We start from the raw sequence: 57,671 nt of genomic DNA, 5'->3' as shown, positions 1-57,671 counted from the left end.
ACCAGCAGGCATAGGGCATGCCTCACCCGCGCCCTGATATCGTCGTGATGTACGGGGTAGTTCAACGTTATGCCTGCCTGTTCAGTTTCCTCGCGTAAAGCCATGCGATCTTGCGTTCATTAGGATAGCTGAGCACATTGTCCAGATCCTCGAACTTCACCCAGATGACGTCCTCGGCCTCATGGTCCGGATCGCCGGCCACCGTGAGCTCGCCGCTGATGCGGCGAAGCGCATAATGGTGCACCAGCTTGTGCACGCGTTGGCTGGTGCCGGTGAACCAGTAGTCGATCGTGGCGATGGAATCGACCACCTCGCCAAGGATCCCTGTCTCCTCGTGCACTTCGCGGACCGCGGTCTGCTGCGGGGTCTCGCCTTTTTCGATATGCCCCTTGGGCAGGCACCATTCCAGGTGGCCGCTGCGCGAATGGCGGGCGATGATCGCGACACGCCCCTGGTCGTCGAACACCAGACCGCCGGCGGAATACTCGCGGACGACCGGCAGCTCCTGGGTGTCCAGGGAGGCGAACGTCGCGGGCATGTCCCCGGTGCGGCGTTGCGGCATCAGCGCGGGAGTAGGGGCGCCGGGCTCTTGGTTCTGGTAGCGTACCGGCCGTTGCGACTGCGACGTATACATCAACGTGTCGGCGGCCGGCCCGTTTTGGGTACGCTTATCCGCAGCATTGGCGAGCATGCGCGCAAGGTCTGCGGGAGTAATCATGTCTTCCACCATACTCAAACCAATGTGCAGGTGGAGTGACGGTATGCTTGAAGGCGTAGAAAAGTGCTGAATCGAAAGGGCGCGCGTTGAATTTCGAAGTCTGGCCAGAGGCGATAGAGCTGGGCCGTATGTTCGCGGACGAAGGGTATGAGCTGGCTCTTGTGGGGGGTCCGGTGCGTGACCTGCTCCTGCATCGCAAATCCCATGATCTTGATTTCTGCTCATCCGCGCGTCCGGAACAGTTCGAGCACATCCTGCGCGCATGGGGCCGTGACGGCTTCTGGGATATGGGACGCAAGTTCGGCACCCTCGGGGCGATGCGTCGGCGTCCGGACGGCACTGCGGTACAGGTCGAGGTGACCACATACCGTCGCGACACGTACGATCCCGACTCCCGCAAGCCGGAGGTCGACTATGGTGACTCGCTTGAGGGCGATCTGTCCCGTCGCGATTTCACGGTGAACGCGATGGCGTTGCGCGTGCCCGACCTGGAATTCGTCGATCCGTTCGGCGGCGCGAACGACCTGGTCAAAGGCGTGTTGCGCACGCCGGTCGACCCCCGTCAATCCTTTGACGACGATCCGTTGCGCATGATGCGGGCCATCCGCTTCGTCGCCCAGCTGGGCTTCAGCATCGAGCCGGAGACCGCGCAGGCGATTACCGAGATGACCGAGCGCATCCGCATCGTCTCCGCGGAACGTGTGCGCGACGAACTGGTCAAGACGCTGCTGTCCTCCCGCCCCCGTGCCGGCATCGAGGCGCTGGTGGATTCCGGGCTTGCCGATATCGTGTTGCCGGAAATCCCCGCGCTGAAACTCGAGATCGACGAGCATCACCGGCACAAGGACGTCTTCGAGCACACCATGATCGTGCTCGACCGCGCGGTGGCGTTGGAAACCGGCCCGGACGGCCCGGTGCCGGCCCCAGACCTCGAGTTGCGCCTGGCCGCGCTCCTGCACGACATCGGCAAGCCGGCCACCAGGAAGTTCGAGGACCACGGCAAGGTCAGCTTCCACCACCATGACGCCGTCGGCGCGAAACTGACGCGCAAACGTCTGCGCGCCCTGCATTTCGACCATCATATCGTCCAGGATGTGAGCGAACTGGTGAACATGCATCTGCGCTTCCATGGGTATGTCGACGAGCCGTGGACCGATTCCGCGGTCCGCCGCTACGTGCGTGACGCCGGGCCGCTCTACGAGCGTCTCAACCGGCTGACCCGCGCCGACGCGACCACGCAGAACAAGCGCAAGGCCCAGATGTTCTCGGATACGATGGATGAGATGGAACAGCGGGTACGCGACCTGAAACAGCGCGAGGACATCGAGGCGATCCGTCCCGAACTCGACGGCAACGAGATCATGCAGCTGCTCGGGCTCGAACCCGGGCCCCAAGTGGGGGACGCCTACCGGCATATGCTGGAATACCGGCTGGATAACGGGCCTGTCGGCCATGATGCCGCGGTCGAGGAACTCGAGCGTTGGGCGGCGGCGTCGGCAGACAGGTGAACGGGACCCGCGCCGGGCATGTCGGTCGTGGCTTGGTTCGCCGGACGACAATGACATGCCCGGCATGCGGGCAGAGCCTCACATGCCGGGCATATCATTGGCCGGATCCAACGGGTGTCGCGGTCAGCTCACCGCGTCATGCGTCAGCGCCTTGGGCAGGTTCGTCATCTTGCTGCTGTCTACGCAGCCGCTGATGCTGGTGATTTTCGCGCCCTTGCCGAGTACCTTCGACTTGGTCTTGAGATTGTCGAAGGTGGCGCCGAGCACCACGTCGATGAGCTTGTCCTGACGGTCATCCATCTTCATGACCGCGTCAGTGAAATGGTCGTTGAGTGTGTATGCCTCGTTGACGGTGTTCCTGCCGTAGTAGATGACGGTCCGTTTGACATCGGTCTTCTGGTAGTTCGCCACACTCTCCACCGTGAACCCGCGGTTGGTGAGCGCCTCGCCGACCGCACGGGCGAAGCCGGAATGCTGGGTGCCGTTGAGCACACGAACATGGACTGTCGACGTGTCCACATATTTGGCCGTCCCGGACGAATCAGGCACGGCACAGGCGACCGTGACACCATGGTTCGGCAGGCTTTCCGCCGTCTGGGGCTTCCCGAGACCGAACGCATGGAAATAGAACAGCAGCGATACGACCAGCGCAACCACCATGCATACGACGGTGATGGAAAACACTGTGGTCTGGCGGCGACGTACATAGGCCTTACGCGCCACGCGTTCATCATAGATTCCGGTCATAGCATCCTCTTCGTATCGGTATCCTTCTACCTTACCGGCAATCGCTGACGCTGGCGGGAATCCGCATCACCGGCTTCGCCGGGGCGGACGTCCTGATGATCCGGTCGGCAGCCTGCCGTTCACGCCAGGCTTGCGTCACCGCATCCGCGGCCCCGCTTGACGGGACAAAAGCCACGACCGACGGGCCGGAACCGGAGACAAAGGCATGCGTCGCACCGGCCGCAAGGGCCAGCTCGACAGCCAGACCGCTCCGTGGGTGAAGACGGATGGCCGCATATTGCAGGTCGTTGTCGGACCGTGGGCAATGCGGGTCATCCCTACCGTTGCCGATGCGATCGAATTCGGCATACACGCGCGGCGTGCTCAGCGCGGCGTCATAGGCGCCGACCAGTACCATGCCGGCGAATCCTTGCCGGTACAGGGCGGTCTCGGTGTCGCTGCCTTCGGCAATCGGGGTGACGCGCTCGCCGAACCCGGTGCCATGGGCGTAACCGCCCACCAGGCAGAACGGCATGTCGGCGCCGAGCCCGGCGGCGATGGGCATCAGGCGGTCGACGGGCCAATGCAGCCCCCAGAGGGTATTGAGCGCGAGCAACGTGGCCGCGGCATCGGCTGAACCCCCGCCGAGCCCGGCGGCGACCGGGATATGTTTGGTGATATGCACGGCCACGTCGGCGGGGTGGCCGCTCGCTTGGGCAAGGGCCTCGAGTGCCCGGACGGCATGATTGGCGCGGATATCGCCGTCAGGCCTCAGATCGCCAAGATGCTCGCCGCTGACGCGCAGCGAGACGCCGCAGCCCGCCGGGGCGGCGGACACGGTGACGGTATCGGTCACGTTGATGGCGCAGTAGATGGTGTCCAGGGCGTGCCGGCCCGCCCAGTCGGCGCGTTTCGTCCCCACGTGCAGGGTGAGGTTGGTCTTGGCCGGGCAATCCACGCTGACCGCTGCGCTCATGCCGAAGCCTCCTGGCTGCCGGTGGGGGTGCGTTCGCATGCGGCGGCGAGACGGGCGAATTCGTCGATGGTCAGGGTTTCACCGCGGCGTGTCGGGTCGATACCCGCAGCCGTGAACGCCTCCTGGGGCACATGGTGTTTCAGCGCGGCATGCAGGGTTTTGCGCCGCTGCCCGAATGCGGCGTCGACCAGCGCGAACACCCGGTCCCGTGACGGGCCCCCGTCCTGCGGCGTGGCGAGCTGCCCCTCGGGGTACCTGGTAAAGGTGACGAGCGCGGAATCCACGTTGGGGGCCGGCCAGAACACGTTGCGTCCGATCAGGGCGGAACGTTCCGCATGGCCGTACCAGGCGAGCTTGACGCTCGGCGTGCCGTAGATCTTGCTGCCGGGGCCGGCGGCGAGACGGTCCGCCACTTCCTTCTGCACCATGACCGTGAAACGGTCCAGTCGCGGGAAGCGTTCCAGCAGGGTCAGGATGATCGGCGTCGCCACGTTGTACGGCAGATTCGCCACCAAGGTGATGCGCTCGGCGTCCCGTAGCCTGGGGGCGTCATCCGGCATCACCGTAAGCGCGTCATGGTTGATGACATGCAGGCGGTCCGAAGCGTCCGGCATGAATGCGGCGACGGTGCCGGGCAGGCGTTGCACGAGCGCCGGGTCGATCTCGATCGCGGTGACGTCCGTGCCGGCCTCCAGCAGGGCGAGGGTCAGCGACCCCAGTCCCGGCCCGACCTCGAGTACGGTGTCGCCGTGCGAGACGCCGGATTCGTGGACAATCTTGCGCACGGTACCCGGGTCGATGACGAAATTCTGCCCGAACTTCTTGGTCGGTTTGATGCCGGCGTCAGCGGCGATCCGGCGGATATCCGCGGCTCCGAGCAGATGCCCGGACCGTTGTGCCGGCCCGGCGCCCGTAGCTGCGGTGTCATGCCCGGTTGTCGGTTGCGCAGTGGTGTTGGTGGTCATGTGTGCTTCTTGTCGTGGTGATATTGCGAGGTTGTTCGGGGTGCTGCGGTTGCCATGCCGCCGCATGCCGTGCCGCGTTGTGCTGCGCATGCGGCGGCATGCCGGACGTGCGGCGGATCAGTACCAGTTGTAATTCTGCCAGTGTCTCCAGGCCGCGGACGGCGAACCGTAGGTGGAGGCGATGTAGTACAGGCCCCAGTCGATCTGCACGGCTCCGTCGTCTTTCCAGTTGGCGCCGAATTGCGCCATTTTGCTGCCCGGCAGGGATTGGGGGATGCCGTAGGCGCCGGATTTGGGGTTGCCTGCCGACCAGCTCCAGCCGGATTCCTTGATCCACAGGTTGACCAGACAGGTCCATTCGTTGCCGGTCCATCCGCGCTGGGCGGCGGCGCCGGCCGCGTAGGTCTGCGCTTGCTGGACGGTCGGGTGCCATAGGCGTGAACCGGCGGAGGATCCGCCGCCCGAGCTGTTGCTTGAATTGCCTGAATTGCTTGAATTCGAGTTGTTGCCGGTGTTGTTCGATGGTTTGGACGTGCTCGGCTTCGACGTGGGCGTCTTGGTCGGCGTGGGTGTGCTCTTCGTGGGCGTTGGGCTGGGCGCGGCCGTTGTTGACGGTGATGGTTTTGCCGTCGCCGACGGACTGCCCGATGATGACGGGGACGATGATGGCGAGGCGGACGGCGATGACGATGCGCCGGACGAGCCGGAAACGTTCCCGGACCCGGATGACGGGGATCCGCTGCCGGAATCGGACGAGCCGCCCGAGGAATCGTCCGAACCGGTACCGGTGCCGCTGTCGGCATCGTCCTGTGCGGGCTTTTCCGGCCCCACGGCGATGATCTGTGTCACCGGTATCGCGGTCGTCTGCGAGGAGGTGAGCGTCTCGCTTTCCTTGGCGCCATCGACATAGGTCACGTCGTAGGTTTCGGTTTTGCTGCCGTTCTGGCCGGCCTGCTGGATGACGGTCTGGCCGGGTTGCAGGCTGTCGTCTGTGATCGTCTGCGTGTCGAAGGGGATGCTTTCCGTGCGGGTTTCGGTTTCATGTTTGACCCGCTGGACCCGCAGGATGGTGGCGCCGTTGTCTTTTTCGACGCTGACGCGATCCTCCTTGCCGAGCGTGATGCCTTTGGAATCGAGGATCGAGGCGGCGGTCAGCTTGCCGTTGGGTGCGACGGAGGTCTTGCCGTCCGCGATGACGGTCACCGGGCCTCTTTCGTTGATGACCAGGCCGCCGGTGAGCTGGTTGTACACGTTCTTGATGTCGACGGTGACCTTGGAGGCCGCGACTTCGTTGGCTTCGAAGAATCCCAGGAGCTGGTCCATGCTGGTGGCGACCGTCCAGAACGGCACTTCGGTGCCGTCGATGTTGATGGTGGTCTCGTATGCCGAGCGGACGGTGACCACATCGTGGTCCTTGAGCTCGCCTTTGGCGGTGGATTCGACGATGTCGTGGGATTTGACGGTCAGGTGCTGTTCTTGCAGCAGCCGTTGGACCGTGGAGGCGTATGTGGTCACGGTCGTGGTCTGCCCGTTGACGGACAGGGCGACTGTTTTGCGCGCCCCTACTGCGAACGCGCCTACCGAGGCGAGTACCACGGCGATCGAGCAGCATGCCACCCTGATGCGACGGAGTATCACCGTGCGCTGCGGGGTCCAACGACGCGCCATGCCATCACCTTCCGAAATGCCGTGAGGTTGCCTTGTTGCAAAGCCTCTGGCTTGCATTGTAGCGGTTTGGGCGGGCGTGGTGCGTGATTTGGTGCAGCGCGCAACATTCTCCCACATTCCCGGGGACTAAGGGCTTGTTACGCGGCTTGCCGCGCGCGGCAGGCATATGTGATGCGGCGGCGGTGACGAGCAGGCTGCCGGGTGGTCTGGAAAGGTATAGAACAGGTGTTGCGCGCTGGAGGAAACCGGTCTGTATACAACGCGAATCGCCCGGGGTTCTGCACCGCCGGGCGACTCGCGTCAAGAGAAAGGGGGGCCGAAGAGAAGGGGATGTTCCGGCCCCCCCTCAAGGTGAAGCTGGTTGGGGGGACGCTCCACCTTTTGCCAAGGGCCGTAGTTGGGGGGAAGGCCCTTGGTTCTACTTACTCGTGGTAAGACTCTACGTGATGCCATTATGCTGGCACGGTAATACTGTATCACGTTTCGAGCCTCCTGTCGGGATCGAACCGACGACCTGCCGCTTACAAGGCGGCCGCTCTGGCCATCTGAGCTAAGGAGGCGTTGTGGTGTATGCCCGGTTACCCGGCGTGTCGCCTGACGTGGAACACACGAACGCACGAGTATCCACCATACCAGCGGTCTGGGATATTCGGCGGGATGGTGCGGTTCGTGTCTCGCGGCCCGGACGGCTACAAGGTGGAATGCGGAGCCCCGCCATATGGCGATTTTCGCCCTCAGCAGAATATTGCTGTATGGGGCGTCGAAACGCAGCGGGGTCTGCCGGTGTGTACGCCGGCAGACCCCACGTCGCGACATAGGCCCGATTACCGTCACTCGCCGGTATCGATCGATTTCGGCTTGTCCTTCGAGCCGACCGACGGCATGGTGCCGCTCTTGCCGACATTGCCTTCATCGAGGCCGATCGAGTTGAGGATCGCATCCTTGATGGTCATATTCAGCGACGCGACCTTGTTCAGGTCGATCATCTTGCCGTTGACGGTCACGGTCGGCGTGGACATCTGCCCCTTGAGCGAGCCGGACACGTTCTTCAGCTCGTTCCGCTTCGTCGTGTAGCTGTCCACCGCCTTGAGCCACTTGATATAGGTACCCGCATAGGCCTTCGACGCGACCGATTCGGGTACGCCCGCCTTGACGGCCTGCTCCTTGAGCTTGTCATTGCTCACGGAGACGTAGCTGCTGCCCTCGCTCGGCTGGAAGTCCTCCGCATACAGGTTCGTCATGTATTGCAGCAGATGCTCCGGATCGCTGTCATGCTGCGCGATGTACACGGCCGAACTTGAAGCGCGTGAGGAATAGTCGTCGCTGGAATTCGCGTCCAGCGCGGTCATCACATGGTATTCGAGATTCACCTGGCCGGCCTCGTACATGGATTTGAGCGTCGCATCGATCTGCCGGTGCATCTGGCCGCAGCCCGGGCACATCGGATCCATGTAGATCGCAATGGTCGGGGCGTCGCTGATGGTCTTGTTGTAGCCGTCCTTCGAGAACGTGAACCCGCCATCGCTGTTGGCGACGGAAGGTTTCGGCTTGACCGCGTTCATCGCCTTCTTCGCGCTGGCAAGACTGGCTGCGGATGTCGTCGCGCTAGGGGAGCTGGAAGGATGCGTATTGCGGTACACGGTGACGCCGATCACCGCGACCAGGGCGATGACCACCGCCACGACGATCGCACCAATCAGCGTCTGCTGTTTGCGTTCCTTTTCGGCCTGCTCAGCTTGGGCGCGCAGTCGGGCCTCCTCCTGTGCCCTGCGTTCCGAGCGCGTGCGACGCTTCGCGCTTCTCTTATCGTTCTGGGGCATGTGTGTCCTTTCTGCAATGCCTTGCTACAAGCCTGATTGCGCGGCCGCATCCGCGACCGGCCACTGCCGGATAGTCTAGTAGACAACAGCGAGAACGCGGGGAGCGTATTCCGCGGCCGAAACACCCCAGATGCCGGCAGACCAGGCCGCCGCCGTCAGGCCACCACCAGCGGCGCCCAATCGATCGACCCGCTCATCGCCATGGCTGTCGCGGCGCAGGCGAGCAACAGCAGCCAGACCACCAGCAGGACGGTTCCGCGCGTATGCGTCCGGGTGGTGGTGTCTTCCCGGCCGGATTGGCCGTCGACGGCCGGATCCGGAGTGCCGGCAGGCGTCTGTGCTTCAGACGGCAGTCCCCGCAATACGCCGGCGCCGATCCGGACGGGCGTGGCGCCGGGCGTGAATACACTCGCCAGCCAGCCAATGGCCATGAATCCGCCCAAAGCCAGACCGCTCGCCGACAGCGGGCTGCCGGACAGCAACACGAACGGCACGACCCACCCCTGCCAATGCCACGGTGCGGCAACCGTCGGCAATGCGAGCGCAAGCGCCGCCACCACCGTGCCGAGCATCATGATCGCGGCGACCACGATGACGCGGGGGATGGCCAGAGCCAGGCCTTTGAGCAGATGCCACGGCATGGTGACCGCGCGCAAGGCCCCGTCGCCGCGCTTGCGGTTCCCCCCGCGTTTGCTCTCGCGTTCCAGCTGGGCGTCGGCATTCAGCCCGACCGCGGTCAGCAGCCATAGTGCCGCGCCCGCCACAATCAAGCCGATCAGCGGCATGCCGGCAGCCAGGACGGCAAGCGGCACGGCGAGCAGCAGCAGGGGGAGCGTACCGCGCTTGAGGTAGCGGGCGCGCCTGAGGTCGGCCGCGTTGGGGTGGCTGGCATCCTGGGGGCCCGGTGCGGCATCCTGCTGGTTTCCGGATGGCGGGATTCCAGGCGGCATGACGGCGGTTTCGGCCTGTTGCACCGGATTGGCCATGACTTGCGTCCGCTCTGTTTGTGGCAATACCGCCGTGCCGCCAACCGGACCGTTTGCCGGGCGTGTCGTGGGCGGCCGGCAAACGGCGGCGACGGTCGGGGCATCACCGATGACTTCGGTCGCGTCGCCGGATCCGCCGTCGGCGGGGATGCCGGTTGTCGTATTGCCGGGTTGCTGTGGTTGCGATGCCCAGTGTTTGCGCGGATTATCGCGGGCGTCGCCGGTACCCGCGTCACTTGGGCCGGGCTCCGGGGGCGCTTGCTCATGCGGGTCCTGCCTGTGCGGACCCTGCTCATGCGGGTCAAAAGGGAGCATCGTCGACCCCTGCTGGCTGCTGTTGCCGTTCTGGATATTCCGCGGGGTGCCGTCCGGCGGCATGGCGACGGTCCGCCCGTCAATCATCTGCCGCTGCGCATCATCCCAGGCGGCAGGGTCCAGCGCATCGACGGCGATCGCTTGCAGCAGCTGGTCCGGCGTGCACCGGCGTCCAGGGTCGGGGGACAGCGCCGACTGGAACGCCGCCGCCGTGTGGGCGGGCAATCCGGCCAGATTCGCGTTGCCGCGCGCCTCGCGTTCCAGCACCGCCATCATCGGCTTCGTGCCGAACACCGGCTGACCGGTCGCCGCGAACGCCAGCACCGAGGCGGTCGACCACCAGTCTGTCGCCTCGCTTGATTCGGCGCCGTCAATGATTTCCGGGGCAATGAACCCGGGTGTGCCCATCACCAGCCCGGTCCGCGTGACATGGCTTTCCCCTTCGCCCATCGCGATGCCGAAATCCACCAGAATTGGCCCGCTCGCCGCGACCATCACATTCGTCGGCTTGATATCGCGATGCACGATTCCCGCCGCGTGCACCGCCTCGACCGCGTCAATCAGCTTGCGTGACAGACGCTCCAGATCGTCGCCCACATACCGGCCGTTGGCGGCGACATCCTCGCGCAGGTTCCTGCCCTCAATCAGCTCCGTGACAATGAACGCGACCGCATCATCCAATTCCATATCCACAATCGAGCACACGCCGGGATGTTTGATACGCCGCAACGCCATTGCCTCGCGACGCAGACGCTCGCGGGCGGTCGCATGGTCGCGGGCGACCTGGCCGGTCGTCTCACCGTCATCAACCAGGGAATCGCGCAGGATCTTCATCGCGTATTCCTGCCCGCCGTCGTCCTTCACGCGCCAAACCGACCCCATTGCACCACTGCCGAGCCGGGAAATCAGCGTGTAGCCGCCGATTTCCTCGCCTGCTTCGAGATTCAACGCGTTCAAATCGCTCATAACCTCAATCCTAGTGATACCAAGGTGCAAGCGTGCCGGACCTGCCATGACGCGCCGGCATGTCACGCACGGGAAGCGTGCAGATTATGCACCCGAAATGACAGGATGGGGCGTAGAGGCACGACAGGACATATTTTCTGATGCAATGGCATCAAGGCATGTTGGACCGCTCCCGAAGACGGGCGACACATCGGTGTGAGGCGCGGAAGCAGCATCGACAAGGTCGAGACATGCACCACAAACAAGGAGGAGACGACCATGTTACAGATCAACATGGCAGATGTTGTCGCCGTCATCAACTCGCTGGTGCCGTATCTGGTCACCGCAGGCGTGTTGCTGCTGCTGGCGATCATCATCACAATCGCTGTCAACAAGAAGACCGTGCGCGTTGTAGCGACACGGAAACTCGTGCATTCGCAGTCGTGGCTTGTGGCCTTGGTAGGCATCGTCGTCGCGATTTCCATGATGCTGTCCGGCCCGTTGTCGACCCTGCTCAACAACGCGACGATCACCAAGTACGAACTGTCCTCGAGCACGGTGTCTCAGGCGAACAAACTCGCCAACAACGTCCAGGAAGAGGCCGTGACCCTGCTGAAGAACGACGACGCCAACCTGCCGTTGAGCAGCAAGAAGGTCAATGTCTTCGGCTGGGGCTCCACCAACCCGGTGTACGGCGGAACCGGCTCCGGCGCCATGTCTGACCAGTACCCGACGGTATCCATGCTCGATGGCATGAAGAAGGCCGGTCTGACGACCAACAGCCAGCTGACCAAACTGTATACGGACTACCGCAAGGACCGTCCGCAGGTGCAGATGTTCGCACAGGATTGGACTCTGCCTGAGGTGCCCGCTTCGCAGTATTCCGATTCGCTGATGAACCAGGCCAAGAGCTTCTCCGATCAGGCCGTGGTCGTCATCACGCGCGTCGGCGGCGAAGGTGCGGACCTGCCGACCAATATGAAGGCCAAGGGCATCACCTACACCAACAATTCAAAGGATTATGAAGACTTCAAGGACGGCGAGGGCATTTTGCAGCTCAGCCAGACCGAGCGTGATATGGTCAAGCTCGTCACCTCGAACTTCAAGAATGTCACCCTCATCTACAACGGTGCGAACGCCTTCCAGTTCGACTTCCTCAAAGACTATCCGCAGATCAAGTCCGTGCTGTGGTGCCCGCCCGCAGGCCAGACCGGCTTCACCGCGCTCGGCGAAGTGCTCGCCGGCAAGGTGAATCCGTCCGGCAAGACCTCCGACACCTTCCTCAAGGACCTCACCAAGTCCGTCAGCTATAACAACTTCGGTGGATTCGCCTATAAGGACGCCGACGCCATGGCGGCCAGCTACATCGGCTTCACCGGCAAGGAACAGAAGAGCACCCCGACCTTCGTCAACTATTCCGAAGGCATCTACGTGGGCTACAAGTTCTATGAGACCGCGGCGAGCGAGGGGCTTATCAACTACAACGACGTCGTCCAGTATCCGTTCGGCTATGGCCTGAGCTACACCGACTTCACGCAGAAGATGGGTAAGGTCGCGTACAGCAACGGCAAGGTCTCATTCAAGGTGACCGTCACCAACACCGGCAAGACCGCCGGCAAGGACACGGTCGAGATCTACTACAACCCGCCGTATACCAACGGCGGCATCGAGAAGGCGACCAAGAACCTGGTGGCGTTCGAGAAGACCAAGACCCTTGAGCCGGGTGCTTCCCAGACCATCTCCATCTCCTTCGACGACGACGCGATGGCCTCCTACGACGAGCACAATGCCAAGGCATACGTGCTGGAGAAGGGCGACTACCAGATTATGCTGCAGTCCGATTCCCACACGGTGATTGACGAGCAGACCGTCAACGTGCCGAAGACCATCACCTACTCCTCGTCGAACACGCACAACGGCGACAAGACCGCCGCAACCAACCAGTTCTCCAACGCGGAAGGCGATGTGACGTATCTGTCCCGCGCCAATCACTTCGCCAACTACGCGAAGGCGACTGCCGCCCCGACCGATTACACGATGAGCGAGGCCGCGAAGAAAGAGTTCACCAACAACAACCTCTACAAGGCGTCCGAGAGCGACAACGCAAGCGACAAGATGCCGACCACCGGCGCAAAGAACGGTGTGAAGCTCGCCGACCTGCGTGGCAAGTCCTATGACGATTCCGCCTGGGACAAGCTGCTGGATGAGCTCACCTTCAGCGACATGGACAATCTGATCGCCAACGGCGGCTATGGCACCCAGGCGGTCAAGTCCATCGGCAAGGTCCAGCTCACCGACGCCGACGGCCCTGCCGCCCTGAACAACAACTTCACCGGTGTCGGATCGATCGGCTTCCCGTCCTCCACGTCCTTCGCCTGCACGTGGAACAAGGATCTGGCCAAGCAGTTCGGCAAGATGATCGGCCAGATGGCGCATGACATGCATGTCGCCGGCTGGTATGCCCCCGCAATGAACATCCACCGCAACCCGTACTCCGGCCGTACCTTCGAGTACTTCTCCGAGGATTCGCTGCTCTCCGGCGCGATGGCGTCCAATGAGATCGCCGGCGCGAAGACCCGTGGCGTGTACTCCTTCATGAAGCACTTCGCGCTCAACGACCAGGAAACCAACAGGAACAGCATGCTGTGCACTTGGGCCAACGAGCAGTCGATCCGCGAGATCTACCTCAAGCCCTTCGAAATGAGTGTCAAGCAAGGCGGCGCCCAGGCAGTCATGAGCTCCTTCAACTACATCGGACCGACTTACGCAGGCGCGTCCAGCAACCTGCTGAACACCGTGCTGCGCGATGAGTGGGGCTTCCGCGGATTCGTGCTCACCGACTACTTCGGCGGCTATGGCTACCAGAACGCCGACCAGCTGGTGCGCGCCGGCAACGACGCGATGCTCGCCACCACGAAGGTGACCAACCACATCACCGATAAGTCCGCGACCTCGGTCAAGGCGATGCGTCAAGCGGCCAAGAACATCCTGTACGTCACCGTGAACGGCTGGCAGTACGCGAACGGAACGCCGAGCGTGCCGACTCCGGTGTGGCGCGTGGCGATGTACACCGTCTGGGGTGTGACCGCGGTGCTGTTCGTCGGCCTCGAGTTCCTCACCATCAAGCGGTATATCAAGCGCCGCAACGAGGCGAAGACCGCAGTGCCGACCGCATCCAAGGGCGGTGATGTCCAAGCCTGATAGCCCGACACACAACCGCGGTTGAGCCGGACCACGAAGCTGCGCGATCCGGCTCAACCAGCACTCTTCCTTCCCTTCTTCCGATACGCCGCTGGTGGCAGGTTAATTGCCTGCCGCCAGCGGCGTATTTTGGTACATGATTGGGGTTTCGGGGGAGGCCAGAGCAGCGGGCGGATACGGGCAGGACTTGTTGTCATACGGCCCAACACGAGTGGGCCAACGTCAGTCCCGACACAAGCAGTCCAACACCATCGAGGATACGATGACGGCCGTGGCAGGCGACCCTGCCCGGCGCCGACCGAATATGCCGCCAAAGTGACAGGTTGTGCGGATGGGCCGATACGGCGGTTGCGGCTCTGATTGAATCAGAATATACCGAAACGTCACGCGCAGCAGCATGACGGACATAAGGCAGGGAGCAACAATGAACCTTGAAGATCTTTCAACCACCGAGAAAGCGGCGATGCTTTCCGGCGGTTCGGAATGGGATTCGCGCGGCAACGAACGGGCAGGGATACCGAGTTTCGTGATGAGCGACGGCCCCCACGGCGTTCGCCGCCAGCTCGGATCCGGCGACCACCTCGGCATCGGAGAATCCAAGCCAGCCACCTGTTTCCCGACCGCGGGAACGGTCGCGAACTCCTGGGATCCTGCCCTCGCGCAGACCATGGGTGAAGCCTTGGGCGCGGAAGCGCACGACCTCGGCGTGAACGTCCTGCTCGGCCCGGGCATGAACATCAAGCGCAATCCGCTGTGCGGGCGCAACTTCGAATACTATGCCGAGGATCCGCAGGTAGCCGGCCGTATGGCAGCCGGCCTGATCCGCGGCATCCAGAGCAACGGGATCGCCGCGTGCCCCAAGCATTTCGCCGTCAACAGCCAGGAGCTGCGCCGCCAGGCCTCCAATTCCGTGATTGACGAGCGCACCATGCGGGAAGTGTATCTGACTGGTTTCGAAATCGCCGTGCGTGAGGCCCGCCCGCTTGCAATCATGAGCTCGTACAACCAGATCAACGGCGTGTACGCGCATGAAAACCCGCATCTGCTGCGGGACATCCTGCGTGACGAATGGGGCTTCAACGGCATGGTCGTCTCTGATTGGGGCGGCTCGAATTCCGCGGTCGCCGCAGTCAAGGCCGGCGGATCGCTGGAAATGCCGTCCCCCGGGTACACGTCCGTGCGCGAACTGGTCGCCGCGGTTCAGGCCGGCACGCTGTCTGAAGCCGATTTGAACCTGCGCGCGAAAGAAGTCGCCGATATCGCCCGCAACACCGTAATCACCGGAGTCGGACGGGATGATTTGCTCAGCGACGCGAATATCAAGGCGCATCACGCGGTGGCGCGGACGGTCGCGGAACAATCCGCGGTTCTGCTGAAAAACGCCGCGGACCCCGCCTCCGGTGACGGGAACGCGATACTGCCGCTTCGCCGCGGCATGCGTCTCGCCGTCATCGGTGATATGGCGAAAACCCCGAGATTCCAAGGCTCTGGATCTTCCAAAGTCAATGCGACACGTGAAGAGAACATCCTCGACGAACTTTCTGCCCGCCGGGATGTGCAGGTCATCGGCTACGAACAGGGCTATGAGCGTCAGGGGCAGGAAAACCGGGCGTTGCTGGAGGACGCGGTCGCCTTGGCCGCGCGTGATGACGTCGATGCGGTCGTCGCCGTGGTTGGCCTTGACGAGCGCAGCGAATCGGAAGGCCTGGACCGTTCCACGATGGCGATTCCGTCCGTGCAGAACAAGCTGATGGATGCGCTCGCCGCAACTGGAAAGCCGGTCGTGGCTGTGCTTGTCGCAGGCGCCCCGGTTGAGCTCCCGTGGCTTGACAAGGTGTCGGCGCTGCTGTACATCGGCTTGTCCGGTCAGGCGGGGGCCTCCGCGGCGGTGCGCGTGCTCACCGGCGAAGTCAATCCGTCCGGGCATCTTGCCCAGACTTGGCCGTTGCATATCGAAGACGACCCGACTTCCGGCTGGTATCCGGCTCCCGGACGCGATGCCATTTATCGCGAAGGCCCGTTCGTCGGCTACCGGTATTACGAAACCGCCGATGTGCCGGTCCGTTTCCCGTTCGGATTCGGCCTGAGCTACTCGCGCTTCGAATACAGCGATCTGCACGCCGACGACAACGGGGTGACCTTCACCGTGGAGAACACGTCGGACACGCCGGGGGCGACGGTTGCGCAGCTGTACGTGCGTGGCCCCAAGAACGGCGTCCTGCGCCCGGACCATGAGCTCAAGGGCTTTGCGAAGGTGTCGCTTGGCGCCCACGAGCGCACGACCGTTCGCATCGATTTCGACCGCTACACCTTCCGACACTATGACGTCGCCTCGCAGGGCTGGCATGTCGAGCGTGGCGAATGGACGCTGATGATCGGCGCGGACGCGCATGACATCGTGCTGCGGACAACGGCCGCGATCCAAGGCGATGTCGACCCGATCGCCCCGAATCCGGTGCTTGGCGCATATCTCACCGGCCATGTCAAGGATGTGACGGATGCGCAGATGGCGGCCCTGTTCGGTCATGAGGTCCTCGCCCCAGGCAAGACCGTTACGTTCACCATGAACGATCCGATTCTTTCGTGGAAGGACTCCAAGGGCGCTTTCGCCCGGTTCATCGCCAAACGGCTGGAATCACGTGAGGAGAAGATCCGGCGCAAAACCGGTTCCCCGGATCTCAACACGCTGTTCCTGCTCAACATGCCTCCGCGCGCGATGTGCAAGATGACCGGCGGCATGGTGGACGCCGCGATGGTGCAGGCCGTCGTGACCATCGCCAACGGGCATACCTTCCGTGGCCTCGGTTCGTTCATCGCAGGATTCTTCCGCAACAAATCAGCCAACAAACGTATAGCAAAGGAGCTCAATCATGACTGATCACACCACCGCCGCCGAAGTGCGGCAGACACCGACGGAGCAGACCCGGTCCGAGGGGAAGAGGCGCGAGCGCGGCCCAATCGGCCGGTGGATCGATGAGCACCCGAATATCTGGGAGTTCATCCTGTTCAACGTGCTGTCGAATATCTCGACAATCACACGATTCGTGGTCACATGGATCGGCACGGCCGTGTTCGTGTCGTGGCTTGGTATCACGCAGCCGTTCAGCTTCCTGATTTTCGACTACACCGGTAAGGGCGCCAACGGTTTGGGTGGTTTCCTGACCTTCCTGTTCGCCGAGGTGCTCGCCCAGGTGGTGAACTTCATTGTGCAGATGAAGTGGGTGTTCAAGTCGGATGCCAGCTTCGCCAACGCCGCTTGGAAGTATGCGATTCTCGCCGTGATCATCGTGGTCGTCAACCTCACCTTGCCGGGGCACATCACGTCCCTGTGCGAAAGCTGGGGCATGGCTGCAGGCCTCGCCGCGACCGTCGCGTCGGTGGTCAACACCCTGCTCGCCGTCATCGTCAGCTATCCGCTGCTGAAATTCTGGATCATGCCGAAGCACGGCGACGGCGGCAAGGAGGCGGCCAAGTAGGCGAATCCCAGGCTCTTCTCTCTCCCTTTGATCCCTTTGGCACCCGCCCGGTTTTCCTCTTGCCGGGCGGGTTTTCTTATGCGCTCGGCGCGGTTGCGCCCGTATCGGCTTGATTTGCTCGCGCAGCCCGTTCGTCCGCGTTCGTCTGTTCGCCCGCGTTCGCCCGCTGATTATGCCGTGGCCTCCGCATCCCGCGGCAGCAGCACGGTCAACGTGAACCAGTGGTCTTTCGCGGATATGCTCATTTCGCCGTTGTATTGCTCGGCGATATGTCTGATGGATTTCACGCCGAACCCGTGCGCGGCGCGGTCGTGTTTCGAAGTCTGCAGATTGCCGGCGTCATCGGTGCGCAAGTCGCCTTCGTAATAGTTCTCGACGCGAATGACGATGAACTGCTGTCTCGAGAACAGCGCAAGCTTGATCAGGCGTTGCTGCGGGTCCTTGATGCGGCTGGTCGCCTCGATGGCGTTGTCGATCGCGTTGCCGAACAACGTGGCGATGTCCATGGAGCTCATGCCGGTGAGCAGTCTGCCGTCGGCGACTGCGGTGAATGTGATGCCATGGTCCACGCACGTGCGGCTTTTGCTGGTGAGAATGACGTCGAGCACGGGATTGCCGGTCTGCTGCTGGACACTGTACTGCTGCACCGAGTGTTCAAGCTGTTCGAAGCCTTGCGCCACATGGTCCGGGTCGACTTGCGCGCGCAGCGCCGTGATCTGGTGTTTGAGGTCGTGTGCGATACGCCCGAGTGACTCCAGATTCTCCTTGGATTGCAGGTATTCCTGATGCTGGCTGTGCAGCTGCGCGTTGATGGAGGCCAGTTCGGCGTTCGCCTTGGCCCGTCTGGACTGCTCCTGTTGCGCGTACAGGATCGCGAAACCGCAGAAGTCCACCAGCGTGCGGATGTAGAACACCTCCTGGCCGACGCTGCCGGAGAATGGCGTGTTGGTTGACACGAAGCTCAGGTTGCTCATCGCGAAGGTGACCACGGTGATCGCGATGGTCGCGACCGTGGTGGAGCGCGTAGGCGAAAGCGGTTCGGTACGGCTGAAATTGTTGCGTTCCAGCAGCCATGCGAGCGTGAAGCAGGCGCTGTAGATAATGCATAGGGTGATGATATCCGCCACCCAGCGGATGGTGTTGTCCTGTTGTGTGGTTCCGCGCATGAGGAAGGTGATGATCTGCCAGTGCAGGGACGCCACGAGTTCCGCGAGCACGAATGCGCGCGCAGTGACGTACAGTCCTTCGCGTTTGCCGGTGCCGGCCGCGAAGAGCACGATGAGGTACATGGCCGAGAACGCGAGGATCATGCCGAAAATCCAGAACCACATCGGCATGATGCCGTCAAAGTATTGGATGGCGACCATGGCGGGCAGTCCCGCGGCGAGAATCGCAACGCTGCGGGACTGCGAGACACGTCGGTCGATGACGGTGACATAGACCAGACATGCCAGCCATTCGCAGATGGCTGTATATAGGCGCGGAATGTCGGGCAGGGCGTTGGTGATTGAACTCAGATCATGCATGCGCGTCACCGTTCGCCTGACGCGGCCGTACCCGCGAAATAGTCGGCCAGTGCGATAAGGAAGCTTTTCTTGCGTGGCCGGCTGATGCGTAGCCGTTCGCCGGAGCTCATCACGCAGTCCTGGCCGTCCACGCCCGTGACATGGCGCATATTGACGAGGTAGCAGGAGTTCGAGCGGTAGAATCCTTGCCCCGACAGCTGTTCTTCGAGTTCCTTGAGCGTGCTGCTGATCGAGAGCTTGCTATCCAGCGTATGGATGATGATCGTATGCCGCATGGATTCGATGTACACCACCTCGTTGAGGCTCAGCCGCAGTTTCTGTGAGCCGGCGTCGACGAGCAGCGAATCCTCTGAACGGCGGCGGACCATGCCGATGCAACGTTTCATTTCCTGGCTGAACGCGAACCAGGGGACGGGCTTGAGCAGATAGGACAGCGCCCGCACCTTGTACCCGCTGATGGCGTATTGCGGGGCCGCGGTGATGAACACGATCACCACGTCGTCATCCACCTGCCTGATTCGGCGGGCCGCCTCCATGCCATCCATGCGTTTCATTTCGATGTCGAGCAGCAGAATGTCGTACACGGGCTTGTAGGTCTCGACGATCTCCTCGCCGTCGCTGAAAACGGAGATTGTGAATTCGACGTTCTGCTCGCGTTGGTACCGGTTGAGATAGTCGACGATGTGCTGACAGGCCGATTTGTCGTCCTCGACTACGCCGACGCGGATCGTCCGCATGGAGCCGCCTCCCTGTGCATCGTGCGTTGTGCGCGAATCGTCGCGGCGGCGCGGGATTGCCTGCCGCAGGGGAATCGCGAGGTCTGAGTGTATAGGCTCTACTGTATCAGGATGGTGACCGGCATGGGCCGGTGTCATCGCAGGGCATAGGGGGAGCGAAGCGGGGAGTCGGTGACGCTTGTCGCTCGTGAGGGCGGTGCCGATATTCGGCCTGGCACAACACGTCAAGCGACACACCCTTGCCAATGTCATTTCCTCGTGTATACTGGGCCGTGGCTCAAAGAAGAGAACCTTCAATGGACCGGAACAAGTAAACGCCGAAGCTTGCGGTTTCCGACGCCGGATACTACGAGTGAACGCACAGAACCCTCTCACTACGGATCGTGAGGCACGTACCTGCCTCTGAAAGGATGACATTATGGCAGAAGTCGTATTCGACCACGTTACGCGTATCTACCCGGGCAACGACAAGCCCTCGGTCGATGACCTCAATCTTGATATCAAGGACGGCGAGTTCCTCGTGCTCGTCGGCCCCTCTGGCTGCGGCAAGTCCACAACGCTGCGTATGCTCGCCGGCCTCGAGGAAGTGAACAAGGGCCGTATCTTCATCGGTGGCAAAGACGTCACGACCATGCAGCCGAAGGACCGCGACATCGCAATGGTGTTCCAGAACTACGCGCTGTACCCGCACATGACCGTCGCCGACAACATGGGCTTCGCCCTGAAGATCGCCGGCACCCCGAAGGAAGAGATCCGCAAGCGCGTTGAGGAAGCCGCGAAGATCCTCGACCTGACCGAGTTCCTCGACCGCAAGCCGAAGGCCCTGTCCGGCGGCCAGCGTCAGCGCGTCGCCATGGGCCGCGCCATCGTGCGTAAGCCGAAGGTCTTCCTCATGGATGAGCCGCTGTCCAACCTGGACGCAAAGCTCCGTGTGCAGACCCGTACGCAGATCGCCGCTCTGCAGCGCCAGCTGGGCGTCACCACCCTGTACGTGACCCACGACCAGACCGAGGCCCTGACGATGGGCGACCGCATCGCCGTCATCAAGCTCGGCAAGCTCCAGCAGGTCGGCGCCCCGACCGAGCTGTACGATCGCCCGGCGAACGTGTTCGTGGCAGGCTTCATCGGCTCCCCGTCGATGAACCTCAACACCCACCCGGTGGTCAACGGCAAGGCGAAGATTGGCGACGATACGCTCGACCTGCCGGCCGAGGCCGTCAACAAGCTCACCCCGGAGGATGGCGGCAAGATCGTCGTCGGCTTCCGCCCGGAGGATGGCTCCCTGGCCGCGCCGGATGAACCGAACGCCTTCTCCCTCAAGGTCGTCAACGTCGAGGATCTCGGCTCCGACGGCTACATTTACGGCAACATCATCACCGATGGCTCGGTCGCCGAGACCACCACGCTGATGTCCGACCAGAACAAGCTCACCACGATTCGTGTGAACCCGCGTGTGCTTCCGCGCGTCGGCGAGATCGTCAAGATCAAGATCGACCCGTCGAAGATGCACCTGTTCGCACCGTCGACCGAGCTGCGTCTGAACTAATACTTGGCGGGAGCGATCCCGTCAACCAGTAACGCGAGGCTTCTCTTCCTCTCTTCAGCCTCGTTGGAAAAGCCCCGCATAGCAGCGGGGCTTTTCTGTTGGAAAGGGTAGCATGAGGAACATGGATACGAACGACCAGTCACAGCTTGACCCGCGCGCGGTGAACGCGACATCCGTCAAAGCGGAGGACGATACCGTCGAGTCGAAGGAGCCCGAGGCACTGAACATTACGGCGGCGAGCTCCAACCCGAAGATGTTCACCCTGCCGTGGAACCAGCCGCTGGCCACGTGGCCGGACGACCTGTTGGTCAACCTGCCGCGAGGCATCTCCCGGCACGTCGTCCGCTTCGTGCGCGTCGGCGATGACGTCTACGCGATGAAGGAGATCACGCGCAGCGTGGCGGAACGCGAATACGAACTGCTCAGGCGTCTGCGCAAACTGGATCTGCCCACGGTCACGCCGATCGCGGTCGTTACCGGACGCCACGACAAGGACGGCAATCCGCTCGAAGCCATGCTGGTGACCGAACACCTGAAATACTCGCTGCCGTATCGCGCGCTGTTCGCGAGGAACCTGCGCACCGATACCGCGGAACGGCTGATCGACGCGCTCGCCGTGCTCATGGTCCGGTTGCATCTGGCCGGCTTCTACTGGGGCGATGTCTCACTATCCAACGTACTGTTCCTGCGTGATGCCGACGCCTACTCGGCGTTCCTCGTGGACGCGGAGACCGGCGATCTGCATGCGAACCTCACCGAAGGCCAGCGGGAATACGATATTGACCTGGCGCGCACGAACATCATCGGCGAGCTTATGGATCTGAGCTCCGGCAAGCTGCTGCCCGACGATGTGGACGAGGTCGAAGTCGGCAACCGGCTGGTCGACCGCTACCATTCGCTGTGGAGCGCGCTCACCGATGTCGAGACCTTCAATCCGGACGAGATGTGGAAGATCGAGAAGCGCGTCAACAAGCTCAACGAGCTCGGCTTCGACGTGGATGAGCTCGAAGTGAAGACCGCCGCGGACGGCACCCACGTGCTGGTGCGGCCGCGCGTGGTCGATGCCGGGTATGCGTCCCGCAAGCTCATGCGTCTGACCGGCCTCGACGTGCAGGAGAACCAGGCTCGCCGACTGCTCAACGACCTTGACACGTATCGCGCGTCCACGTGGCGGCAGAACGAGGATCTCGAAGTGGTGGCGACCGACTGGATGCGCGAGGTCTACGAGCCGACCGTGCGCATGATTCCGCCGGAATACCGTTCGCAGATCGAACCGGCGCAGTTCTTCCACGAGGTGCTGGACCACCGGTGGTTCCTCGCCGAGCATGCCGGGCATGACATCCCCATGGCGGAAGCCGTGCAAAGCTATGTCAAGAACGTGCTCCCGCAGTACAAGCTCGATAAGAATGCGATGACGGCGATCAACGCCGATGCGGATTCAGGTGTGATTGACGACGAGTTCACCTACTCCGATGATTCCGCGGCCGGTCGTGGTGCGGATCATGAGGATGACGGATATAATCCGGAGGACGACCCCGACGCCGCGGTCTGGAGCCACTGACAGACCGACTCATAATACAAACTGGGTACGCCGAGACTTTTCCCGGCGTACCCAGTTTGCGTATGGAGTTGTTTCTTGGTGTCTGTTCACTTGGCGGCCGCTTGCGCCTGCTGCTGAGCCGCCTCGCGGCGGGCGCGCGCCACCGCGTACAGGCTGATGCCCGCGGCGACCGAAGCGTTCAGCGACTCCACCTGGCTGTCGATCGGGATGCCGGCGATGGCATCGCACGATTCACGCACGAGCCGGCTGATGCCCTTGCCTTCGGACCCGAGCACGACCACGAGTGGATCGGTTTCGAATCCGGTTTCGCCGACGAGCGCATCCCCGCCGCCGTCAAGCCCGACAACGTAGTATCCGCGCTCTTTCAGCGCCTCGATCGCCTTGGTCAGGTTCACCACGCGCGCAACCGGCAGATGTGCCGCAGCGCCGGCGGACACCTTCCACGCCGATGCCGTGACGGAGGCGGACCGGCGTTCCGGCAGGATCACACCGTTTGCGCCGAACGCCGCCGCGGAACGGATCACCGCGCCCAGGTTCTGCGGGTCGGTCACGCCATCCAAAGCGATGAACAGCGGACGCGCGGAGATGCGGATCTGCGGGGAATCAACCTGTTCCATGGCCTTCGCGCGCTTCTCGGCCTTGTCGGCCAGATCGCGCAGCGACGCATACTCGTACGGTTGCACCTTGAGGATGATGCCCTGATGGTTGCCGGAATGCGCGATATGGTCCATCTCCAGACGGTCGGCTTCCAGCAGGTGAAGACCCTGCCCGGTAGCGATCTTGATGATCTCGCGCGTGCGGTCATCGTGCTCGATATGCGAGGCGATATACAGCTGCGTGCTCGGCACGCCTACACGAAGCGCCTCGAGGACGGCATTGCGGCCGATGACCAGATCGGCGCCGTCGGACGTGTATTTGGCGGCCCGCCGGCGCGCGGCGAGACGCGGATCGGCGGCCTTGCGGCGGTCAGCCGCCTGCTTCGCCTTGTATGCCTTGTGATAGACGCGATCCTCGGCCTTCGGGGTCGGTCCCTTGCCCCGAAGCGCATTACGATGTTTTCCGCCCGAACCCTTGGTCGGGCCTTTCTTGTTAGCCATACCTTTCATTATCTCATGGCCGATGGAGCAATCCGCAGGCAGGAAATACAAGAGGGTGGACCACGCCGAGCGGAGTGTCGCAAGGAAAACGTGGATTTCCGCGTTTCGTGAACGCTCCGGTAGGGGGTGTCTCTGTAGAATAACCAGTATTGCGCCGCAGGCAATCGCCCGGCGCCCATAACCGCGCAGCCTTGCCGTGCCGGCATCGTCAACGAACGCAGCAGGCACAAGGGCTGACTACTCCGCGGCTGACTGAGGAGACCATCATGGTTGACCACCAGCTCGACCAATCCCCATCCCATACCCCCCAGGCGCAGCAGTCCGAAGCCGTAGCTCCGCGTGCATCTGCCATTGTCGACACCGACCCTTCCCTTACCGACGCGTCGGACGTCGCCAAGGCCCTGCATGTCGATCCGGCTGTCGGACTGAGCACGCAGGAAGCCCAACGCCGCAAGGAAAAGTTCGGACCGAACCAGCTGGCCAGCGCGCCGCCGGTACCGAAATGGAAGAAATTCCTCGCCCAGTTCCGCGACCCGCTGGTGTATCTGCTGCTCGTCGCCACGGCCATATCATTGGTCGCCTGGTTCATCGAACGTGCGAACGCGCAACCTGGCTCCTCCACCGAGGCGCTCCCGTTCGACGCCATCGTCATCGTGCTGATCCTCATCATCAACGCGGTGCTCGGCTACGTGCAGGAAGCGAAAGCCGAGCAGGCGGTGGCGGCGCTCGCCAGCATGACGGCGCCGCAGACATCCGTACTGCGTGACGGCAAGGTCACGCGCATCGACACATCGGACGTCGTGCCGGGCGACATTCTCGTACTTGGAGAAGGCGATTCCGTTTCCGCCGACGGCAGGTTGCTCGCGGCCGCGTCCCTGCGCATCGCCGAGGCGAGCCTGACCGGCGAATCCGTGCCAGTCGCGAAGAAGCCCGAGACCCTTGACAGCGCCAAAGCGCTGGGCGACCGCATGAACATGGTGTTCAACGGCACATCCGTCACGCAAGGTACCGGGCGTGCCATCGTCACCGGAACCGGCATGGACACGCAGGTCGGCAAAATCGCCGACATGCTGTCGCAGACGGAAGACGAGCAGACCCCGCTGCAAAAGGAAATGGCGCATGTTTCCAAGGTGCTGGGTATCGCCGTGTGCATCATCGCCGCAGTGGTGCTCGCCGCACTCGCGATCATGGAAGGCTTCCACAGCGTCGATGACGTCATCGAATCCCTGCTGCTTGCCGTGTCTCTGGCGGTGGCGGCCGTTCCCGAGGGTCTTGCCGCAATCCTGACCGTGGTGCTGGCGCTCGGCGTCCAGCGCATGGCCAAGCATCACGCCATCGTCAAGAAGCTGTCGTCCGTCGAGACGCTCGGCTCCGCTTCGGTGATCTGCTCTGACAAGACCGGCACGCTCACCCGCAACGAGATGACCGTCGAACGGGTGGTCACGCCGAGCGGCGAAGTGCAGTTGACCGGCACCGGGTATGCTCCCGAAGGCCGGATGATCGCCGTTGGCGCCGCCGATGGCGACCTGGAAGTGCCGGCGGATATCCGTGCGGAGGTCTATGCCACGCTCGGGGCCGGTGCCATGGCGAACGACGGCGAACTGCGGGAAGGCGACAAGCCCGGTACGTGGGATATCGTGGGCGACCCGACCGAGGTGTCGTTGATCGTTGCGGCACGCAAGACCAAGACCGACCGCCGGTTCGAGAACTTCCAGCGTGTCGGCGAAGTGCCGTTCACGTCCGAACGCAAGCGCATGTCCATTGTCGCCAAGGACAACGCGGACTCCGGCAAGCTCACCGTATTCGCCAAGGGCGCCCCAGACGTACTGCTCGGCTACTGCACCCGCATCGCCGTGGGCGGCGCGGTCCGTCCGATCACCGAAGGCGACCGGCAGGAAATCCTGCACCAGGTCGAACGGCTGTCGAACGAGGCCTATCGCACGCTCGGCGAGGCCTACCGTCCGCTTGACACGGCGTCGATCGCGGACGTGCCCGGCATGATTTCCAATGCGGCCGGCGAGGTGCTTGATATCGCCGACCAGAGCGACGCGTTGGAATGTGACATGATCTGGACCGGCATGGTCGGCATCATCGACCCGCCGCGCACCGAAGTGCGTGACAGCGTCGCCGAAGCGCACCGGGCGGGCATCCGTACGGTCATGATCACCGGCGACCACCCGCTGACCGCTGCGCGTATCGCCAGCGATCTCGGCATCATCGACAAGGGCGGCAAGGCCCTGACCGGCGACCAGCTGGACGCCATGGACCAGCAGGCGTTCGACAAGGCGACATCCGAAGTATCCGTGTACGCGCGCGTCGCCCCGGAACACAAGCTCAAGATCGTCGACTCCCTGCAACGGCAAGGCAACATCGTGGCGATGACCGGCGACGGCGTCAACGACGCCCCGGCCGTCAAAACCGCGGATATCGGCGTGGCGATGGGCATCACCGGCACTGAAGTGACCAAGGAATCCGCCAAGATGATCCTGGCGGACGACAACTTCTCCACCATCGTGGCCGCCGTGCGCGAAGGGCGTGGCATCTTCGACAACATCCGCAAATTCCTGCGCTACCTGCTCAGCTCGAATGTCGGCGAAGTGTTCACCGTGTTCTTCGGCGTGGTGCTCGCCGGCTTCCTCGGCATCACCCAGCCGGGGTCCACAGGCGTCACCGTGCCGCTGCTGGCGACGCAACTGCTGTGGATCAACCTGCTGACTGATGCCGCCCCGGCGCTCGCCATGGGCGTCGACCCGCAGACCGAGGACGTGATGAACCGCGAGCCGCGCAAGCTCACCGACCGGGTGATCGACCGCTCCATGTGGGGCGACATCGTGTTCATCGGTGTCATCATGGCTGCGGTCACGCTGATCGGCATGGATATGCACCTGTCCGGCGGCTTGTTCACCGACCGTTCCGTCAACGCCATCGGGCATGACGCGCAGATGGTGGAAGCACGCACCATGGGCTTCACCATCCTCGTGTTCGCGCAGCTGTTCAATGCGCTTGCCTCGCGTTCGGCACGCCAGTCCGCGTTCGTCGGCCTGTTCTCGAACGGCTGGCTATGGGGTGCTATCGCACTGTCTGTCGTGCTGCAGCTCGCGGTGATTTATCTGCCGTTCCTCAACACGGCGTTCGGCACCACCCCGCTCAGCGGCGGCGCATGGCTGGAATGCATCGGGCTGGCCGCCATCGTGCTGGTCGCCTCCGAACTGCGTAAGCTGGTGCTTCGCGCAGTGGAGCGCGGCAAGGAATCCGCAAGGTAACACGGGTATAGACGTGCGGGGGAGAAGACCACCGCCCGCACGGCTATCACGGGACGCTGCGCGACGGCCGGGAAACCGGCGCCCGTCGCGCAGCGTCCTCGCTGTATCCGCATGCAAATCATGCGGTATGCACACAGGTTACGACGTCATATGGTGAAACGATGGTGACAGCACCCGCACAAGCACGGGCTGCTGTCGACAGGTGAACCATAATGGCTTGTGCATGGCTCTTGCGCAAGCATGGCGAGTATGGCGGGAAACGTGAATGAAGGCATGATGACAGACGACGGACAGACGGAACCGGAGCCCACGTCCGGGCAACAGCGCACGCCCGGCAGCCGTCAGGAGGGTGGCTGGGACGACCCGCTCAACCCGTGGGGCGTTTTGTACGGCCGTGCGCAGGTATCACCTCAGCCGGATGACGACGTGATCGCCGCGCATCAGCTGGAACGTGAACGCATGTCCCTGTCGCCACAAGCCTCGGCTGCATATGCGGCCGGCAAGGCGCCGGTACCGTCGCCGCAGCGAGACGAACGGGGCGATTTGGCGACCGCAGGGCAGGGGGGCGCCGCAGGGCGGGCGTCAGACGCTGAACCATTGGCAGCGGCCGATTCCAATCAGAGTTCCAGCCAGGAGTCCGACCATGGTATCGAGTCGGTTCCCGCCGGGCATCCGACGGTCGGGCATCCCCGCGAACACGAGTTCCACGCCGGCGAAAACCGCGACCCGCACGCGCTTGCAGCCCCACGGCCCAAACGGCAACGCAAGTCCATCCCCACCTCCGTATGGATTGCGTCCGGCGCGGCCTGCAGCGCCATTATCGCGCTCGCAGCTTCGGCGTTCGCGACGGTCCGCGCGGTCGCCCCGGGCAAGTTGCCTCAGCTTTCCGCTGTTCCCGTTTCGGTATTGACCGCCGTCGGCTGCGTGTTTGCGGTGCTGGCGATCATTTTGGTGATCGCGGCCCGCGTCGCGGACTCGAAGCGCCGCAAGCACGGGTATATCGGTACAACCGCCATCGTGCTTACCGCTTTGGCTGGCATGCTGATTGCCGGCGCGCTGGTCGTCGGCAACTTCTTCCCCGACGGCATCATCAAAGCGTCTGGACGTGATGACGCTCCGGTCAACAGCGTGTCACGCATGGAAACCGATATCGAGGCGGTGACCGAGCGATGCACGGACGGCTGGCAGGTTATGGACGTCAGCGGTTACCCCGGCATGAGTGCGGTGGCGGTATGCAAGGCCACGCGGATGGCGTTCGTCACCTTCGACAGTGCGTCGGCCGCATCCATGTACCGCAGCGCGATCACCTCGAAGATCTCGTCCACGCTGGACAGCTACGCCACCGACTCGCGCGCCCAGGGCGAATGGCGCATCCTCAGCGGCGAACGCTGGATAGCCTTCGGCCAGAAATCCGACATCGAGGCCCTACACAAGCAGTGGGGCGGCACCATCAGCACCGTGCAGTGAGCGTTGCCTCCTTCAAATGGCGCACCGGCTGATGACCGCGGACAATTCGCGGGTATATTGGGCGGTATGAGTGAATCTTCGCAGCTGGTGGGTCGTGAATCGAACGTGGTGCCAGGGCGGTTCGGCGAACCGATGCAGGTGCGCGAAGCACAATGGTCGCGCGGCGGCGGCAACGCGCAACCCAATCGTCCGATGCTGCTGTGCCTGCACGGCTGGGGGTCGAACGAGCAGGATCTGGCGGATATGATGCGCTACGTGGCGCCCTACAACGATTTCGTGTCGTTGCGTGCGCCGCTTGTCTTGCAGGAAGAACGCGGACCGGTTCCGGGCGCCTACACATGGTTCCACGACTGCGTGCCGACCGGCGAGGATCTGGACCGTGACGCCTTCGCCGCCGCCAACGCGATCGATGCGTGGGTGTCGGAGCGTATCCCCGCAGAGCGTGACGTGGTGCCGATCGGCTTCTCACAAGGCGGGTTGCTTGCGATTCACCTGCTGCGCGTGCATCCGGAACGGTACCGTGCCTCGATTTCGCTGTCCGGATTCCTCGCCCCAGCACGGGTTCCGGGCACCGCCCCCGCGGATGACCGGCTCGCCGACCTGCAAATCCCGACCTTCTTCGGCTACGGTCAGGCCGATACCGTGATTCCCGCGTATGAGATCCACGCGATGTCCGCCTGGCTGGAGGAGCACACCTGGCTGACGGAGAAAAGCTACCGCGGGCTCGACCACGCGGTGAGCCTGCAGGAGTTCAACGATCTGCGCCAGTGGCTGATGCTGCACAACATCACGTCCGGCATACTGTGAGCGGCGTGTGCCGGCTGTGTGTGAGGATTGATTCACAATGTGGCCCTCAAGGCGGAGCAAATCGGCTGGATAGGTATCGATGGGCGTCATCGTGTGAGGATTGGCTCACACAATGGCCACTGTGGTTGCGCAAATCGACCGATGAGACGCCAGCAGGGGTGGGTGTGTGAGGATCGGATCACACGGTGACCCTCGAGATGGCTGAAATAAACTGGCTGGGCGCCCGCAAGGGTGGCTATGTGAGGATTGGCTCACACAGCCGTACATGGCGGATGTCCGGGCGTTCTGGGCTAGGGGTTCTGGGTTTGTCAGAGGCGGTTGTGTGAGGATTCGCTCACAATGTGGCTCCCTGGAGTGGCTCAAATCGGATGATTGGACGATGACGGCTGCCTCCATGTGAGGATTGGCTCACATAATGACCACTGTGGTGGCGCGGATTGACTGATGAGACGCCAGCAGGGGTGGCTATGCGAGGATTGACTCACACACCCACCCCTGCCGGCGTCTCAGGCCGGCCGCCTGGAAGCCAAAGGCGGCGGTTGTGTGAGGATCCGCTCACGCCCCGGAATCCGCATCCACCTGCATCACATACACGTTGCGACGCAACTGCCGCATCTGGGCACGGTTGATCCGCCCGTCCTCGAACAGGTCCTGGATGATGCCCAGCTCAATTGCGTAACTGTCGCGCTTGACATCCTCCACCTCGTTGATGGTCTCCGCGCTGCGCTCCATATTCGGCCGGTTACGCAGGGATGCCTCGGCACGCTGATAATCAAGGATCAGCGCCGAACAATCCTCGGTATTGTAGGTGCCCGCATGCATCTGCTCATACAGCTTGCCGATCACCACATGAATCGCTTCAAGCTGGGTGCCGCGAACGGCCGCGTAAATCTCATCTTCGCTCATCAGCGGGGTCGTACGCAGGATTTTGCCGTAAATCCGCCGCACCAACAGGGATACCCGGCGTTGCAGCGCACGGAACCGACCGCGAATCTGCGATACCGCCTGCGAATTTCTTGACCCCGCCGTCGCATGGCGCAACGTGGTCATCAACTGGTCGAGCATGCGCTCGCAGGCTTCGATATGCAGGTCGCGCTGGTGTGTTGCCGCTGGGGTTGCTGGCTCCTCATTTTTCAGGTCGATGATCCGCTGCTTGAGGAAGTCTTTCTCCCACTGCAGCGCCTCGATTTGCAAGGCTTCGAAACCTTGCGGGTCAGCGCTGCCGATGCGGTGTTTGAGCCGGGTGATGCGCTTGGTGTACGAGTCGATGACCGCGAGCACCGCCCGCCGATTCTCCGGGGTGACGCGGCGGGCAAGCTCCTCCACGGTCTGGCGCAGCACTTCCACGGTGATGTCGTCCATCTCCTTGGTGCTGTGCAGATGGGTGGGCGCAAGCAGCGGCAGCAGGAAGTTCGCGAGCAGCAGCGTCACGATGATGACGCCGGCAGCCACGAATATCAGTTCGTCGCGCATCGGGAACGCTGCTCCCGCGGCGATGGTGTACGGGATGGTGAACATCAGGGACAGGGTGATGGTGCCTTTCGGTCCGCCGAAGGTCATGATTGCGGCGGAACGCCAACGTTCCGGGGTCATCCGGCGACGTCGGCCGGTGCGCTGGTCGCGGGCGATGCGCAACATGGCGGCCACCCACACGAACCGCATTGCGACTACCACGGTGGACACCAGCGCGATGATCCCCAGGAGCATGACGTTACTTTCGGTGGGATCCGACCATGTTTTCCCCAGCACGTCCGGCAGCATCATGCCCAGCATAATGAACACGGAACCATTCAATGCGAACGACAGTACCGCCCACACGCTGGAGGATACGATGTTGGTGCGGGCGACATTTGGACCCACGCCGCTGCGATCATATTGAGCGATCAGGCCCGCCGCGACGACCGTGAGAATGCCGGAAACGCCGATCGCCTCCGCGCCCAGATACAGCAGGAACGGCAGGAACAACTCCATCAGGATGCGTGATGTGGTGGTTTCCCAACCGAAGGATCGCATCAGTCCGAACAGCCAATTGGCGATGATGCCGAGCACCAAGCCGAGCAGGGCTCCGCCGAAGAACGAGACGGCGAACTCTTCGGCCGCGGCCCCGACGGAGAACGTTCCTGTGATAGCCGCAAGAATCGAGAACTGGAATCCGACGATGCCGGAAGCGTCGTTGAACAGGGATTCGCCTTTGAGAATTCCGCGTTGGCGTTCGCTCAACGTGGCTTCATGGCTCAGCGATGTCACGGCGACCGCGTCGGTCGGGCCGAGCGCCGCACCCAGTGCGAAGGCGGCGGCAAGCGGCACGGCAGGCCAGGCGGCATGCGTCACGTAGCCGACCGCGACCATGGTGGCGATTGCCAGCCCGATGGCCAGCGACAGCGAGAGTTTGAGATTTTTCAGCAGCGTTGTCTTGTCGATGCTGCGCGCCTCGAGATACAGCAGCGGGGCGATGAACAATACCATGAACAGTTCCGGGTCGAGAGTGACATCCGGGAAGAACGGCAGTTGGGCTGCGGCGGCCCCCAGCACGATTTGCACGAGCGGAGTGGAGATTTTCGGAATGAAGCGGCTGAGGAACGAAGACACCACGACCGCGCCGACAATGCACAGGACGAGGGTCAGTTCCGTCATGATGCCGCCTTCCTTGGACTGGGTGGGCTCCGGTGGGCTCGCGGGTTCGGGTGCTCGGTCGCGTTGTACCGCCGCGTGGCGCGTGGTATCCGTGGATGATTCCCAGCGTACCGGGTGCAGATGAATTCTGTTCGCTGCAAGCGGTGCCGCTAGACTGGCTGGTATGGCGGAAACAGGAAGCCGCGCGGCAGACAGCGGAACGTTGCACGGACAGATGCAGCTGGCGCTGGATCTGGCGCGTGAGGCGGCACGGGATGGTGACGTGCCGGTGGGCGCAGTGGTCATCGGCGCTGATGGCGCGGTGCTTGGGCGCGGGCGCAATCTGCGCGAGCATGGCGGCGACCCGTTGGCCCACGCTGAAGTCGAGGCGATGCGGCAGGCCGCGGCCACACAGGGAAGCTGGAATCTTGCCGATTGCACGCTGGTCGTCACCTTGGAACCGTGCCCGATGTGTGCTGGGGCGTGCCTGCAAACCCACATCGGGCGCATTGTGTTCGGAGCGTGGGACGCCAAACTCGGCGCCTGCGGTTCGGTATGGGACATTCCACGCGACCCGCATGTCGGCTCGTTCCCTGAAGTCTACGGGGGAGTATGCGAGGGCGAGTGCGCCCGTCTGCTCGCGGATTTCTTCAGCCCCAGGCGGTGAATTGGACCGTCTGGGGCTGAGATGTCACGTCACACGCGCGCACCTCAAGCGCACGCATGTGAGTGACATGCGAAGTCACACGCGCACGGCCTCGAACAGCACGGCTTGCGCCGGGTGCAGGCTTGGCGGACGGACGCCATAGGTTTCAAGCGCGACCGCAGGCAATGTCACACCGTCGGCGGTCCACCAGCCGAGCGCGGACTGCCCGTTGCCGATGCCGTCGGCGTCGAGATCAAGGCTGACCGACAGCGGCTTGACCTGGTACACGGCATCCGCATCGAGTCCAGGAAGATCGACCGGCGCCGCCGGGTAGGTCTGCGACGTGGTCAGCTGCGTGAAACGGTACACGGCGTGCGAGCGGTCGGCGCTGACGATGCCGTCCAGGCGCACTGCCGGATCCGCGGTATCCGCATGCACTGCCGTCCCGGTTTCGAACATCGCGCGATGCTCCTTGTATGCGCGCACCCACGCGGCCAGTTTGTCCAGGTCCTCCTGCGACTCCTTGAGCAGGTTCCACTCGATGCCCATATGCCCGAAGAACGCCATGGCCATCCGTATGTCCTGGCTGGTCGCACGGTGTGTCGAATGCGCCGGGCTGGCGCCCACATGCTCACCCATCATCTCGGGCGGTACCAGCAGCGACGTGTAGCGCTGAATATCGGCCCGCTCCACGGGATCCACGCAATCGGACACCCAGATGCGGTCGGCGAAGCGCAGAATGCCAAGGTCGATACGGCCGCCGCCGGAGGAGCAGCTTTCGATTTCGAGTCCGGGATGCGCGAGTTTCAGATCACGGTAGATCCGGTATACGGCGAGCGTCTGTTCGTGCACGGCTGGCTTGCCGGAGCGCGGGGACACCGCTTCGGTGACGAGCTTGTTGTGATCCCATTTGATGTAGTCGATGCCCAGTTCGCCGACCAGATGGTCCATCGCGCCGAACACGTAATCGTATGCGTCCGGATTGGTCAGGTCGACGACCTGCTGAGATCGTCCTTGCATCGGCAGGCGGCCGGGAGCGGGGCGAAGCACCCAATCCGGGTGGTTGCGGAACATGTCTGAGTTCGGGTTGACCATCTCCGGCTCGAACCACAGGCCGAACTCCATGCCCTTGCCATGCACGTAGTCGGCAAGCGCCTTGAGGCTTTTTGCGCCGTCGGGCCACACGTCCTGCGAAATCTGCCAGTCCCCGAGGCCGGCGGTGTCATCGCGCCGGGCGCCGAACCAGCCGTCATCCACAACGAACCGCTCCACACCGCTGTCCACGGCCTTGTCCGCGAGTCGGACAAGCGTGTCGTAATCATGCTGGAAATAGACGGCCTCCCACGTGTTGAGGATGACCGGACGCGGCTTATTGACGAAATTCGGGTGCTGCGCGCGCACGAACTCGTGGAAGCGGTGGGCGACCTCGTTCAGCCCGGTGCCGAACGCGCCATACACCCACGGCGTGGTGTATTGGGCGCCATGCTCCAGCGTGATTTCGCCGCCGAACAGCTTCTCGCCGCCGCCGATCACGCCCTGCGTGTAGGGCAGACGTTCCGCGGACAGCACGCTGTTGCCGCTCCAACCCACATGCACGGAATACACGTCGCCATGCTCGAAGCCGAATCCGGGGGCGCCGGCGGTCAGGAGCAGGGACGCGTCAAAGTCGGGGCGCCCGGCCATGGAAAGCTTTTCGAAGCGGCCGACGGTGAGCGGCTGGCGCTGCGGTGAGCGCTCACGCAGATGATGACCGGTGGTGGTGAGGATTTCCACCGCCTGCTGAGGCATCGGATACCCGAGTTCAACACCGTTGACATCCAAGATGCCGTCACCGAGATTGGTGATGGTGGCGGATTGGCGGATCAGGCCGGAATCGGTCAGCTCGCAGGTCCATTGCAGGGCGACCTGCTGGTCGGCGTCCTGTGCGTCGACATTGATGATGGAGGCACCCTCGTTGTCTCCTGCGGCGGGGCTGATGGAGGTGACGACGAAGTCGCAGAACAGCTCACGCCCGTCACGGCGGATATCGATGCGTTGCGCGCCGATCCACGATTCAGCCTGCGTGGGCAGAATGCTCGGCCATGCGGTGTTGTCCAATGCGCCGGACACGCGTTGCGGTTTGAGCGCGTCATACAGGTGCACGAGGGTTTCCGGGTGTGTCAGTGGACGCCCCCAATGGACGAACCGGGGGAGAGCCTTGCCGGGGAAAACCAGCGCGAACGCCACGTTGGCGGCGGCGTTCTCCGCATATACCGCAGTCAGGTCGGTGCCGTCGTTCGCTGTTCCGGGGATGATGGTGATGCGCGTCATTGCACTCCTTTGGTCGGTCGTTGTCGGTCGGTCGTTGCTGGCCTGTAGTTGCTGGCCTGTCGTTGTCCGTTGGATGGGCTGGTACCGTACCGGTTCAGTGTTGCTCCTGTCTGGGTTGTACTGCCCGGCGTCATGGTTGCATGGTAGGTGTTCCGGCTTTCCTTGTCTCATGGCGCGTGTCGCCTGCATTGCGCAAGAAAAACAAGGGCGATGGGGGCAGTTGGGAGGGGTGGAAGCGTGGATTGCGGCGCTGCCGAGGCTTGGATGACCGGTGGGCGGTCCGCGTTGGCGGAATCAGCCGGCAATATTCACGGTGCGGAAAGGATACCGAAGGATATGCCGCATCAGTAAGAGAAGCGTCCATGTCGAATCGTTGATATTCCGCGGTTATCATCATCGGTTGCACGCCCGGCTGTAGTCGCCGGCACCGGTTTCCTTTCCATACTGTGCGCACCGGCCATCGAAATGTGCGGTACGGGCTAACGGACCGGAGGAACAATGGCAAACCCGTCAAGTGGCGTCGCATGCCGGTCAGGCATCGCCACTGTCATGGAACGGGACGGTGGCGCCCGTCTGCTGCGTCGCGCGCTACAGTTGGCGCCAAACGCATCGCATACCATGCGGCACCCGCATGCCGCGCCCGAAAGAAAGGACAGCCATGGCGTATTCCAACACCCAGGACCATGACGCGCTTGGCGGCAATCTGCCTCGTCGTATCGCAGCGCTCGTAGCGGTGGGCATACTGTCGGGCCTCATGTCCGGCCTGTTCGGCATCGGCGGCGGCACGATTATCGTCCCGGCTCTTGTCTGGCTCGGCCTGACGCAACGGCATGCTGTCGCCACGTCGCTCGCCGCGATCGTACCGACGGCCATCGCCGGCGTGATTTCGTACGCGCAATCCGGCCATGTGGACTGGATTGCCGCGCTGCTGCTCGCCTGTGGCACAATCGTCGGAGCGCAACTTGGCAGCTGGCTGCTGTCACGATTGCCGGAAATGGTGTTGCGGTGGGCTTTCGCGGCATTTCTCGTATTCGTGATTGTCTCGCAGATCGTCGGCACGCCATCGCGTGACGGCACGATTCACATGACGTTCCTGACCGGTACTCTGCTGGTGCTTCTTGGCGTGTTCGTCGGCACGTTGTCCGGCCTGCTCGGTATCGGCGGCGGGGCGATTGTCGTGCCGGCGCTGTCGCTGGTGTTCGGCGCGAGCGATCTGGTGGCCCGCGGCACGTCACTGCTCATGATGATCCCGAACGCCATCGCCGGCAGCGTCGCGAATGTCCGGCGCGGCTTGGTCAACCTGCGTGACGGTCTGATCATCGGTGTGGTTGCGGCATGCCTGACGCCCGCCGGCACGTGGATCGCCGGCTCGATCAGCGCTCGCATGGGCGCCAACCTGTTCGCCGTCTACCTGTGCGTGATCGGCGTGCGCTCCGTGTGGGCCGCCGTGAGCGTGACCCCCGCCTTGGCAAAACGGCTCCCGCACCGCGAGTCCGGGTGCTGACAGCGGCGCCTCAGACGGCGCTTGCCCTCCACGCTTACCGTCCGGACCGCTCCACCAGCCTCGCCAGCTGCACCCGGTTCATGCTCAGGCGTTCGCTGGCGCTGGACAGATGCGCTTTGACCGTGCGTTCGGAAATGAACATCCGTTCGGCGATTTCCTGATTGCTCATGCCTTGCGCGGCCAGTATCACGGTTTCCCGCTCCCGCTCGGGCAAGCTGTCGAGCATGCGTCTGGCTTCGTCCTCGCGGGCGTTGAGTCGTGCGCTCGCCATATCGTCCAGCAGCTGGCGTTGTGCGGCTTGATTGAATTGCGGTTCGCCGTCGCGCACGGCGAGGATCCGCTCGATGATGGTTTGCGGCGCATCGGTTTTGGAAACGAAGCCCTCCGCCCCCATCTCCACGGCGCGTTCCACCGTGCGCTGCGGGCTGAGCGAGGTGAGGATCAGCACATGCGTGCCCGGGCTGACGCGTCGCACGCGGTCAGTGGCTTCGATCCCGTCCATGGCGGGCATATCGATGTCCATAAGGACGACGTCTGGATGGTCGCGTTCGGCGGCGGCAACGGCCTGCATGCCGTCCGCGCACGTGTCGAGGACGCGGATTCGACCGCGGGAATAGTCCTGCAGAATCAACGCCATGGTCTGGCGGATCATGGGGTCGTCATCGGCGATGATCACGGTTGCCGGGGCTTCGCCGCCCACCGCCGCGCCATCTGGCTGTTCCGTCTTCTCTTGCGTCCGCACGGCTCCATGATACCGGGAATGCCGATACCTGCGATTCGCTGTTCAACGTGCGGTGCCCGTTCCTAGGTGTTTCGCTCCAGATGCCTGTTGCGTGGTGTTTCCCGGTGGGAGTGTCACGTCAAGATGGAAGACGCTGCGCTGGTCGGTTCCCCACGTACAAGTACCGCCGAAGGCCGTCACGCGTTGGCGGATGCCACGCAAACCGTTGCCGCCTGCGGGTTTGCCATCGGGCTCGTTGCTGGTCTCGTTGCCGTTGGCGGCCGTGTTCCTGATGTCGCTGCCGCTCCCGCTCCCAGTGGCATACCCAGGTGCCTGCACTCCGGTCGGATTGCTGATATGCACGCCGATGCCGTGCCCGGCGGAACAGGTGACCTCCAGCTCGATGGTCTGCCCGGGGGCGTGCCGCCGCGCGTTGGTGAGCCCCTCCTGGACTGTGCGGTAGGCGATTTTTGCGATATCCGGGTAGATGGTGCCCATGTCCTGGATGTCGATCCAAGTGTCGATGTGCGTGCCTGCGGCTTTCGCGTCAGCAATCAGGCCGCTTAACGATTCGCGTGACAGCGACGTAGTATCGTCCGGGCCAAGCGTTTGCCGGGCTTTGTTCGGATTGCGCAGCAGATCGATGATGCTGTGTGCTTCGTCCAACGCCCCCGCCGCCTGCTTGCGGATATCTTCGGCGCGTTGCGCTATGTCGTGTAGTTGCTGGTCGGTGATATTGCCGGTTTCGAGCGTCCCGCATTGCACTTGCAGGGCAGAGGCGTTGACCGCTATGAGCGACAGGCTGTGCGCGAGCGTGTCATGCGCCTCCGTGGCGATCGCATCCGCCAGCTGCTGGTTGGCGAGGTCGGATTGCAGCATCTGCGCGCGATCCTGCTGTTGCGCCGCCTGCCGTTGGGCACGTCGGGCACGTGAAGTGTTGCGGTTCGCCACGCCGACAATCACTGCGATGGCGATGGATATCACGGCGAGGAGCAGCCCTGACCACAGCATGCTCAGTTGGCTCGCCGCGTGGATGACGTGTCCTTGATCGTTGGTGCTGGACAGCATGGTGCCGATGATGGAGTATTCGGCGGGCATCAACGCGTCACGCAGACGGGAGATGACGGTTGCCGCGCTGCTGAGCGCGATGAGTCCGTAGATGCGGCGATCCGGGTCGCGACGAGCAATCAGCGCGCTCTGCGCCATGAGGGCGGTCAGCGGGCTGATTGGCAGGCAGATGGTCATTATCGCGGTGATTAGGCACACGAATTCCGGTTTCTCGTCGCGGTTGCGAAGCAGGAAAGGTAGTGCGGCACCGGCGACCAAGCCGATCAGCGACCAGAACATGCCGATATCGCTGTGCCACGCGGACATGCCTTCGTAGATGAACGCCGGTTGTACGATTCCGCAGGCGATCGCACATGCGAGCATAATCGTTGTGATGGTGACGCGGCGGGTTTTCCCGTTGCCCGATGCACCGGTATCGGTTCTTCCGGCTTGCTGCCGGGGCGTCGTGTACGGGTGTTGCGGCATGTACGGTTGCGATGGTTGTGGTTGTGGTTGCGGTTGTGGCTGCTGAGGCTGTGCCGGCTGTTGGAACTGCCGGGATTGCTGTGTCATGTACGGCTGTTGGTACTGGTACGCGCCTTGGTGCGCGCTCTGGAATGAGCCTTGGGACGGCCCCTGGAATGGGCCGCCGCCGTATCCATATCCTTGTCCGCCGTATGATGCCCGGTAGCCGACTTGTGTAGGCGCCACAGCGGAAGGCGCCTGTGGTGTTTCGCCGACGCCGTACATTCCGGTGGTCCCCACACCCATTTGCCTGTCGGGTTCGCCGCCCGGACGCCCTCCTGCTTCGCTCATGCCGTCCACTGTACTCAGTGAATTGCCGCGCCGCCATTGCCCTTTCGGGCATATCGGCACGGCCTGTCGTACACTTTCCGCTTCTTTTCATAGCCCGTAGCGTGGGGATTGTCCTGATCGGAAGAGAAAAGCGAGGATGACATGGACGACAACCAACAGTATGGGACCCAGCCGTACGGCAGCCCTCAGACCGTATATTCACCGCAGCCGCAGGGCGCGCCCACGATGCCGGCGACTCCTGGGGCGCTCCCGCCGAACACCGTGTACCCGCAGCCTGTGCCAGGCGGCGACCCGGATGATGATGTCCCGCGCAAGCTGAGTGCCAGCGCGGTCGCAGGACTGGTCCTTGGCATTATTGGCATCATCTTCAGTTTCATCCCGATTGTCAACAATGTTGCGTTTATTCTCGGCATCATCGGTCTAGTGTTCGGCATCATCGGTTTGGTCGCGACCAAGCGTGGCGGTAAGCGTCGCGGCAGGGGACTTGCGATTGCCGCCGTCATCCTGACGGTGCTGGCGATGGTGATTACGCTGGTGATGCAGCAGGCGACCGGCAAGGCGCTTGATGATGCGCTCGGCACGTCTTCCGCCACATCCCAGTCGGCCTCGTCCGGTGCGAAGAAGGAAAGCGGTGATTCGTCGTCTTCTTCAGCGGCGGCGTCTGGGGCGCAGGATACTGAGGGTGATCTTGGCCAGCTTCATGTCAAGATTGTGTCCGCAGCCAAGTCCGGGGCCGACTACAACGGCCAGCCGACCGTGCTGGTGACCTACGAGTGGACGAACAACACCGACAAGAACCAGGTGTTCTCGGTGGCCACTTCCGCGAACGCCTTCCAGAACGGTAAGGAGCTTGATATGGCGATCTACACGGAAGCGCCGGCCGGCTATGATTCCAACGCCAGCCTTCAAGAGATTCAGCCCGGTGCCACCCAGCAGGTGAGCGTTGGCTACGTGCTTCAGGATGATTCTCCGGTGGATGTCGAAGTGAGCGGCACCCTTGACTTCTCGGGCGCCAAGGTCTCGCACACCTACCAGCTGCAGTAGGGGATGCAGCGCGGTTCCTGAATGCGGTTCGGGGCTGTGTGGTCGACGATCTGTCGGCTGCACAGTCCCGTGCTTGTTTGTGTGTGAGGGTTGGTGTATGTGAGGATTCGCTCGCACGCTGGCCATGCCGATGGCGTCGAGCCGCCGATTCGACTGCCCGGGTGGTCACTGTGTGAGGATTCGCTCACACACTGGGCTGCTGGGGGCTTGGAATTGCCGATATGGCGTCGCTTGATAGTCATCATGTGAGGATTGGCTCACAGACTGGGCGCGTCGCCAGTGTCAAACCGCCAATCTGACGGCCAGGGGTGGTCGCTATGTGAGGATGCGCTCACACCTCGGCCGGTTGGGTGCCTCGATTTGCTGATCTGGCAGTTCCTGGCGCCCACTGTGTGAGGATTCGCTCACAAACCGGCGTGCGGAACACGCAATCTCAGTCGTTCCGCCCGCCTGACAGCCTGTTGTGTGAGCCAATCCTCACACACCGGCCTGCAAACGACGGCTCACGCCGCCCCTTGCTTTGGGTTTGCGGTCGCTACATGTCTGTGCCGCACCGGTTCCAGCAACCTCTCAGACAGTCTCCAGTGTGGTTCTGCCTGACGCCTCCCGCGTGAGGCACAGTCGCCTGTCGCAGCGCTGGGCGATTGTTTCGTCGTGCGTGACAACAACTAGGGTCTTCCCGAAATCGCGTTGGAGTTGCAGCATCTGGCTGAACATGTCATGGGCAAGATGGGGATCAAGAGCTCCTGTTGGCTCATCTGCGAGAATCAGGTCTCCGGGCTTGAGCATGCATCGGGCGAGAGCAACGCGTTGTTGTTCGCCGCCGGAAAGTGTCATGACACGGTCGTTGATAACTTGTCCCAAGCCGAGCCGTTGAAGCAGGTTCATAGCGTTGTCGCGCTTATCTTCTGTACTGCCTGGCGCATATTTCAATCCGAGTAGCACATTGTCCAACGCAGTGATATCGGTGATGAGGGCGTAGGACTGGAACAGGTAGTTGATGCGGTTGCGACGCATGCGGGTCGCCGCAGCGGAATTAATGCCGGGATATGCGGAGCCTTCAAAGCAGATGCGACCTGTTGTCGGCTCGTCCAGTAGTCCGATCATGTTGAGCAGTGTTGATTTTCCCGAGCCTGATGGGCCGGTAATCGCCAGGCTCTCCCCACATGCCACGGATGCCGTGACATGTTCCAGCACGGTTCGGTTTGCGAAGGTTTTGGAGACGTCCTGGATGTCCACTATGGGCTGTCCAATTTGTGTCGTCATGGTGGTGCCTTTCAGATGATAATTGGGATGATGGGTCGTGCTTTCGGCAGCAAGGTGCATAGGCGCATTATTCCTGCGCGATCATGGTGGCCAGTTCCTTGGTTGCGATTCGTCGCGCGTCCGACAGGAGGATGACGGTCTGGAGCACTGCCAGAAGCGTGGTGAATGCGAATGCCGACATGGAATGAATGAAAGCCGCGATGACGATGGATATCGTCGAAACCAGTATGACGGTGAGGAACGTGGGCGCAAAGATGCTGACCAGCGGGTATCCGAGCAGCCGTTTGACCGCGATACGGGTACGGTACGTGGCCGCGAAAATTCGGCACATCGCTATGGACAACACCAGTTCGAGTGACGCGAGGAACGCCATGGCCAAACCGAAGAACTGAATGGTCTGGGTTGCGGTCTTCGTCAGGCCGGCGATGAAATCATCGACCGGAATATACTGCGGATTGTTGTCTTCCAGATGATATTGCGCAAAATACCGTCGGGTCGTATATCGTTGTGCGGCCGGCTCGCTGAGCTTGATCATGCTGTTTTCCAGACCAACGGCGCTGAGATTCTCTCCCTCGAATGGTGTCATGTTTTCGGGGGTGCATACGAGTATGACCGGGTCGGTTGTCCAGTTGGGCAATGTGCCGTCGGTATTCCACGTGAACAGTTTGACGGACGGGTGATATGTCACAAAACTGATATCGCGATGCTTCATATACGACGTGACGATCGATCCTTTCCACTCGGCGTTATGCTCGCTATCCAGCTTCTGGTATGTTTCCATGGCTGTGCGCTGTCGGGCGGTCCACGTGTCAGGTATTAGGAAGATGCGTTCGCCGCGTTTTGTCCGGTTCATAATTCCCTGGGGGATAGCAAACCCTTGATCTGTCAGATAGTTTGGGGATGCATCGAGCTGCCAGAACGGTTGTTCCGGAGCGGCATGGTAGATGGCTTTCCACGATTGGAGATTGTCTTCGTTATAATGCGTCATATTCGCGATGTACACGCCTTTTTGGCCGGCGATGGAGGAATACCAGTCGTAGGTTTCTTTGAAGTGCTCGCTTGATTGCCCGGTGAAACTGCTTTGGTTCGTTCCAGGCGTTTCATGGTACAGCAGCCGCATTGACCGATAGGGCGACCATGATGCGCGTATCGCGCTGAGATGCTGGACTTCACGCATCGGGCTGTCCATGGCGGTGCCGCCGGCTACTAACGCGCCTGATGAGCAGCAATACAGGATGACAAGCACGACGAGCAGTCCTCTTTTCGATATCCGGTTGCGAATGGCATCGACTGGATGAACGGTCAGGAATACGCATGACCCGAGGCAGGCTGCGAGAAGGGCAAGTGCGCATACGACAATGCCGTGCGTCAGGCAGTATGCGGTCAGTTGTCCTGAAATGGGGAACGATGTGACACCCCAGAACACGCATGCGGCGATAATCGGCAGCGTGACCAGTGACCATAGCAGCATTGGCCGGTACACCATCCAGGCGTATCCGATGCGAGACCAGCCCAGCATGATGTGGATTCCCAGTGTGCTGAATTGTTGGTAGGCGCCGAGAACCAGGATGACGGTGAGCAGTATGGTGGCAGCGGCGAGGAGGCATTCGGCGATGGTACGTTGGAGATTATCGGTGGTATCGGAGCCGTGAAGGGGCTGTTGCAGACGTTCGGTGCTAATTCCTGTCGCCGCACTCAGACTGGAGACGAGCGCATCATATTGTGATTGCGATAGTCCTATGATCCGGTATTCTCCGTTCACTGTGCCGGAGCGTTCCGTGAGTCTGTCTAGTTGCATGACGGTCACGCTGGTTCCGTATCGCACGTTGGGCAGGTCGGCAATCATATCGGCGCGATTCTGGTCCAGTCCCAACGTCGCATGCTGCTCAGCACGGAGGAGCTTCGACAGTGTCGTTGCATCGAGCACGGTGCTCCCGAAAGCGGTGAGTCGCATATCGTCGGGGTGCCGTTGAGCATCCCCGAAGACGCCGATGAGATACCCGCAAGCCGCTCCCTCATCATTGTCGGCGAGCTTGCTGTCTGTTCGAATAATGGCCCCATGTGCGCCGGCGACCCTGGTTTTCAGCAGGTCGAGAGCGGAATCACTGCTCTCTTGCGCAATGTCCGTGAGGAATATGGATCGGCTCTGCTGCGGGTAATCGCTGATTATCCGGGAATACCGGTCGCTTAGCGTTGATAATGAAAGCATCGCGGTCGCCACGCTCATCAGCGTCAACAACAGCACTATGACGATGTTCATCCACCGTTGCATCGGTTTCTCCTGACAAAAGTATAGTGGGGCACCAATGCTGATGCCCCTATTAGTGGTTATGCTGAGGCAGATATGTCGGATTAGCCCCGGCAATCCCAATATGCAGTTGCTGGATGGGTACCTACAAATTGCCGCGCGTTCGCTGATGTTCCAGCCTTCTTCCAACCAGACCATGTGGTGTTCGCGGTGGAAGAATGATCGTAATAATGTGATTGAACGTTCGAATAGCTGTACACACCATATGAGCGCCCATGGTCCCAGCTCACACGCGTTCCGCGGTAATATACTGTGCTAGCACATGCTGCCCCTGCGCTGGCAAACAGCATAGTAATTGCGAGCATAGTCGCCGTTACTTGTTTTTAATATTTTTCAACTTCTCGCTCCTTTCGGAATCTGGGTTCGGGCTCATTCCCTCACCTTGGGACTTACGATAGGAAGTGAGAAGGGGCGAATCCATGTTCTGTCATTGTTCAATGACAGGCGCGCGATTGATTCGACGCGAGTTGCGCGGTCCAGCGCCAGGAACGAGATGCATCAGTGGGGAGAAAGTACGAAAGTGGCACGCAACATCCAGACATCTTCGTCCGTTGCGTATGTCAATTTCCCGCCCATCGACTCGATAATGCGACGGTGCAATGCCAACCCCCTGCCGGAGCGTGTGTCTCTGCCATTCCCGCCAGCCGTGTTCGTCTGTACTATGACCAGTTGGCCATGCTCGATCCGGTACCGAATGGAGAAATCGCCGCCGTTTGGACAATGGTGCTCGATATTCGCGAACAGTTCGATGGTGAACGATGCCAGTTCGTCGTACACGTCTTGGCGTATCGGCGTCTGTTCGACATTGTGCTCAAATGTTGCCGCTCCATGGTATCCGCAGGCCGTGAGGTGCCGTGCCTGTCGGTCAAGCAATTCGTGCAACGAGTCCTGCCATGCGTCCGGCATTGAAACTGTACGAGATTCTCCTGTATTGCGCAGTACGTCAATGACGTGGTGAGCGCACTGCATGGCTTCGCGGGACGTGTCGTCAATCGCTTGCAACGTACGTCGTTGTTCCGGATCCTTGCAGTCAAGGAGGAGCGTTCCACAGAGCATGGAAATACTTGCCAGATCGTTGGTCAGCGTGTCATGAAGGTTGCGTGCCAGCGATAGGTCGCGTTCCGTGCGTGCAATAGATGCCTCGGCTTGGTGCAGGAGTTCCGCGTTGCGCTTGTTCTGTTCGTTCAGCCGTTGCCGACGGTAGGTGTATCCGATAACAGAGGATGCGACCTGCAAGATGATGCCGATGATGACGAATGCCGTCCCTCGGCCCCAGAATACGTGATAGATGGCGAACTCGGCGGTAAACGCCACTTGGATTGCCAATCCAATCCACGTGGGCAGGCAGTAGTACAGCGCAGCGAATGCCAGCGCGCACCCGAATGTCAGATCTTCGAGATGCGTCCACGGCAACGGTATGCAGATTGCAGTGAGCGCGATGACGCCAATGCTCATCCATTGCGGCATTAGAGGTAGCAACGCGCAGGCGCACGCATACATGACAAGCAGTATCCAGGCGATTGGCCCGGATTGGTCGTCGGCAAGTCCGGTCGCCGCCGGGTAGCAGTCTGCGACCAGACAGACAGCCATGACGGCCGCAAGGAAGAGACGTTGCCCTGTTGCAGGCGTCATCACGGGTTGCCCGAAAAGCAAGACTTCGCCGTAGCCTCGTGATATGAACTGCTGACGAAAGCGTTGGCGCAATTGTCGCGTACTCATCTGGTATTCCTCCGCTGGGCCAGAAGCGCAATGAGCTGGACCCTGTTCTTGACCCCGCATTTGCGGCAGGCGCGCTGGATATATGTTCCGACTGTCGCGGGGGAGAGCCCCAGCCGCCGCGCGATATTGACCGAGGTGTTGCCGTCGGCGCTGAGTTCGACAATGGTACGTTCGCGAGGTGTCAACGAATCGATGCCATCGCGTTGCCGATGGCGCGCAAGCTGTGTAAACGCATCTTGTGCAAGGGGGAAATCGATGGAAGCGTATCGATATGGTTGCCTGCGCTGCAAACCGAGTATGGTTGCTGTGAGCTGTCGCGCGTCGCCTTTTGCCGCGATTGCCTGGGCGCCGGCATCTGCCGCGGATTGCGCGTATTCATCAAGGGGGAAGGATGTTACCGCGAGCAGCATGATGCGATTGTCTCGTTCCCGGATGGTGCGGATGACTTCGATTCCGCTCATTTCGGACATGGACATGTCCACGAGCAGCATGTCTGGGCGTGGTTCGGTCAGGCAACGGTGTATCGCTGTTTCGGCAGATGTCGTCAGCCAATCTAGGTCGGCGCTGTCGGCGAGGGCGTGTGACAGGTAGTTGCCCATCGCGGCAAGGGCGAACGCGTCATTGTCCACGACGCCGATGGTGAAATGCGGTATTGCCGTGCCCTCTGACTCTAATCCCATGGCTACCCCGTCTCACCCGATATACCGCGCAATCGCCCGTGCGGCCGCGGCTTTCGCCCAGCTTTCCCAGGAGAAATCAAGGATTTCAAAGTCGACGGTCGCCGCCTGACTGGGGCGGTACCAGTTGATGCCGTTGCGGATTGATTCCTGGTTCATTTTCGCGAGGAACGATGATTCCCCGCTGATCAACACTTTCGATGGCATGGCGAAGTTCGCGACCGTGGATACCAGCACGCCGAGCCGGAAACACAGTCGGTTGAGCAGCTGTCGCGCCTGCGCGGTCCCTTCCTGCGCGTCGGCGGCGAACTGGTCGAAGGTGACCATATGCCCCACCATGCCTGAATATTCCTCGGCCAGTGAATCATTGGTCAGGCATTGCGAGCAGCCGGTATGCCCCGCGTAGCAGCGCGGTCCTTCGGGATCTACAAGGATATGTCCGGCCAGCCCGTAGCTTTTGTCCGGGTAGTCCACGGGCATGCCGTCTTCGGCGAGCGAATACCCGACGCCTGCGCCTATCGTGACCACGGCGAACCGCTGCACGCCGATACCGGCGCCGAACCAGCTTTCATACAGCAACAGCGAATCGAGGTCGTTGAACACCGCTGTGGGCAGCCCGCCCGTCTGCTCGATCGCCCCGGCGGCGTCGACCCGCCCGTCCCAATGCAGGAAGGGAGCGTACGTCACATACCGGTCGTCTTCCGTGTGCCCGCCGAAACTCAGTCCTACGGCCACCGGGCTCGGCGTAACAGCCGAACGGTATTGGTGGATCGCCGTGCCGATGGTCGCAGCGACATCCTGCGGCTTGGTGGATTCAAGCGTCAACGTGCGGCATGGCCCGACCGGCCGGCATAGCGCGTCCACGGCCACAATACTCACTTCGGAACCGTGGATGTTGATGCCGAGGAAGGTGCGCTCGCCGGCGCGTAATCGCAGATTGGTCTGCGGGCGGCCGCGTTTTTCGCGTGATTCTTTCGGTATGAAGCCTTGCGGGAGTCTGCCTTGTTCCGTTGTGTCGTCGGGAAGCTCTTCGATGACGCCTTCATAGATCAGGTCGCTGGTGATGCGCGACAACGCCCCTTGTGACAGTCCGAGGAGCTGCGCGAGGGTCGTGCGCGCGATGGGCCCGTATTGTGTGATGGCGCGGGCCACCCGGTGGGTTTGCGGGGAGCCGGTGAACCATTGGACCTCTGTCGGTTCTGCCTGATTATCATCAGGTTCCGCGGATTTGTGCGCATCCGTCTCGTGTGTCGTCATCACTGCTCCTTGCCTGTGGTCCGTCGCCGGCGTGCGAGGATACGTCCTTGTTCTCATGGCCTCGCATCTGATATCCTGCATTTTCTTTCTCAATACATAAAAATACCGTGTTTTTCTTGCTTCGTGCAATAGGCGCGCAGGGGCTGGGAATGAAATCCGCTATCACGTATGCTCGCAATCACAAACAAAGCCGCGGCGATGGTGTTGCGGTGTGGAAGAGGCAAAGGAGTCTTCATGAAGACGGATTCCCATTCAGGACGCGGAACGCTCAGGTCGGTACTTCGCAGGGCTCTCACCGTGGCATGTGTCGCGGTGATGGGTCTCGGTGCCGCCGGGTGTGGTGCGTCGAGCGCGCAGACGGTGACGTTGGATTTCTTCCAGTTCAAGTCCGAGGCCGCCGACCAGTTCAAGAAAATGGCGGAGGAGTTCGAGAAGGAGAACCCGAACATCCGCATCAACATCAATAATTCCGCGAACGCGCAGACCGATCTGCGCACCCGGTTCGTGAAGAACCGCGTTCCGGATGTCATCACGTTCAACGGCGATATCAGCTTCGGCATGTTCGCCGCCTCTGGTGTGTTCCATGATTTCACTGACGATCCGATCGTCGATGAACTCAATCCTGGCATGGTCCAGATCGCCAAGAACCTGGTACAGACCACCGACCCGGCGAAGAAGCGTCTGTATGGTCTTCCGTTCTCCGGTAACGCGTCCGGCTATATCTACAACAAGACGCTGTGGCGCAAGGCCGGTGTGGATCCGGACAATCCGCCCAAGACCTGGGATGAATTTATTGCCATGCTGAAGAAATTCAAGGCGGCGGGCATCAACCCGGTGCAGGCCAGTGTCGCGGACGCGTGGACCACGCAGGCGCCGCTCGCCTCGCTCGCCGGTACGCTCGTCCCGGAGTCCGAATACACGAAACTGAAGGAAGGCAAGACCGACTTCAAGACGATCTGGACCGAAACCGCGAAGAAGGAAGTCGAAATGTACTCCTATTCGACGTCCGACAAGGGCGTCACCTATCAGGAGGCCACCCAGAACTTCGCGAAGGGCACGGCGGCGATCATCCCGCTCGGCACGTATGCGATCCCGCAGATCACGATGATCAACCCTGACATCGACCTCGGTTTCGCACAGATGCCGGCCAGCAACAACGCCAAGGAGCAGAAGCTCACCGCAGGCGATGACGTGATGCTCACGATGGGCGCCAACACCAAGCACCCGAAGGAAGCCATGAAGTTCATCAAGTTCCTGATGAGCAAGAAGCAGCTGAACGCCTACGCGAAGGCCCAGTCCGCGATCTCCCCGCTCAAGGACACCTACTTCGGCAACAAGGCGCTGGAAGGCATCCGCCCGTTCTTCGAAAGCAACAACGTGGTTGACTTCTGCGACCACTACATCCCGTCGTCCATCAACATCGGCGGCTACCTGCAGACCATGGTGATCAGCGGCAACGTCCCCCGCTTCATCAACTCGATGCAGAAGGAATGGGACAAGGTCCAGGCTCGCACGGTCGAGTAAGTCGAGTAATCGGACACGGAGAAAGGAAATAGCATGTCTGCAACAGTCGTATCGTCGAAGCAGCCGGCGGCGTCGGACAAGCCGGCAAAGAAGCGCAAGAACGCGTTTTCGCATCGCAAGGTGGACCGCGCGTTCTACTGGATGACCGTCCCCGCGGCGATTATCTTCGCGGTGTTCCTGTATGTCCCGTTCATTCGCGGCATCGGCTACTCGTTCACGAACTCGCAAGGGTACGGCAACTTCAAGTGGGTCGGCCTGCGCAACTACCAGGCATTGTTCAGCGATGACCGTGTCGGCCACGCCTACCTGTTCACCTTCTTCATCGCCATCATCATCACTGTGCTGATCAACCTGATCTCGATGTTCCTGGCGGTGCTGCTGAACAGCAAGATCGCGTTCAAGAACGGGTTCCGCGCGATCTTCTTCATCCCGTACATCCTGGGCACGCTGGTCATCGGCTACGTGTTCAAGTACATCTTCATGACGCCGCTTCCCGCACTCGGCAAGGCGCTGGGCATCGGCTGGCTGTCCGAATCGATGCTGACCAGCGAACAGTACGCTTGGGTTCCTGTGGTGTTCCTCGCCGTATGGCAGGGTGTCGCCTACTCCACGCTGCTGTACCTCGCCGGCCTGCAGACCATTGACGACGAAATCTACGAGGCCGCGTCGATCGATGGCGTGAATGCGTGGCAGAAGTTCTGGAAGATTACCTTCCCGCTGATTGGACCGTTCGTGACCATCAATCTCGTGCTGTCGCTCAAGAACGCGCTGGGCACCTTCGACCAGGTGGTCGCGTTGACGGAAGGCGGCCCGAATTCCTCCACCGAAACCGTGACCTACCTCATCTGGAAGGGTGGCCTGACCGGCGGTGAATACGCCTATCAGACGGCCAATGCGGTGATCTTCTTCATCGTCCTCGCGATTGTCGCGTTCATCCAGCTCGGATTCTCGAGAAGCAAGGAGCAGATCTGACGGCCGCGCGCTGAAGCCCGACTGGCAGATGGGAAAGGAACATCATGAAAGACAAGACATTCCACAAGGATCATCGGATTAATTGGTGGCTGACCGCACTGACCGTGGTGCTGTCGCTGACCGTGCTGGTCCCGCTGTATTTCACTATCGTCACGGCGTTGAAAACACCGGCCGAGGCGGGCACCTTCAGCCTGCCGACGTCCTGGCAGTGGCATAATTTCGCGGATGCTTCGGCCAAGGTTGATTATCCGCGAGCCGCGCTGAATTCCGCGATCATCACGGTGGCCGCGGTGGTGCTCACGCTGCTGACGAACACCTTCGTGGCGTACGCCGTCGCCCGCAACATGGACAAGCGCTTCTTCCGCTTCCTGTACTACTTCTTCATCGCCGCGATGTTCGTGCCGTTCCCCGTGGTGATGCTGCCGATCGCCAAGCAGATGGGCGCCTGGCATCTGGATAACCAGTTCGGTCTGATCCTGCTGTACATGACGCTCGGCTTGGGCACGAACCTGTTCATCGCGACCGGCTTCATCCGCTCGATTCCGCCGTCGCTTGAGGAGGCGGCGCGTGTGGATGGCGCGAGCACGTGGAAGATCTTCTGGAAGATCATCTTCCCGCTGATGAGCCCGATCAATGCGACGATCGGCATCCTGACCGCGCTGTGGGCCTGGAACGACTTCCTGCTGCCGCTGATCGTGCTGACGGACCAGTCCAACCAGACGATTCCGCTCGCCCAGTACGTGTTCAGCTCCCAGTTCGCGACCAACTACCCGATGGCGTTCTCCAGCTACCTGATGGCGATGGCCCCGATCCTGATCGTCTACGTCTTCGCCCAGCGCTGGGTCGTCAGCGGTGTGATGAGGGGCGCGGTGAAATAGACGAAAGCCAGTGGGCTTTCGTCTCACCGCGCCGGGGCGGGGGATAGTCCCCGCCCCGGTAAAAATCTAGCCGGCCGTAGGCCGTCCAAAATTGCAGGACCGGTGAAGTAGAAAGCCCGTCACATTCCCGTTCTCCCCATCCACTCCCATCAATCTGTTCTCTCCCACCGAGGGGCCTGTGATATGTCAATCACAGGCCCCTCAGTCTGTTTCCCCGCTTTTCTGCGACCCCCTAGTCGCACAACGGCCGGGTATGGCTAACTTCCTGTGCCTCGCCCGCCGGTATCCTCCCGCCGTGTGACTGCGGTGTCGCACGCCGGCCGATTACTGGCCGTCACCGTTGCGTCCACCGCGCTATCTGCCCGCTGTGTGACTGTCCGGTCGCACGCCTGCGGGATATGCCCCGTCCCGCGCTGCCTGCCCCGGCTATCTGCCCGCTGTGCGACAGCTCAGTCGCACGGCGGCTCAAATCCCCCCCCCCCGAATATCTTGCCCCGCGCACCCGCCACGCCAGCAATAGGAATGAAAACGTATGCATCGTACGATGATCCCAGAAAACAACACCAGACAGCAAAGGAGCTTGCCATGACCAATTTCAATCGTCCGGCCCTTCCCGCCGGTGTCCGCACGAATGGGGCGTCCACCAGCCCGTGGTGGGCGAACGCCGTGGTGTACCAGATTTACCCGCGTAGCTTCCAAGACACCGATGGAGATGGCCTCGGCGATATCAAGGGCATCACCCGCCGCTTGGATTATCTTGCCGACCTGGGGGTCGACGTGCTGTGGCTGAGCCCGGTCTACAAGTCCCCGCAGGATGACAACGGGTACGATATCGCGGATTACCAGAGCATCGACCCGATGTTCGGCACGCTTGACGATATGGATGAGCTGCTCGCGCAAGCGCATCAGCGTGGCCTGAAAATCGTGATGGATCTGGTCGTCAACCATACTTCCGACGAGCACGCGTGGTTCCAGGCGAGCCGTGACAAGAACGACCCGCACGCCGACTGGTATTGGTGGCGTCCCGCCCGTCCCGGCCATGAGCCGGGTACGCCGGGTGCCGAGCCGAACCGTTGGGGCTCGTATTTCGGCGGTTCCGCCTGGCAGTATGACCCCAAGCGCGGCGAGTATTTCTTCCACCAGTATTCCCCGAAGCAGCCTGACCTCAACTGGGAGAACCCGCAGGTGCGTCAAGCGGTCTACCAGATGATGAACTGGTGGCTCGACCGCGGTATCGACGGTTTCCGCATGGACGTCATCACGCAGATTTCCAAGCGCGTCGACCCCAACGGCAAGCTTCCCGGCGAGCCCGGCAGCCAGATTGAGGATTATCCCGCCGGCCCCGACGGCTATTCGTCCCCGTTCCCGTTCTGCTCCGATGGCCCGCGCCTCGACGAGTTCCTCAAGGAGATGCACCGCGAGGTGTTCGACGGCCGCGAAGGCTATCTCACGGTCGGCGAGGCGCCAGGCGTCGCCCCGCAGCGCAATGAGCAGATCACGGATCCTGCCGCCCGCGAACTGGACATGCTGTTCATGTTCGAACATGTTGATGTCGATTGCGAGAACGGCACGAAGTGGAATCCGACCCCGCTTGATCTGCCGAAGCTGAAGCGCACGCTTGCCGCCCAGCAGGATGCGGTCGCGAAGAAGGGCTGGGTGAGCCTGTTCTTCGACAACCACGACCAGCCGCGCGTGGTGTCCCGCTGGGGCGACGACTCTACGGAGGAGAACCGCGTCCATTCCGCCAAAGCGTTGGCGATGCTGCTGCACATGCATCGCGGCACCCCCTACATCTACGAGGGCGAGGAGCTTGGCATGACGAACGCGCATTTCACCCGGCTCGACCAGTATCGCGACCTTGAATCCCTGAACATGTTCCACCAGCGTGTCGAGCAAGCGCGTATCCAGTCCGCAGAATCAATGATGGACGCGCTCGCCAAGCGCAGCCGTGACAACGCCCGCACCCCGATGCAATGGGACGATTCGACCTACGCCGGTTTCACCGCCGTCGACGCCCCCAAGGAACCGTGGATCAGCGTCAATCCGAACCATACGACGGTCAACGCGCAAGCACAGCAGGATGATCCGGATTCGGTGTTCTCCTTCTTCAAGCGGTTGATCGCGCTGCGGCACGACGACCCGGTCGTGTCCGCCGGCGATTGGCATCTGCTCGACGAATCCGACCCGCAGGTGTACGCGTTCACGCGCACGCTGGGCGATGAGCGTCTGCTGGTCGCCGTGAACCTGTCCGGGAAAGACGCCCGCATTCCGGATGACACCGCAGCCGCGCTCGCCGCAGTCGCCAGCCAGTCGCCGGACATCGTGCTGACGTCCTATGATCCGCAGCATTCTGCCGATTCTCTGGCTGCGCGCACGCTGTCCCCGTGGGAGGCGGTGACGGTCCGGCTCTAACCGACCGAAGGATTCCCAACCGGCGGATTCCTGACCGAAGGATTCCGGGAGGGCGCCCGTACCTTCCCGGAGCCGCCGCAAACAGATGTTGACGGGCGCAGATGATGGCGGTCGTCGCCGTGCTTCGGCTCAGCGACGACCGCCATCACATTGCGTCCGATCGACGACAGCCGCCAAGCTCAAGCTGTTAATAGTTCAATGCTTGGTACTGTCTCCAAAAGCCCGTATTTCGGCATCGGTGGCGAGGATTGCGGGGACCGCGTTCGCCGCGATCAGCGCCACTTTCTCCACACTGTCCCGGCAATCGCGATCAATCCACCGTCGCAGAATCGCGCTGACTGAAGCCGTCGTGCAATCAAGGAAATACTTCATATCGTCTTCATCATCGATGCCGATTGAGGCGCAAACCGGCCGAATTCGCCGCTCCCACAGTTCCTTGCTCCCGTAATGCACCGGCAGGCCGTGCCCGCTGTGCAGCGCAATGCCGTAGAAGTACCGGTGTTCTTTGATGTGGCGCAGAAACAGTTCAAAAGAAGCCAGACTCAGGGGGATTTCGGCGGGGCTGTGCTCATTCGTGTTTTCGGCGCGATTGCCTTGCCGGAAATGTTCGGAGAGCTCGGCGAACAGGTGCTCTTGCATCACGGCGATGACGTCGTCGATGCTGTCGAAATGCTCATAGAAGGTGGAACGATTGATGCCTGCCTCCCTGCAGATGGCTGCGATGGACAACGGCGTCGAGGCGTGTTTCTTGGTGTCCATCAGCGTGAGAGCGGCGACTTCGATTCGCCTGTCGGTCTCCAAGAACCTCGCATTGCCAGCGATATTCACCATGGCTTCATTATTCCAACGACTGTTGGACTTGTGTCGGTTGAGCCCCGGAGTGTCGCGGAATAACGTCAGCATTAGCCGGCTTATGAACGCCACAGCGCATCGGCGATCGGTTGTCTGAACACCACGGCCCAGCGGTGCGAGGACCCCAAGGAGACATCATGAGCAAAGCCAACGACACCACCCTCGTCCTAGGTACCGTCAGTACCCTGGTCTTCGCACTCGGCATGTGCATGTGCATGATCGAGCGGTGGCATGCCTTCACCCAAGGCATCATCGCCGGTGTTATCGGCATCGCGCTGCTGCTCGGTCTTGCCTCGCTAATCAAGGGAGTGAAATGAACATCACGAATATCAGCGGTCACGATGGCATGACCGGTTCGGGCACGCCGCAAACCTCGCCGGAACTGCCGGCGACCATGCGTTCGGCTGTCTATCTCGGCAAAGAGCACGTCGAAGTCCGTGACGTCCCGATTCCGTCAGTCGGCGATGACGACATTCTGGTACGCAACATCTGCTCCGGCGTATGCGGCACCGATGTCGCCGTGTATTCCCACGGTCCCGGCACCGGCCACAAGGTTGATGTCGGCGGCGAATTCGGCCACGAAACCGTGTCCCGTGTCGTCGCGGTCGGCCGGAATGTCACCGATTTCCAGGTGGGGGAGCGCGTCTACCCTTATCCGTTGCTCGCCAAAGGCGACCCTCATCGTGCCGGCACGCTGGGCGGATTCTCGCAATACATGCTGTGCCCGAAACCGGTTCGCGGCGTATCCCTCTACCCGGTCGACCCGGCTATCAGCGACCGTGCGGCAAGCCTGATCGAACCGTTCACGGTCGGCATGAGGGCGGCAAAACACGCGCATCAACGCGAAGGCGAGCACATCATGGTCTTCGGCGCCGGCACCATCGGCATCGCTGCGGCGCTCGGTTCCCTGCAACTCGGCGCGGGCAAGGTCATGATCTGCGATTACTCACGATTGCGGCTGGAAAAGGCCGTCGCCCTGGGACTCCAGGTCTGCGATCTCAACCAGGATGACCCCATTGACGCCGCCCGGGCGTATTTCGGGGACGCCCGCTCGCTTGACGGCCCCACCGCGGATATCGACTGCATGATTGACGCAGCCGGCGCCGAAAGCGTGTTCGAAACCTTCATGGCACACGGCAAGATCTACGGCAGATTCGTCGTCGTCGCGGTCAACAACGCCATGCGGCAACTGGATTTGCTGCGTCTCACCTTCGCCAACCAGACCTTGTCCGGTTCCGGCGGCTACATGCCCGAAGACGTCGCCGACGTGCAGCGGCTCATGGCTTGCGGACGTTGGGATATCGGTTCAATTATCACCGCATCTTACGATCTGGAGCACATCGAGGATGCGCTGCGCGCTGCCGGCGATACCGCCCGCAACCTCACCGTTGTCATCGACATGGAAGCGTGAGCCACACACCGAGCGGACGTTCCCGGCACTATTGGACTTGCCCGCCTCCCGGCAGCCGTTCCACGGGATGGACTCTCCCGACGCTGCGGGGCAGCAGGCATCCTACAATAACGATCATGGAACAAAACGAGGTTCTCAAAGCACTGCAGCGCGATCATGCCGCTGAATTGAAGCAAGCCGCCCAGCGGCTCAAAGGCACGGCCAAGCATACGGAGATCATTGCCTCCCCGGTGCTGTCCGACATGACCGGCCACCAGATTCTCCTCAAGCCGGAGAACCTGCAGGTCACCGGTTCCTTCAAGATTCGCGGCGCCTACAACAAGATCGCCTCCCTGTCCGAGGACCAGCTCGCACGCGGTATCGTCACCGCATCCGCCGGCAACCATGCGCAGGGCGTCGCCTACGCCGCATGTGAGCGTGGCGCGAAGGCCACCATCTGCATGCCGACCATCACCCCGCCGCTCAAGGTTGACGCCACCAAAGCCTACGGCGCCGACGTCGTCCTGCACGGCGATGTGTTCGATGAGGCCGCCGCGTACGCCCAGAAGCTCAGTGACGAGCAGGGCATGATTTACGTGCCGCCTTTCGACGATTATGAAGTCATCTGCGGCCAAGGCACCATCGCCATGGAAATCCTCGAAGACGTCCCGAACGTCACCGATATCGTCGTGCCGCTTGGCGGCGGCGGTCTTGGCGCAGGTGTGGCGCTCGCCGTCAAGACGTTCCGGCCCGAGGTCCGCGTGATCGGTGCGATTCCGGAAGGCTCCCCGGCATTCAAGAACTCGTTCGCCGCCGGTCGCGTGGTCCCCGCCGACAAGGTGGTCACCTCGGCGGAAGGCGTTGCCGTCAAGCGCCCGGGCGACCTGACCTTCGCGCTGCTCAACGAATTCCTGGACGATCTGATCACCGTGTCTGAACGCGATATCAACGAGATGATCCTGCTCATGCTCGAGAAGCACAAGCTGGTCGTCGAAGCCGCGGGCGCGGTGTCGCTCGCCGCATTGGAACATCTGAACCTGCGCTCGCGCAAGTTCGCGTCCGCTCCTGGCCCGCACGTCGTTGTCCCGATTATGTCGGGCGGCAACATCGATACGGTTACTATCGGCGCGGTCATCCAGAAGGGCATGATCGCCCGTGGCCGCATCATGAACTTCGAGGTGGAGCTGCCCGATCTGCCGGGGCAGCTGCTGAAGGTCGCGCAGGTCCTCGCCGAGCAGCGTGCCAACGTAATCGCCCTCGACCATGACCAGTTCAAGGCGTCCGGCCACTACACGAACGCGGTCGCCCTGGGCGTGACCGTCGAGACGAACGGCCCCGACCACATCGACCGTGTACTCGAAGCGTTGAAGCAGGCCGGTTTCGACCCCAAGCGCATCTACTGACGGTCCGCCATCTGCCTCTGTATGGCAACGGCCCCGGAATCCTTGGATTCTCAAGGTTCCGGGGCCGTTTTGTTTCGTCCGTTGCCGTGGTTGCTTTCCGCCCGGCGCAAACGCAAGTTTCAGCGCTTACCGCTCATCCGCCTGCGCTTCGGCGATGGTCTCGTCCACCAGCCTCGGCAGCGCGACCGCGATATCCTCATGGATCAGCCGTGTGGCGATATTGTCGTACTGCGTTTTGCCCATATTCATGATGGTGACGGGCACGCCGGCCTGTGCGGCGACCGGGGCGAGTGACGCCGCGGGGAACACCTCAAGCGTCGAACCGATGACCCAGAACTCGTCAGCCTGCGAGACGAGCCGCATGGATTTCTCCATCGCCCCGTCCGGCAGCATCTCGCCGAAATACACGACATCCGTCTTGATTATCCCGTTGCACGGCATGTCGCCCTGGTACTTAAGACGGCGATGGCAATGCGGATCGGGCTCCTCGTCAAGGCTCGCCATGATGTCCGCGGTGTCGTATTTCGCATGGCATTTCATGCAGTGGGACGTGCCGATGGTGCCATGAAGGTTCACGATGATATCCGGTGAATTTCCGGCTTTCTCGTGCAGGGCGTCGAAGTTCTGCGTGGCCAGGAGTGTCAGAAGCCCCGCCTTCTCGAGTTTGACGAGTGCCTTGTGCGCGGCGCCCGGCTGGGCGTTCCACACAGGGGATTCTTTCTGCCAGCGCCACGAATATTCGCGATCCTTCTTATTGGTGAGGAACGCGTCGATGTCATAGACCTTGGTCTGTTCTGGATGTTTGGTCCACACGCCGTCGGGCCCGCGGAAATCTGGAATGCCAGCTGATGTCGAGATGCCGGCTCCGGTTAATACTGCGATCTTTTTGCTCATACCTCAGGAATACCACGCTGTGATGTCCGTTTGCACTGGGTCGTTGGGTGCGACGCGTGGTGTTTCGATTGTTTTTGGTTGTTTTGGTTGTTTGGTTGTTGGTTGGTTTG

41 protein-coding genes and 1 tRNA gene (1 of these 42 running past the window's edge) are annotated in these 57,671 nt (G+C 61.9%); 19 read left to right on the top strand and 23 right to left on the bottom strand.

From position 1 onward, the window contains the following. Both WD012_RS02985 and WD012_RS02980 read right to left on the bottom strand, forming a co-directional pair. Nucleotides 1-104, bottom strand: partial view of a DUF6049 family protein gene (locus WD012_RS02985; protein ID WP_339562314.1) — the 5' portion only. 2,227 nt of this gene lie to the left of the window's left edge; the window shows 104 of its 2,331 coding nt (coding positions 1-104); it begins with the start codon at nt 102-104; its stop codon lies off the left edge, out of view. Continuing rightward, on the bottom strand, nt 68-718 hold the full coding sequence (locus WD012_RS02980; protein ID WP_339562313.1) for an NUDIX hydrolase: 651 nt from the start codon (nt 716-718) through the stop codon (nt 68-70). The genes WD012_RS02985 and WD012_RS02980 overlap by 37 nt, the downstream gene beginning before the upstream one ends. A gap of 86 nt (nt 719-804) precedes the next feature. Between WD012_RS02980 and WD012_RS02975 the strand changes: the two genes are divergently transcribed. Next, nucleotides 805-2,226 carry a CCA tRNA nucleotidyltransferase gene (locus tag WD012_RS02975; RefSeq protein ID WP_339562312.1) on the top strand — a complete coding sequence of 474 codons (1,422 nt, stop codon included), beginning with the start codon at nt 805-807 and terminating at the stop codon, nt 2,224-2,226. A 123-nt stretch (nt 2,227-2,349) separates the two neighbouring features. On the opposite strand, the gene WD012_RS02970 is transcribed toward WD012_RS02975, so the two are convergent. The 7 genes from WD012_RS02970 to WD012_RS02940 all read right to left on the bottom strand — a co-directional run bounded on the left by WD012_RS02970 (nt 2,350) and on the right by WD012_RS02940 (nt 10,657). After that, entirely contained in the window at nt 2,350-2,973 is a 624-nt protein-coding gene (locus WD012_RS02970; protein WP_339562311.1) for a LytR C-terminal domain-containing protein, read from the bottom strand. A 31-nt stretch (nt 2,974-3,004) separates the two neighbouring features. Beyond that, the gene (locus WD012_RS02965) at nt 3,005-3,928 is read right to left on the bottom strand and encodes a 4-(cytidine 5'-diphospho)-2-C-methyl-D-erythritol kinase (RefSeq protein ID WP_339562310.1); all 924 of its coding nucleotides are present in this window, start codon (nt 3,926-3,928) and stop codon (nt 3,005-3,007) included. Next, a complete protein-coding gene (gene rsmA, locus WD012_RS02960) occupies nt 3,925-4,893 on the bottom strand; it encodes a 16S rRNA (adenine(1518)-N(6)/adenine(1519)-N(6))-dimethyltransferase RsmA (RefSeq protein ID WP_339562309.1) in 969 nt (322 codons plus the stop codon). Before rsmA ends, WD012_RS02965 begins: the two co-directional genes overlap by 4 nt. A 117-nt stretch (nt 4,894-5,010) precedes the next feature. Then, entirely contained in the window at nt 5,011-6,561 is a 1,551-nt protein-coding gene (locus WD012_RS02955; protein ID WP_339562308.1) for an aggregation-promoting factor C-terminal-like domain-containing protein, read from the bottom strand. 486 nt (nt 6,562-7,047) lie between these two features. Continuing rightward, nucleotides 7,048-7,121: transfer RNA gene (locus WD012_RS02950), tRNA-Thr, on the bottom strand. A gap of 270 nt (nt 7,122-7,391) precedes the next feature. After that, nucleotides 7,392-8,381: a DsbA family protein gene (locus WD012_RS02945; protein ID WP_339562307.1), complete on the bottom strand. Its 990-nt coding sequence runs from the start codon at nt 8,379-8,381 to the stop codon at nt 7,392-7,394. A gap of 155 nt (nt 8,382-8,536) precedes the next feature. Further along, complete coding sequence (locus WD012_RS02940) at nt 8,537-10,657, bottom strand: serine/threonine-protein kinase (RefSeq protein ID WP_339562594.1); 2,121 nt, start codon at nt 10,655-10,657, stop codon at nt 8,537-8,539. Between the two features lie 249 nt (nt 10,658-10,906). Between WD012_RS02940 and WD012_RS02935 the strand changes: the two genes are divergently transcribed. From WD012_RS02935 to WD012_RS02925, 3 genes are all read left to right on the top strand, one after another. Then, entirely contained in the window at nt 10,907-13,828 is a 2,922-nt protein-coding gene (locus WD012_RS02935; RefSeq protein WP_339562306.1) for a glycoside hydrolase family 3 protein, read from the top strand. Nucleotides 13,829-14,252: 424 nt separating this feature from the next. Continuing rightward, on the top strand, nt 14,253-16,706 hold the full coding sequence (locus WD012_RS02930; protein WP_422614348.1) for a glycoside hydrolase family 3 C-terminal domain-containing protein: 2,454 nt from the start codon (nt 14,253-14,255) through the stop codon (nt 16,704-16,706). Continuing rightward, complete coding sequence (locus tag WD012_RS02925) at nt 16,699-17,304, top strand: GtrA domain-containing protein (RefSeq protein WP_339562304.1); 606 nt, start codon at nt 16,699-16,701, stop codon at nt 17,302-17,304. Before WD012_RS02930 ends, WD012_RS02925 begins: the two co-directional genes overlap by 8 nt. Before the next feature lie 170 nt (nt 17,305-17,474). Here WD012_RS02925 and WD012_RS02920 read toward each other — a convergent pair whose 3' ends face one another. Both WD012_RS02920 and WD012_RS02915 read right to left on the bottom strand, forming a co-directional pair. Then, nucleotides 17,475-18,830 (bottom strand): sensor histidine kinase, encoded by a 1,356-nt coding sequence (locus WD012_RS02920; RefSeq protein WP_339562303.1) that lies wholly within the window; start codon nt 18,828-18,830, stop codon nt 17,475-17,477. Nucleotides 18,831-18,835: 5 nt separating this feature from the next. Continuing rightward, complete coding sequence (locus WD012_RS02915; protein WP_339562302.1) at nt 18,836-19,567, bottom strand: LytR/AlgR family response regulator transcription factor; 732 nt, start codon at nt 19,565-19,567, stop codon at nt 18,836-18,838. Between the two features lie 418 nt (nt 19,568-19,985). On the opposite strand from WD012_RS02915, the gene WD012_RS02910 reads away from it, so the two are divergent. Beyond that, nucleotides 19,986-21,113, top strand: coding sequence for an ABC transporter ATP-binding protein (locus tag WD012_RS02910; RefSeq protein ID WP_015451340.1), 1,128 nt, complete (start codon nt 19,986-19,988; stop codon nt 21,111-21,113). 121 nt (nt 21,114-21,234) lie between these two features. Further along, a complete protein-coding gene (locus tag WD012_RS02905) occupies nt 21,235-22,674 on the top strand; it encodes a DUF4032 domain-containing protein (RefSeq protein WP_339562593.1) in 1,440 nt (479 codons plus the stop codon). An 86-nt stretch (nt 22,675-22,760) separates the two neighbouring features. Here the strand turns inward: WD012_RS02905 and rlmB are convergent, their stop codons facing one another. Beyond that, nucleotides 22,761-23,771: a 23S rRNA (guanosine(2251)-2'-O)-methyltransferase RlmB gene (gene rlmB, locus WD012_RS02900; protein WP_339562301.1), complete on the bottom strand. Its 1,011-nt coding sequence runs from the start codon at nt 23,769-23,771 to the stop codon at nt 22,761-22,763. 266 nt (nt 23,772-24,037) lie between these two features. Between rlmB and WD012_RS02895 the strand changes: the two genes are divergently transcribed. From WD012_RS02895 to WD012_RS02885, 3 genes are all read left to right on the top strand, one after another. Then, the gene (locus tag WD012_RS02895) at nt 24,038-27,034 is read left to right on the top strand and encodes a cation-translocating P-type ATPase (protein ID WP_339562300.1); all 2,997 of its coding nucleotides are present in this window, start codon (nt 24,038-24,040) and stop codon (nt 27,032-27,034) included. A gap of 273 nt (nt 27,035-27,307) precedes the next feature. Beyond that, nucleotides 27,308-28,501: a hypothetical protein gene (locus tag WD012_RS02890; protein WP_339562299.1), complete on the top strand. Its 1,194-nt coding sequence runs from the start codon at nt 27,308-27,310 to the stop codon at nt 28,499-28,501. Nucleotides 28,502-28,567: 66 nt separating this feature from the next. Further along, nucleotides 28,568-29,308, top strand: coding sequence for an alpha/beta hydrolase (locus tag WD012_RS02885; protein ID WP_339562298.1), 741 nt, complete (start codon nt 28,568-28,570; stop codon nt 29,306-29,308). A 555-nt stretch (nt 29,309-29,863) separates the two neighbouring features. On the opposite strand, the gene WD012_RS02880 is transcribed toward WD012_RS02885, so the two are convergent. Then, on the bottom strand, nt 29,864-31,942 hold the full coding sequence (locus WD012_RS02880; protein ID WP_339562297.1) for a cation:proton antiporter: 2,079 nt from the start codon (nt 31,940-31,942) through the stop codon (nt 29,864-29,866). Nucleotides 31,943-32,156: 214 nt separating this feature from the next. On the opposite strand from WD012_RS02880, the gene WD012_RS02875 reads away from it, so the two are divergent. Further along, a complete protein-coding gene (locus WD012_RS02875; RefSeq protein ID WP_339562592.1) occupies nt 32,157-32,588 on the top strand; it encodes a nucleoside deaminase in 432 nt (143 codons plus the stop codon). 75 nt (nt 32,589-32,663) lie between these two features. Here WD012_RS02875 and WD012_RS02870 read toward each other — a convergent pair whose 3' ends face one another. Further along, the gene (locus WD012_RS02870; RefSeq protein ID WP_339562296.1) at nt 32,664-34,877 is read right to left on the bottom strand and encodes an alpha-galactosidase; all 2,214 of its coding nucleotides are present in this window, start codon (nt 34,875-34,877) and stop codon (nt 32,664-32,666) included. Between the two features lie 658 nt (nt 34,878-35,535). Between WD012_RS02870 and WD012_RS02865 the strand changes: the two genes are divergently transcribed. Beyond that, nucleotides 35,536-36,381 carry a sulfite exporter TauE/SafE family protein gene (locus WD012_RS02865; RefSeq protein WP_339562295.1) on the top strand — a complete coding sequence of 282 codons (846 nt, stop codon included), beginning with the start codon at nt 35,536-35,538 and terminating at the stop codon, nt 36,379-36,381. Between the two features lie 34 nt (nt 36,382-36,415). Here the strand turns inward: WD012_RS02865 and WD012_RS02860 are convergent, their stop codons facing one another. Beyond that, nucleotides 36,416-37,123: a response regulator transcription factor gene (locus WD012_RS02860; protein ID WP_422614347.1), complete on the bottom strand. Its 708-nt coding sequence runs from the start codon at nt 37,121-37,123 to the stop codon at nt 36,416-36,418. A gap of 42 nt (nt 37,124-37,165) precedes the next feature. Next, entirely contained in the window at nt 37,166-38,965 is a 1,800-nt protein-coding gene (locus WD012_RS02855) for a sensor histidine kinase (RefSeq protein WP_339562294.1), read from the bottom strand. A gap of 141 nt (nt 38,966-39,106) precedes the next feature. Between WD012_RS02855 and WD012_RS02850 the strand changes: the two genes are divergently transcribed. After that, nucleotides 39,107-40,009, top strand: a complete 903-nt coding sequence (locus tag WD012_RS02850) for a DUF5067 domain-containing protein (protein ID WP_339562293.1) — start codon at nt 39,107-39,109, stop codon at nt 40,007-40,009. Nucleotides 40,010-40,579: 570 nt separating this feature from the next. Here the strand turns inward: WD012_RS02850 and WD012_RS02845 are convergent. From WD012_RS02845 to WD012_RS02825, 5 genes are all read right to left on the bottom strand, one after another. After that, nucleotides 40,580-41,335, bottom strand: a complete 756-nt coding sequence (locus WD012_RS02845) for an ABC transporter ATP-binding protein (protein ID WP_339562292.1) — start codon at nt 41,333-41,335, stop codon at nt 40,580-40,582. Nucleotides 41,336-41,342: 7 nt separating this feature from the next. Next, nucleotides 41,343-43,721: a hypothetical protein gene (locus tag WD012_RS02840; RefSeq protein ID WP_339562291.1), complete on the bottom strand. Its 2,379-nt coding sequence runs from the start codon at nt 43,719-43,721 to the stop codon at nt 41,343-41,345. A 360-nt stretch (nt 43,722-44,081) separates the two neighbouring features. Beyond that, on the bottom strand, nt 44,082-45,302 hold the full coding sequence (locus WD012_RS02835; protein WP_339562290.1) for a sensor histidine kinase: 1,221 nt from the start codon (nt 45,300-45,302) through the stop codon (nt 44,082-44,084). Beyond that, a complete protein-coding gene (locus WD012_RS02830; RefSeq protein WP_339562289.1) occupies nt 45,299-45,982 on the bottom strand; it encodes a LuxR C-terminal-related transcriptional regulator in 684 nt (227 codons plus the stop codon). The genes WD012_RS02835 and WD012_RS02830 overlap by 4 nt, the downstream gene beginning before the upstream one ends. A gap of 12 nt (nt 45,983-45,994) precedes the next feature. Further along, nucleotides 45,995-47,236, bottom strand: coding sequence for an ROK family transcriptional regulator (locus WD012_RS02825; RefSeq protein WP_339562288.1), 1,242 nt, complete (start codon nt 47,234-47,236; stop codon nt 45,995-45,997). 234 nt (nt 47,237-47,470) lie between these two features. On the opposite strand from WD012_RS02825, the gene WD012_RS02820 reads away from it, so the two are divergent. From WD012_RS02820 to WD012_RS02805, 4 genes are all read left to right on the top strand, one after another. Then, nucleotides 47,471-48,760 carry an ABC transporter substrate-binding protein gene (locus WD012_RS02820; RefSeq protein WP_339562287.1) on the top strand — a complete coding sequence of 430 codons (1,290 nt, stop codon included), beginning with the start codon at nt 47,471-47,473 and terminating at the stop codon, nt 48,758-48,760. A gap of 33 nt (nt 48,761-48,793) precedes the next feature. Then, nucleotides 48,794-49,732: a carbohydrate ABC transporter permease gene (locus WD012_RS02815; protein WP_339562286.1), complete on the top strand. Its 939-nt coding sequence runs from the start codon at nt 48,794-48,796 to the stop codon at nt 49,730-49,732. A gap of 44 nt (nt 49,733-49,776) precedes the next feature. Next, nucleotides 49,777-50,610: a carbohydrate ABC transporter permease gene (locus WD012_RS02810; protein ID WP_015451317.1), complete on the top strand. Its 834-nt coding sequence runs from the start codon at nt 49,777-49,779 to the stop codon at nt 50,608-50,610. 585 nt (nt 50,611-51,195) lie between these two features. After that, on the top strand, nt 51,196-53,022 hold the full coding sequence (locus tag WD012_RS02805) for a glycoside hydrolase family 13 protein (protein ID WP_339562285.1): 1,827 nt from the start codon (nt 51,196-51,198) through the stop codon (nt 53,020-53,022). Nucleotides 53,023-53,217: 195 nt separating this feature from the next. On the opposite strand, the gene WD012_RS02800 is transcribed toward WD012_RS02805, so the two are convergent. Further along, nucleotides 53,218-53,946, bottom strand: a complete 729-nt coding sequence (locus tag WD012_RS02800; RefSeq protein WP_339562284.1) for a TetR/AcrR family transcriptional regulator — start codon at nt 53,944-53,946, stop codon at nt 53,218-53,220. Between the two features lie 65 nt (nt 53,947-54,011). Between WD012_RS02800 and WD012_RS02795 the strand changes: the two genes are divergently transcribed. The 3 genes from WD012_RS02795 to ilvA all read left to right on the top strand — a co-directional run bounded on the left by WD012_RS02795 (nt 54,012) and on the right by ilvA (nt 56,667). Further along, nucleotides 54,012-54,191 (top strand): hypothetical protein, encoded by a 180-nt coding sequence (locus tag WD012_RS02795; RefSeq protein WP_339562283.1) that lies wholly within the window; start codon nt 54,012-54,014, stop codon nt 54,189-54,191. Next, on the top strand, nt 54,188-55,285 hold the full coding sequence (locus WD012_RS02790) for a zinc-dependent alcohol dehydrogenase (RefSeq protein ID WP_339562282.1): 1,098 nt from the start codon (nt 54,188-54,190) through the stop codon (nt 55,283-55,285). The genes WD012_RS02795 and WD012_RS02790 overlap by 4 nt, the downstream gene beginning before the upstream one ends. A 116-nt stretch (nt 55,286-55,401) precedes the next feature. Continuing rightward, a complete protein-coding gene (gene ilvA, locus WD012_RS02785; RefSeq protein WP_339562281.1) occupies nt 55,402-56,667 on the top strand; it encodes a threonine ammonia-lyase in 1,266 nt (421 codons plus the stop codon). Nucleotides 56,668-56,793: 126 nt separating this feature from the next. Here ilvA and WD012_RS02780 read toward each other — a convergent pair whose 3' ends face one another. Next, nucleotides 56,794-57,561 carry an SIR2 family NAD-dependent protein deacylase gene (locus tag WD012_RS02780; RefSeq protein ID WP_339562280.1) on the bottom strand — a complete coding sequence of 256 codons (768 nt, stop codon included), beginning with the start codon at nt 57,559-57,561 and terminating at the stop codon, nt 56,794-56,796. Nucleotides 57,562-57,671 lie beyond the last annotated feature (110 nt).

Source organism: Bifidobacterium thermophilum (genome assembly GCF_037482445.1).
GTDB classification, from domain to species: Bacteria; Actinomycetota; Actinomycetes; order Actinomycetales; family Bifidobacteriaceae; genus Bifidobacterium; species Bifidobacterium thermophilum_B.
Note: the sequence above shows the minus strand (reverse complement) of the source record. Positions and strands in the feature narration are given on the sequence as shown.

Excerpts from the sequence above, each read along its gene's own strand:
- WD012_RS02980 (WP_339562313.1), bottom strand. The coding sequence starts at position 718 with ATGATTACTCCCGCAGACCTTGCGCGCATGCTCGCCAATGCTGCGGAT.
- WD012_RS02970 (WP_339562311.1), bottom strand. The coding sequence starts at position 2,973 with ATGACCGGAATCTATGATGAACGCGTGGCGCGTAAGGCCTATGTACGT.
- WD012_RS02965 (WP_339562310.1), bottom strand. The coding sequence starts at position 3,928 with ATGAGCGCAGCGGTCAGCGTGGATTGCCCGGCCAAGACCAACCTCACC.
- rsmA (WP_339562309.1), bottom strand. The coding sequence starts at position 4,893 with ATGACCACCAACACCACTGCGCAACCGACAACCGGGCATGACACCGCA.
- WD012_RS02955 (WP_339562308.1), bottom strand. The coding sequence starts at position 6,561 with ATGGCGCGTCGTTGGACCCCGCAGCGCACGGTGATACTCCGTCGCATC.
- WD012_RS02945 (WP_339562307.1), bottom strand. The coding sequence starts at position 8,381 with ATGCCCCAGAACGATAAGAGAAGCGCGAAGCGTCGCACGCGCTCGGAA.
- WD012_RS02935 (WP_339562306.1), top strand. The coding sequence starts at position 10,907 with ATGTTACAGATCAACATGGCAGATGTTGTCGCCGTCATCAACTCGCTG.
- WD012_RS02930 (WP_422614348.1), top strand. The coding sequence starts at position 14,253 with ATGAACCTTGAAGATCTTTCAACCACCGAGAAAGCGGCGATGCTTTCC.
- WD012_RS02925 (WP_339562304.1), top strand. The coding sequence starts at position 16,699 with ATGACTGATCACACCACCGCCGCCGAAGTGCGGCAGACACCGACGGAG.
- WD012_RS02920 (WP_339562303.1), bottom strand. The coding sequence starts at position 18,830 with ATGCATGATCTGAGTTCAATCACCAACGCCCTGCCCGACATTCCGCGC.
- WD012_RS02915 (WP_339562302.1), bottom strand. The coding sequence starts at position 19,567 with ATGCGGACGATCCGCGTCGGCGTAGTCGAGGACGACAAATCGGCCTGT.
- WD012_RS02910 (WP_015451340.1), top strand. The coding sequence starts at position 19,986 with ATGGCAGAAGTCGTATTCGACCACGTTACGCGTATCTACCCGGGCAAC.
- WD012_RS02905 (WP_339562593.1), top strand. The coding sequence starts at position 21,235 with ATGGATACGAACGACCAGTCACAGCTTGACCCGCGCGCGGTGAACGCG.
- rlmB (WP_339562301.1), bottom strand. The coding sequence starts at position 23,771 with ATGGCTAACAAGAAAGGCCCGACCAAGGGTTCGGGCGGAAAACATCGT.
- WD012_RS02895 (WP_339562300.1), top strand. The coding sequence starts at position 24,038 with ATGGTTGACCACCAGCTCGACCAATCCCCATCCCATACCCCCCAGGCG.
- WD012_RS02890 (WP_339562299.1), top strand. The coding sequence starts at position 27,308 with ATGATGACAGACGACGGACAGACGGAACCGGAGCCCACGTCCGGGCAA.
- WD012_RS02885 (WP_339562298.1), top strand. The coding sequence starts at position 28,568 with ATGAGTGAATCTTCGCAGCTGGTGGGTCGTGAATCGAACGTGGTGCCA.
- WD012_RS02880 (WP_339562297.1), bottom strand. The coding sequence starts at position 31,942 with ATGACGGAACTGACCCTCGTCCTGTGCATTGTCGGCGCGGTCGTGGTG.
- WD012_RS02875 (WP_339562592.1), top strand. The coding sequence starts at position 32,157 with ATGCAGCTGGCGCTGGATCTGGCGCGTGAGGCGGCACGGGATGGTGAC.
- WD012_RS02870 (WP_339562296.1), bottom strand. The coding sequence starts at position 34,877 with ATGACGCGCATCACCATCATCCCCGGAACAGCGAACGACGGCACCGAC.
- WD012_RS02865 (WP_339562295.1), top strand. The coding sequence starts at position 35,536 with ATGGCGTATTCCAACACCCAGGACCATGACGCGCTTGGCGGCAATCTG.
- WD012_RS02855 (WP_339562294.1), bottom strand. The coding sequence starts at position 38,965 with ATGAGCGAAGCAGGAGGGCGTCCGGGCGGCGAACCCGACAGGCAAATG.
- WD012_RS02850 (WP_339562293.1), top strand. The coding sequence starts at position 39,107 with ATGGACGACAACCAACAGTATGGGACCCAGCCGTACGGCAGCCCTCAG.
- WD012_RS02845 (WP_339562292.1), bottom strand. The coding sequence starts at position 41,335 with ATGCACCTTGCTGCCGAAAGCACGACCCATCATCCCAATTATCATCTG.
- WD012_RS02840 (WP_339562291.1), bottom strand. The coding sequence starts at position 43,721 with ATGGTCTGGTTGGAAGAAGGCTGGAACATCAGCGAACGCGCGGCAATT.
- WD012_RS02835 (WP_339562290.1), bottom strand. The coding sequence starts at position 45,302 with ATGAGTACGCGACAATTGCGCCAACGCTTTCGTCAGCAGTTCATATCA.
- WD012_RS02830 (WP_339562289.1), bottom strand. The coding sequence starts at position 45,982 with ATGGGATTAGAGTCAGAGGGCACGGCAATACCGCATTTCACCATCGGC.
- WD012_RS02825 (WP_339562288.1), bottom strand. The coding sequence starts at position 47,236 with ATGACGACACACGAGACGGATGCGCACAAATCCGCGGAACCTGATGAT.
- WD012_RS02820 (WP_339562287.1), top strand. The coding sequence starts at position 47,471 with ATGAAGACGGATTCCCATTCAGGACGCGGAACGCTCAGGTCGGTACTT.
- WD012_RS02815 (WP_339562286.1), top strand. The coding sequence starts at position 48,794 with ATGTCTGCAACAGTCGTATCGTCGAAGCAGCCGGCGGCGTCGGACAAG.
- WD012_RS02810 (WP_015451317.1), top strand. The coding sequence starts at position 49,777 with ATGAAAGACAAGACATTCCACAAGGATCATCGGATTAATTGGTGGCTG.
- WD012_RS02805 (WP_339562285.1), top strand. The coding sequence starts at position 51,196 with ATGACCAATTTCAATCGTCCGGCCCTTCCCGCCGGTGTCCGCACGAAT.
- WD012_RS02795 (WP_339562283.1), top strand. The coding sequence starts at position 54,012 with ATGAGCAAAGCCAACGACACCACCCTCGTCCTAGGTACCGTCAGTACC.
- WD012_RS02790 (WP_339562282.1), top strand. The coding sequence starts at position 54,188 with ATGAACATCACGAATATCAGCGGTCACGATGGCATGACCGGTTCGGGC.
- ilvA (WP_339562281.1), top strand. The coding sequence starts at position 55,402 with ATGGAACAAAACGAGGTTCTCAAAGCACTGCAGCGCGATCATGCCGCT.
- WD012_RS02780 (WP_339562280.1), bottom strand. The coding sequence starts at position 57,561 with ATGAGCAAAAAGATCGCAGTATTAACCGGAGCCGGCATCTCGACATCA.